The 57,671-nt window shown below is 51.9% G+C and carries 49 protein-coding genes and 2 pseudogenes (2 of these 51 only partly in view); 26 read left to right on the forward strand and 25 right to left on the reverse strand.

Features of this window, described 5'->3' with window-relative positions; translation table 11 throughout:
* The 9 genes in view from IPJ88_14405 to IPJ88_14445 are tightly spaced (at most 16 nt apart) and all read left to right on the forward strand, a layout consistent with a single transcriptional unit that may run on beyond the window.
* Positions 1-85 carry the final stretch of a universal stress protein gene (locus tag IPJ88_14405; protein QQR89379.1) on the forward strand. 929 nt of this gene lie to the left of the window's left edge, so 85 of the gene's 1,014 nt are visible here — the last part of the coding sequence; the start codon falls outside the window, past its left edge; it ends in the stop codon at positions 83-85.
* A gap of 15 nt (positions 86-100) precedes the next feature.
* A complete protein-coding gene (locus IPJ88_14410; GenBank protein ID QQR89380.1) occupies positions 101-1,408 on the forward strand; it encodes a VCBS repeat-containing protein in 1,308 nt (435 codons plus the stop codon).
* 16 nt (positions 1,409-1,424) lie between these two features.
* Complete coding sequence (locus tag IPJ88_14415) at positions 1,425-2,276, forward strand: helix-turn-helix transcriptional regulator (GenBank protein QQR89381.1); 852 nt, start codon at positions 1,425-1,427, stop codon at positions 2,274-2,276.
* Between the two features lie 9 nt (positions 2,277-2,285).
* Complete coding sequence (locus tag IPJ88_14420; GenBank protein QQR89382.1) at positions 2,286-5,462, forward strand: aminotransferase class III-fold pyridoxal phosphate-dependent enzyme; 3,177 nt, start codon at positions 2,286-2,288, stop codon at positions 5,460-5,462.
* On the forward strand, positions 5,449-6,294 hold the full coding sequence (locus tag IPJ88_14425) for a hypothetical protein (protein ID QQR89383.1): 846 nt from the start codon (positions 5,449-5,451) through the stop codon (positions 6,292-6,294). The genes IPJ88_14420 and IPJ88_14425 overlap by 14 nt, the downstream gene beginning before the upstream one ends.
* The gene (locus IPJ88_14430; GenBank protein ID QQR89384.1) at positions 6,291-6,569 is read left to right on the forward strand and encodes a hypothetical protein; all 279 of its coding nucleotides are present in this window, start codon (positions 6,291-6,293) and stop codon (positions 6,567-6,569) included. Before IPJ88_14425 ends, IPJ88_14430 begins: the two co-directional genes overlap by 4 nt.
* Positions 6,570-6,576: 7 nt before the next feature.
* Positions 6,577-7,845, forward strand: coding sequence for an aspartate aminotransferase family protein (locus IPJ88_14435; GenBank protein QQR89385.1), 1,269 nt, complete (start codon positions 6,577-6,579; stop codon positions 7,843-7,845).
* Positions 7,842-8,552, forward strand: coding sequence for a CoA transferase subunit A (locus tag IPJ88_14440; GenBank protein ID QQR89386.1), 711 nt, complete (start codon positions 7,842-7,844; stop codon positions 8,550-8,552). Before IPJ88_14435 ends, IPJ88_14440 begins: the two co-directional genes overlap by 4 nt.
* Before the next feature lies 1 nt (position 8,553).
* Complete coding sequence (locus IPJ88_14445) at positions 8,554-9,180, forward strand: 3-oxoacid CoA-transferase subunit B (GenBank protein QQR89387.1); 627 nt, start codon at positions 8,554-8,556, stop codon at positions 9,178-9,180.
* Between the two features lie 24 nt (positions 9,181-9,204).
* Here the strand turns inward: IPJ88_14445 and IPJ88_14450 are convergent, their stop codons facing one another.
* The gene (locus tag IPJ88_14450) at positions 9,205-9,627 is read right to left on the reverse strand and encodes an FHA domain-containing protein (GenBank protein QQR89388.1); all 423 of its coding nucleotides are present in this window, start codon (positions 9,625-9,627) and stop codon (positions 9,205-9,207) included.
* A gap of 104 nt (positions 9,628-9,731) precedes the next feature.
* Positions 9,732-10,430: a hypothetical protein gene (locus IPJ88_14455; GenBank protein ID QQR89389.1), complete on the reverse strand. Its 699-nt coding sequence runs from the start codon at positions 10,428-10,430 to the stop codon at positions 9,732-9,734.
* Between IPJ88_14455 and IPJ88_14460 the strand changes: the two genes are divergently transcribed.
* Positions 10,413-11,687 (forward strand): C40 family peptidase, encoded by a 1,275-nt coding sequence (locus IPJ88_14460; protein QQR89390.1) that lies wholly within the window; start codon positions 10,413-10,415, stop codon positions 11,685-11,687. The two genes, IPJ88_14455 and IPJ88_14460, sit on opposite strands and share 18 nt — an antisense overlap.
* On the opposite strand, the gene IPJ88_14465 is transcribed toward IPJ88_14460, so the two are convergent.
* Positions 11,688-12,050, reverse strand: a complete 363-nt coding sequence (locus IPJ88_14465) for a PilZ domain-containing protein (protein ID QQR89391.1) — start codon at positions 12,048-12,050, stop codon at positions 11,688-11,690. It abuts the gene before it with no gap.
* Between the two features lie 459 nt (positions 12,051-12,509).
* On the opposite strand from IPJ88_14465, the pseudogene IPJ88_14470 reads away from it, so the two are divergent.
* The 6 genes and pseudogenes from IPJ88_14470 to IPJ88_14495 all read left to right on the forward strand — a co-directional run bounded on the left by IPJ88_14470 (position 12,510) and on the right by IPJ88_14495 (position 17,666).
* Positions 12,510-13,087: pseudogene (locus tag IPJ88_14470) on the forward strand (tRNA-(ms[2]io[6]A)-hydroxylase).
* 4 nt (positions 13,088-13,091) lie between these two features.
* Positions 13,092-14,270, forward strand: a complete 1,179-nt coding sequence (locus IPJ88_14475; GenBank protein QQR89392.1) for a glycosyltransferase family 2 protein — start codon at positions 13,092-13,094, stop codon at positions 14,268-14,270.
* Complete coding sequence (locus tag IPJ88_14480) at positions 14,257-14,973, forward strand: single-stranded DNA-binding protein (GenBank protein ID QQR89393.1); 717 nt, start codon at positions 14,257-14,259, stop codon at positions 14,971-14,973. The genes IPJ88_14475 and IPJ88_14480 overlap by 14 nt, the downstream gene beginning before the upstream one ends.
* Positions 14,974-15,027: 54 nt before the next feature.
* Positions 15,028-16,464 (forward strand): 50S ribosome-binding GTPase, encoded by a 1,437-nt coding sequence (locus tag IPJ88_14485; protein QQR89394.1) that lies wholly within the window; start codon positions 15,028-15,030, stop codon positions 16,462-16,464.
* A gap of 13 nt (positions 16,465-16,477) precedes the next feature.
* Positions 16,478-17,494 carry a ferrous iron transporter B gene (locus IPJ88_14490; GenBank protein ID QQR89395.1) on the forward strand — a complete coding sequence of 339 codons (1,017 nt, stop codon included), beginning with the start codon at positions 16,478-16,480 and terminating at the stop codon, positions 17,492-17,494.
* 7 nt (positions 17,495-17,501) lie between these two features.
* On the forward strand, positions 17,502-17,666 hold the full coding sequence (locus IPJ88_14495) for a hypothetical protein (GenBank protein QQR89396.1): 165 nt from the start codon (positions 17,502-17,504) through the stop codon (positions 17,664-17,666).
* An 83-nt stretch (positions 17,667-17,749) separates the two neighbouring features.
* On the opposite strand, the gene IPJ88_14500 is transcribed toward IPJ88_14495, so the two are convergent.
* Positions 17,750-19,453: a hypothetical protein gene (locus tag IPJ88_14500; protein QQR89397.1), complete on the reverse strand. Its 1,704-nt coding sequence runs from the start codon at positions 19,451-19,453 to the stop codon at positions 17,750-17,752.
* Positions 19,454-19,729: 276 nt separating this feature from the next.
* Here IPJ88_14500 and IPJ88_14505 point away from each other — a divergent pair, with 276 nt between their 5' ends.
* The gene (locus IPJ88_14505) at positions 19,730-20,803 is read left to right on the forward strand and encodes an endonuclease/exonuclease/phosphatase family protein (protein ID QQR89398.1); all 1,074 of its coding nucleotides are present in this window, start codon (positions 19,730-19,732) and stop codon (positions 20,801-20,803) included.
* 230 nt (positions 20,804-21,033) lie between these two features.
* Here the strand turns inward: IPJ88_14505 and IPJ88_14510 are convergent, their stop codons facing one another.
* The 6 genes from IPJ88_14510 to IPJ88_14535 form a co-directional block, all read right to left on the reverse strand.
* Positions 21,034-22,560, reverse strand: a complete 1,527-nt coding sequence (locus IPJ88_14510; protein ID QQR89399.1) for a hypothetical protein — start codon at positions 22,558-22,560, stop codon at positions 21,034-21,036.
* A gap of 1 nt (position 22,561) precedes the next feature.
* Positions 22,562-24,016, reverse strand: a complete 1,455-nt coding sequence (locus IPJ88_14515; GenBank protein QQR89400.1) for a DUF1501 domain-containing protein — start codon at positions 24,014-24,016, stop codon at positions 22,562-22,564.
* A gap of 9 nt (positions 24,017-24,025) precedes the next feature.
* A complete protein-coding gene (locus IPJ88_14520; protein ID QQR89401.1) occupies positions 24,026-25,885 on the reverse strand; it encodes a hypothetical protein in 1,860 nt (619 codons plus the stop codon).
* Between the two features lie 81 nt (positions 25,886-25,966).
* On the reverse strand, positions 25,967-26,806 hold the full coding sequence (locus IPJ88_14525) for a hypothetical protein (protein QQR89402.1): 840 nt from the start codon (positions 26,804-26,806) through the stop codon (positions 25,967-25,969).
* Between the two features lie 56 nt (positions 26,807-26,862).
* Entirely contained in the window at positions 26,863-28,632 is a 1,770-nt protein-coding gene (locus IPJ88_14530; protein QQR89403.1) for a hypothetical protein, read from the reverse strand.
* A gap of 76 nt (positions 28,633-28,708) precedes the next feature.
* Positions 28,709-29,974 carry a pyridoxal phosphate-dependent aminotransferase gene (locus IPJ88_14535; GenBank protein ID QQR89404.1) on the reverse strand — a complete coding sequence of 422 codons (1,266 nt, stop codon included), beginning with the start codon at positions 29,972-29,974 and terminating at the stop codon, positions 28,709-28,711.
* Between the two features lie 98 nt (positions 29,975-30,072).
* Here IPJ88_14535 and IPJ88_14540 point away from each other — a divergent pair, with 98 nt between their 5' ends.
* Entirely contained in the window at positions 30,073-31,101 is a 1,029-nt protein-coding gene (locus IPJ88_14540; protein QQR89405.1) for a radical SAM protein, read from the forward strand.
* Positions 31,102-31,114: 13 nt separating this feature from the next.
* Here the strand turns inward: IPJ88_14540 and IPJ88_14545 are convergent.
* A pseudogene (locus tag IPJ88_14545) lies at positions 31,115-32,170 on the reverse strand (DNA adenine methylase).
* Between the two features lie 331 nt (positions 32,171-32,501).
* On the opposite strand from IPJ88_14545, the gene IPJ88_14550 reads away from it, so the two are divergent.
* The 6 genes from IPJ88_14550 (at position 32,502) to IPJ88_14575 (ending at position 37,487) form a co-directional block, all read left to right on the forward strand.
* The gene (locus IPJ88_14550) at positions 32,502-33,197 is read left to right on the forward strand and encodes a KamA family radical SAM protein (GenBank protein ID QQR89406.1); all 696 of its coding nucleotides are present in this window, start codon (positions 32,502-32,504) and stop codon (positions 33,195-33,197) included.
* Positions 33,184-33,612: a hypothetical protein gene (locus IPJ88_14555; protein QQR89407.1), complete on the forward strand. Its 429-nt coding sequence runs from the start codon at positions 33,184-33,186 to the stop codon at positions 33,610-33,612. The genes IPJ88_14550 and IPJ88_14555 overlap by 14 nt, the downstream gene beginning before the upstream one ends.
* A gap of 380 nt (positions 33,613-33,992) precedes the next feature.
* On the forward strand, positions 33,993-34,388 hold the full coding sequence (locus tag IPJ88_14560; GenBank protein ID QQR89408.1) for a hypothetical protein: 396 nt from the start codon (positions 33,993-33,995) through the stop codon (positions 34,386-34,388).
* Positions 34,389-34,429: 41 nt separating this feature from the next.
* Entirely contained in the window at positions 34,430-34,696 is a 267-nt protein-coding gene (locus IPJ88_14565) for a hypothetical protein (GenBank protein ID QQR89409.1), read from the forward strand.
* 2 nt (positions 34,697-34,698) lie between these two features.
* Positions 34,699-36,636: a fumarate reductase/succinate dehydrogenase flavoprotein subunit gene (locus tag IPJ88_14570; GenBank protein ID QQR89410.1), complete on the forward strand. Its 1,938-nt coding sequence runs from the start codon at positions 34,699-34,701 to the stop codon at positions 36,634-36,636.
* A gap of 50 nt (positions 36,637-36,686) precedes the next feature.
* Positions 36,687-37,487 (forward strand): succinate dehydrogenase/fumarate reductase iron-sulfur subunit, encoded by an 801-nt coding sequence (locus tag IPJ88_14575; GenBank protein QQR89411.1) that lies wholly within the window; start codon positions 36,687-36,689, stop codon positions 37,485-37,487.
* A 5-nt stretch (positions 37,488-37,492) separates the two neighbouring features.
* Here the strand turns inward: IPJ88_14575 and IPJ88_14580 are convergent, their stop codons facing one another.
* Positions 37,493-38,101 carry a DedA family protein gene (locus tag IPJ88_14580; protein ID QQR89412.1) on the reverse strand — a complete coding sequence of 203 codons (609 nt, stop codon included), beginning with the start codon at positions 38,099-38,101 and terminating at the stop codon, positions 37,493-37,495.
* A 77-nt stretch (positions 38,102-38,178) separates the two neighbouring features.
* Between IPJ88_14580 and IPJ88_14585 the strand changes: the two genes are divergently transcribed.
* Complete coding sequence (locus IPJ88_14585) at positions 38,179-39,081, forward strand: LD-carboxypeptidase (protein QQR89413.1); 903 nt, start codon at positions 38,179-38,181, stop codon at positions 39,079-39,081.
* A 44-nt stretch (positions 39,082-39,125) separates the two neighbouring features.
* Here IPJ88_14585 and IPJ88_14590 read toward each other — a convergent pair whose 3' ends face one another.
* The 6 genes from IPJ88_14590 to IPJ88_14615 all read right to left on the reverse strand — a co-directional run bounded on the left by IPJ88_14590 (position 39,126) and on the right by IPJ88_14615 (position 47,618).
* Entirely contained in the window at positions 39,126-40,256 is a 1,131-nt protein-coding gene (locus IPJ88_14590) for a hypothetical protein (protein QQR89414.1), read from the reverse strand.
* Between the two features lie 53 nt (positions 40,257-40,309).
* On the reverse strand, positions 40,310-40,903 hold the full coding sequence (locus IPJ88_14595; GenBank protein QQR89415.1) for a hypothetical protein: 594 nt from the start codon (positions 40,901-40,903) through the stop codon (positions 40,310-40,312).
* Positions 40,869-41,936 carry a hypothetical protein gene (locus IPJ88_14600; protein QQR89416.1) on the reverse strand — a complete coding sequence of 356 codons (1,068 nt, stop codon included), beginning with the start codon at positions 41,934-41,936 and terminating at the stop codon, positions 40,869-40,871. The genes IPJ88_14595 and IPJ88_14600 overlap by 35 nt, the downstream gene beginning before the upstream one ends.
* 26 nt (positions 41,937-41,962) lie before the next feature.
* Positions 41,963-43,774, reverse strand: coding sequence for a hypothetical protein (locus IPJ88_14605; protein ID QQR89417.1), 1,812 nt, complete (start codon positions 43,772-43,774; stop codon positions 41,963-41,965).
* A gap of 71 nt (positions 43,775-43,845) precedes the next feature.
* The gene (locus IPJ88_14610) at positions 43,846-45,609 is read right to left on the reverse strand and encodes a hypothetical protein (GenBank protein ID QQR89418.1); all 1,764 of its coding nucleotides are present in this window, start codon (positions 45,607-45,609) and stop codon (positions 43,846-43,848) included.
* Positions 45,610-45,998: 389 nt separating this feature from the next.
* Positions 45,999-47,618 carry a DUF2254 domain-containing protein gene (locus tag IPJ88_14615; GenBank protein ID QQR89419.1) on the reverse strand — a complete coding sequence of 540 codons (1,620 nt, stop codon included), beginning with the start codon at positions 47,616-47,618 and terminating at the stop codon, positions 45,999-46,001.
* 116 nt (positions 47,619-47,734) lie between these two features.
* Between IPJ88_14615 and IPJ88_14620 the strand changes: the two genes are divergently transcribed.
* A complete protein-coding gene (locus tag IPJ88_14620) occupies positions 47,735-48,685 on the forward strand; it encodes an HDIG domain-containing protein (GenBank protein ID QQR92049.1) in 951 nt (316 codons plus the stop codon).
* A 371-nt stretch (positions 48,686-49,056) separates the two neighbouring features.
* Here IPJ88_14620 and ftsZ read toward each other — a convergent pair whose 3' ends face one another.
* The 7 genes from ftsZ to murD all read right to left on the reverse strand — a co-directional run.
* Positions 49,057-50,298 (reverse strand): cell division protein FtsZ, encoded by a 1,242-nt coding sequence (ftsZ, locus tag IPJ88_14625; protein ID QQR89420.1) that lies wholly within the window; start codon positions 50,296-50,298, stop codon positions 49,057-49,059.
* 77 nt (positions 50,299-50,375) lie between these two features.
* Positions 50,376-51,617 carry a cell division protein FtsA gene (gene ftsA, locus IPJ88_14630; protein ID QQR89421.1) on the reverse strand — a complete coding sequence of 414 codons (1,242 nt, stop codon included), beginning with the start codon at positions 51,615-51,617 and terminating at the stop codon, positions 50,376-50,378.
* Positions 51,618-51,758: 141 nt separating this feature from the next.
* Positions 51,759-52,631 (reverse strand): FtsQ-type POTRA domain-containing protein, encoded by an 873-nt coding sequence (locus IPJ88_14635; GenBank protein QQR89422.1) that lies wholly within the window; start codon positions 52,629-52,631, stop codon positions 51,759-51,761.
* A complete protein-coding gene (locus IPJ88_14640; protein QQR92050.1) occupies positions 52,607-53,953 on the reverse strand; it encodes a UDP-N-acetylmuramate--L-alanine ligase in 1,347 nt (448 codons plus the stop codon). The genes IPJ88_14635 and IPJ88_14640 overlap by 25 nt, the downstream gene beginning before the upstream one ends.
* Before the next feature lie 432 nt (positions 53,954-54,385).
* Complete coding sequence (murG, locus tag IPJ88_14645) at positions 54,386-55,468, reverse strand: undecaprenyldiphospho-muramoylpentapeptide beta-N-acetylglucosaminyltransferase (GenBank protein QQR89423.1); 1,083 nt, start codon at positions 55,466-55,468, stop codon at positions 54,386-54,388.
* A gap of 30 nt (positions 55,469-55,498) precedes the next feature.
* Positions 55,499-56,680 carry a putative lipid II flippase FtsW gene (gene ftsW, locus IPJ88_14650; protein QQR92051.1) on the reverse strand — a complete coding sequence of 394 codons (1,182 nt, stop codon included), beginning with the start codon at positions 56,678-56,680 and terminating at the stop codon, positions 55,499-55,501.
* A 14-nt stretch (positions 56,681-56,694) separates the two neighbouring features.
* Positions 56,695-57,671: the 3' portion of a UDP-N-acetylmuramoyl-L-alanine--D-glutamate ligase gene (gene murD, locus IPJ88_14655; protein QQR89424.1), read on the reverse strand. Its footprint extends 361 nt past the window's final position; only the last 977 of its 1,338 coding nucleotides appear in the window; its start codon lies beyond the right edge, outside the window; the stop codon is at positions 56,695-56,697.

Below are 57,671 nucleotides of genomic sequence, written 5' to 3' on the forward strand. Positions count from 1 at the left end.
TATACTGGTCGGTAGCGTTACCGAACGTGTGATACGTATTGCGACAAGTCCGGTACTTGCTGTACGACAAAACGAAAACCACTAGACCCGACGAGATACCATGTCCCGCTATCACTCCTTGTTTTTCCTATGTCTTTTAGTGATGACTTCAGGTTGTAAAAAGCAATCATCACCAACGCATGCCGCGATTAAAAATGAGAGCACGCCGCAGAAAACAGCTCTCCCTGCCTCAAACGATCAGCGCGGGCTTTTGTTGAGCTATGCCCAGTTCGTGACGAACGAAGCTGGCGAAGTCACGGCCAAACCTGGTCCTGCTCGATTTGATCTCTTGTGGCAACAAGACGGCGACTGGAAGACGGAGCAACTTGAAGACAACGACAGCAATGTCTTTCACAAAAGCTTCCCGTTTACCCTACCGAGCGGCAAAGAAGGCATTGTCACACTTGGCGGCACCGAGGCTATTGTAAAGTTTTGGACGCGAAGCGCTCCGGGACAGTTCAGCGCTAGGATACTCTGGCAAAAACAATTTGGTGGCAAGTTCAACCGTATGCGCGACGCTGAGTACGCAAAAGTCCTCGATGGACCATACCCGGACCTGGTTGTTGGAACACACGACCAAGGCGTTGTTGCCCTGCTTAATTTTAAAAAGAATGACGATGTCAGCGTCACCGAACTCGACAAGCAACCCAACACCTTTATTCATGAAATTGAAATCGGGGACCTCGATTCCGATGGAATACTTGAAGTCTACTCTACGCCCAGTGAGCCCAACAAGCTCAAAGGCGGCGCGCAACATGGGTCGGTCGTACGCTATGTGCCTAAAAAACATCAAGGAAGAAGCATCGTCGCTGATCTAGGAAACCGGCACGCAAAAGAAATTCTTGTGGATGATGTCGATGGCGACGGCAAAGACGAGCTTTACGTTGCGGTCGAGGCGCTTACTGAAGACTCGAGCCAGGGCACTAAAATCATCGAACCGGTCGAAATCCGTCGTTTCGATGCAGATACCCCGGCCGACAAGGGCATCAGAATAGCAGCCATTCCAGATCGCCTTTGCCGCTTTCTCAGCGTCGGTGACATCGACGGAGATGGGAAAAAGGAGATGGTGGCAGCGGCTTTTCGCAGCGGGCTGTGGCTTCTTAAACCATCGTCCGACCCTAAAAAACAGTGGGATACCAAAAACATCGATCGAAAATCTTCGGGCTTTGAACATGCTGCTTTATTTGCCGATCTTGATAACGATGGAAAAGACGAACTCTACGTGGCCGCCGATGAACAAGGAGAAGTCCGTCAGTACAGCTGGCAAGGTGGCAAAATTAAGCGGCAAAGCATTCTAAAACACAAAGTCCCCAAGGCATTGATGACTTGGAACATCGTAAGCTTTCCATTGTCCTTGCTGGAACCTTAGGCAATAGTGTCATGGGATGCAAAGCAGACAAGATACTGTTGAGCTGTTTCGTTCTCGTCTTCTCGACGTGATTGAGCGCGCAGACCTTAGCCGGTCGGCCTTCGCACGCCGGGTTGGGATCGATCGCTCGACACTGGCACAAATTCTTTCCCCTCAGACAGACCGGCTTCCTCGCATGGAAACATTGATTGCGATTGCGAACTCCGAGCAGGTCAGTGTGGACTGGTTGGTCGGACTTAGCCAAGACGGACGGCTCGGAACAGATATCGTTCGACAAAGCATTGAGTTTGAACGTGGCGGCCAAACACCATCGGACGCGGTCATTCTAAAATGGCACGCTGAAGCCGCCGGTTATAAGATTCGACATGTTCCGGCCACACTGCCTGACATTGTCAAAACAAAGACAGTGATCGAATACGAGTACCAGGACTCTTCAGCCATGAGCCCTCACGAAAAGCAGGAGTCTTCAGATGCACGTCTACGCTACCAGCGACGTCCCGAAACCGACATGGAGGTATGCACCTCGCGTCAAGCTTTGGAAGGACTCGCCCGCGGCGAAGGCATTTGGAGCGGGCTTTCAAAAAGGGCACGCAAAGAACAAGTCGCGCACATTGCTGAGCTTTGCCAAGAGCTCTATCCTACCTTTCGTTGGTTTCTTTTTGATGCGCTTCAAAAATTTTCGGTTCCTTTAACCATTTTTGGTCCGAAGCGCGCGGCCATCTATTTGGGAGAAAAGTATTTCGTGCTCAACAGCAGTGAACATATCCGAGTGCTTACAGCCCACTTTGACGACTTGATTTGTGCGGCAACGGTTCAGCCCACCGGGGTATCGGCCCTATTAGACAAACTTCACCACGACATCGGTTAGGAACAGCTGATGACTTCAAACCTTAAGGCACTTTTACTCGCGCATCAAAAAGAAGAAAAAAGCGAAGCGCAATCGTTTCAAAACATTCCTCAAAAAAGCATGCACTGCAGCCTCCCTGTGGATGGCGTTGTCACTGATTCGTCGCGATTTTTACAGCGCCTCTATCAGGGCGAGCGTATGCCTCGAGAAAAAAAGCCGATTGTCTTTAGTCATGCCAAAAGCAAAGGGGCATGGATGAGTTCGATTGACGATCCGCCCTTCACGGTGCTTGACGGCATGAGCCAAACCGCAACCTTGTGCGCTGGGTTTGAAGCAGACCGTGTAGTACGGGCTTACGTGGATGGCCGCTTTGATCAGGCAGCCCTGATCAACCCCGACACAAACGATACAAACGAAGCCATCGAAGACTTCAAACAACTGCTACTTCGACAGCTTCCACACTATAAGACAGTGTCTTTTTCAAACAGCGGGGCTGAAGCAAATGAAAAAGCGCTAGGTCTCTGTTTTGTAAATCGAAAGAACGATAAGCAGCGCCATGTTCTTGCCTTTGAAGGAGGCTTTCACGGCCGCACCCTTTTGGCTTTGCATGCGACCCATAACCCAAAGAAACGCGGGCCGTATGAAGTGCTCGGTTATGAAGCTAGTTTTGCACCATTTCCGGAGTGTAGCCCCGAGAAGGCATCCAGCATTGTAGCTGAGCCCAATTTTACAGCTGCCTTACTTGATGAAGGAGCTGCCTCGCTTTTAGAGAAGCACAAAGCCGACACTCTGCTGGCATCGGAGCTCGAGTCACTCGCGCAAGTGCAAAAAGCCTTAGAAAGTGGAAAGTTTTTTGCTTGCATTGTGGAGGCCATGCAAAGCGAGGGAGGCGAACGCTATGCCTCCGCTCGTTTTTTCCAGGCATTGCGCTTGCTCACCAGGCTCTACGACCTTCCACTTATTGTCGACGAGGTTCAGACCGGCTTTGGCTTAGGACGTCGTTTTTTCTGGCACCAAGAGCTCCAACTTATCGATCGCAATGCTAAGCCCGACTATCCAGATCTTCTTTGTTTTTCTAAACGCGCACAGCTTGGCATCACGCTTAGCAATTACGAAGATAGAGAGACCTCTTCCGTTCACCTCGCTTCGCTACTGCGAGGACAGTTGCATGCGATGGAAATGCTAAACGATGAATCCAGCGCAGAGCTCGAACGGCAAGTAGAAAAAGAACTTGAGCAGTTAAGCACTACCTTTGCCGACTTGATGCTGCGCCCCAGAGTCCATGGCAATGCGATAGCCTTTGATTTGCCGTCCGAAGAGCATCTGCACAACTACCTCAAACAGCGCTTTTGGCGAGGGGTTGTGGTCTTTGCCGCTGGCAGTCGCACGGTACGCTGCAGACTCAACAAAAGCTTTGGCCCGAGAGAGCTTGCTTTTCTGTTCGCCTCAATGCGCTTTAGCCTCGAATGGCTGCGTGAGCACCCTCACCAAGAAGCACCCTCTTGGCAGAACCCCGACACAGCGTTAGAGAAACGACAAGAACCTCGTTATTCAATTCGCCAGGTTCATTCTTCAGAAAGAGAAAGGCTGCTGCCAGCTATGCTTGCTCTTGAAGCCGAGATCTACGAGCCGGCGCGGCGTGACAGTCGAGAGACGCTCGGCAAGGCTTTTTCCGAACAAGATGGCATCGCCCTTGTCGCTGAAGATGCTCAGGGCAGGCTTGCTGGCTTTATCCTTGCGGTTCCACTTGAAACTGTAAAGCAGGTACCCGGCCCGGCGACCGACCCAAATCTCGGAAGGCACAACACTGTATACGTTCAGTCATTGACGGTTCGAAAACACTGGCAAGGATGCGGCATGGGGCGCGCGCTAAAGCACAAAACGCTTTGCATTGCGCGCGATATAAAAGACCTGCAGGGTCAAGCGCGCTATCTCTACCAAACAGGGCGAAACCGCGTTGGACAAACTGCTGCCATGAGCCATTTGAATCAACGTTTCGGTGCTTACGAAGTAGAACGTCTAAGCAATCAATATGACGAAGAGCAAGCAAGCGCCCTTTACTATCAGATTCATTTGCGCGGCTTTGGACGAAAGCCACAAGACTCTCAAAACCATCAACATAGGTTAAAGGCCCTGAGTTCTGGCTTATCGACTCCCTTTTTAAAGCCCCCACCCGCACTTCAAACGCTTTATGAGCAAGGAGCCTTGTTCGGCCCTTGCGTCAACAAGCTCACTTTATGTAACTACGTAACGCCGGCTGTCGTACGAGCTATCGAGTGGATTTCCGCGCTCTGCCCAGAGCATCCACATCTTTACCTGACATCCTCGCGCGATGAATGCATCGACAAAAGCCTTCGAAGCTTGCGTTCGCATCGCAAAGAGGCGCAGATTGCCGTGAGTTTCAAAGGAGCCTACCTCGGTCATACAACCGCAGCAGCACGCTCACTCAGTGATCCTGTGGTCCATCATGCGGGACCTAGCTATTTTCAACATTGGCCACTGATTGCGCATCCCAACCAATGCGGTATCGAAAATACCCTCGAGAGTTTGAAAGAAGTTATTAATGAAGCCGGCGGCAGCCACAAACTCTTTGCGGTGTTTGTCGAATCTATCCAGGAGCGCACCGGCGAAGTGCTTCAGGAAAGAGACTGGAGTCGTCTGTATGACTTCTGTCAGCAAAACGACCTGCCACTCATCCTCGTTGAAACGGCAAGTGGCTACTACCGAAGTGGGCAAGGCGCTTTTTATTCCAGCAGATGGTCAAAGCAGCCGGACATTCGCTCTTGGTGGAGCGGAGCTCAACTTGGTTTCATTCATCTCAAGAGTGACTATTTTGTCGACACGCCTCTTACGATGGTCTCGACCTGGGACGGTGATGAGTTAAGCTTGATTCGCACCGAACATCAATTGAAACAGGCATGGCAAATGGACCTCGCCCCGAAACAAAAAAGCCTCAACACGCTGTGCGAAGCGCTCGAAAGTCACTTGGGACCGATCAAAGGCGCGGGGCTCTACCGTGTTTTGCAAGCGTCGCCTCACCTGGAAAAAATAGCCAAAGCGTTGAGCCAAGCGGGTTATCATTACCAAATTTTCGCAAATGGCACGCTAGCTCTTGCACTTCCTTTGGATGTTTCTCAAGATCAGATACGAGAGCTTAAACATTGCTTAGCAGCATGCCTGCAGGAGATTGCCAATGAAAGTGCTTGAATATCCAGCCAATGCAAGCCCAAAGGAGCGAGGCCGCATCCACGGCGAAAGCTTTCGGCATCTTATCAAAGAAATCGCGGAGATCCGTACCGAGCTCTGCATCACCCTGGGCAGTTTTACTGACAGCGAGCAAGTCATGGAGCTCGCAAAGGAGCACTTGCCTTTGCTCCACAGTTGGCAGCCTGATCTTTACGCCGAACTCTATGGGATTTCCGAAGGAGCCGACCTTTCGCTCGCCAGCATCGTTGTGCTCAACCACTACACTGATTTACGTGATCTCAATGTTGACAACGTGGATCGCCCAAGTGCGCTACCGCCCATCTTGCCCGAGAAAACATACCGATTGGAAGTAAACGACATTTCCCAAGAAGACTGCAGCGCGGCAAATGTCCGTACCGAACGAGCAAACCTTTTGGGACAAACTTGGGATATGCACGCCTCGGCCGAACCCTATGTATTGATGCTTAAAACACCCGAAAGCAATGAAGCCCCTGCAAGTTGGCTACTTTCCATCACCGGCTGCCTTGGCATGGCAGGGCTCAACAGCCAAGGGGTGGGTATCACCATCAACAACCTTCGCAGCACGGATGCAAAAGTTGGCGCCATTTGGCCTGCAGTCGTCCGAGCCGCATTGAAACAAAGCTCAGCTATCGATGCTCGCGATGTGATTATGGACGCTACGATTGGCTCAGGCCACCACTACATGGTGAGCTCCGCTGAGCTATGCTTCGGAATCGAAACAACTGGACAGCTCAAAAAAATCGTTTACAGCGGGGATCCGATTATTTCGTCCATACCAACCATTGCCTTGATGAAGAGCTTGCCGCCTTGAGCCTTTTGCCAGAAGAAAGCACGTCGCACGAGCGCTTCAATTGCCTAAGCAATTCATTAAAAACAAGCACCCTGCAAAGCAGCGACGAGCTGTGGGAAGCCCTGGGCTCCCATGAAGGTTATCCACGCAGTGTCTGCTCGCATCTTGCCACACCCCAAAAACCACATTCGTCTCGAACCTGCGGCGCCATCGTGATGGATCTCAGCGGCGGCTACGCCCTTGCAGCCTCAGGCTGCGTCCATCATTCAAGGCCCCACTACTTTGATTTTGAATAAGGTCTAATTGGATAACACATCGCAATACCCCTACTTCTTTACCTGGTCGATGCAACAAGGCCAGAAGCCAATCCAAATCAATGGAGGCAAAGGAGCGCATTTCTTTGATGACTCTGAAAACAGCTGGCTTGATTTAGGCGCTCTGAGCTACCAATGCAACTTGGGCCACGGGCGAGACGAGATTGCAGCAGCCATTTGCAAGCAAGCGCAAAAACAGTGCATCACAGCGCCCAACTTTTCGTATCCGGAAAAGGAAGCGCTTGCTCGAAAACTCCTGACCCTCTGTCCGCCTGGTTTCTCGAAGGTCTTTTTCACCCTTGGTGGCGCCGAGGCGAACGAAAACGCGATGAAAATAGCCAAACTCGTCACTGGCCGCCATGGTTTTGTGTCACGAATACGTTCCTATCATGGCGCAAGTCTTGGGGCACTGTCCCTTACGGGCGATTACCGACGAGCGCCTTTTGAGCCACTACTCCAAGGCGTGACTCATGTTCTCGATACCGAATGCAAGGCCTGCCCCGCAGAACTTCGTTCCGAGCACTGCACACATCGTCCCCTCAGCCAAATTCCCGCTGTTCTTGAAGCTGCCAAGCCCCAGAGCTATGCTGCTGTCTTTCTGGAAGCCGTTGCAGGGAGTAACGGCGTGATTATTCCTCCACCGGATTATCTGAAAAGTATTCGCGAAGCTTGTGATACGCATCAGGTCTTGCTTGTCTTTGATGAAGTGCTGACAGGGTTCGGTCGCACCGGAAAAACCTTTGCTTTTGAAAACTTTGATGGCGTGGTGCCCGACATGATCACCATTGGTAAAGCGCTTACTGGCGGATATGCCCCACTTGGAGCCGTTTTGGTTCACGACAAACTCGCCAGACACTTTGATCAGCAAGCCCTGCTCTGCGGATTAACCCACTACGCCCATCCTTTGGGTGTGGCCGCAGGCCTGTGTGCGCTTAATCTTTATGAACAGGAGGCGTTAAACGCACGCGCACATAAAACAGGGCAATGGCTTAAAAAACAGCTACAGCTTATCCAAGAAAAATTTCCAAAGCGCATTATACAGACACGAAGCATCGGGTTGCTTGCTGCGATTGACCTTGACTGCACCCAAGAGCAACTTTCCGCATTGAAGATATGCTTTTTAAAAAAGCATGTTCATCTTCATATGCGTTTTGACAGTCCACGTCTTATTCTTGCACCTCCCCTAGGTATCGAGCAAACTGAGCTAAAAGAAGGCCTGGACATCATCGAGCAAGCCATTAGAGAGGTACTCTCGTGAAAGCAAAGCATTTAGACAAAGTTCAGCCCGACGTCGAACACACACTAAACGCTTTGTTTGACGGCGCTCGAATCATGGTTGGTGGTTTTGGTCTGTGTGGCAATGCCGAAGCGCTTATTCAAGCGGTGCCGGATATGCGTGTTAAAAACCTTACGCTCATCAGCAACAACGCGGGTAACTTAGGAAAGGGCCTTAGCACCTGGCTTAAAGCCGGGATTGTCAAAGAAGTCATTTGCACCTACGTTGGCAACAACGACGAGCTACATCGGCAGATGGCTTCAAAAAAAGTGCAGGTAAACATCAGTCCACAAGGCACGTTTGGAGAACGCATGCGTGCTGCGGGCGCCGGTATCCCAGCCTTCTACACACCCACCGGCATCGGTACGGTGATTGAAGAAGGCAAAGAAAAACGCAGCTTTGAAGGGCGCGATTATTTACTGGAACATGCTCTTTTTGCAGACTTTGCTTTGATCCGAGCACAACAAGCCGACACCTTTGGTAACTTACGCTTTCGGCGTACCGCCCGAAACTTTGCACCCATTATGGCTACAGCAGCCAAACACAGCTACGTTGAGACCGACGAGCTCCTGCAACTGGGTGAGCTTGACCCAGACGACATCCACTTGCCGGGCATTTTTGTAAGTCGCATCGTTCACGTCCCAGCGCATGACGATCCCTTTGAGTACTTGATCGAAAGGGAGACATAGAATGCCTTTTGATTCAGTACAGATGGCAAAGCGTGCCGCGCAGGAAATAGCACCAGGCAGCATCGTTAATCTTGGTATCGGTTTGCCAACCCTCGTCGCAGATTACATCGAAAAAGCTACAGGCGTATGGCTGCACACAGAAAACGGGATTCTTGGCATGGGCCCCTTTCCGCTAAAGGGACAAGCCGACCCGCAGATCATCAATGCCGGAAAGCAAACCGTGACCATCGCCGCAGGCGGGAGTTGTTTCGATTCAGCCCTTTCCTTTGCCATGATCCGCGGAGGACACATCGATTTGGCGATTTTGGGCGGCATGCAAATCTCCGCGCACGGAGACCTTGCCAACTGGTCAATACCCGGCGGAAAAACCCTGGGCATCGGAGGCGCCATGGACCTTGCCGCGGGCGCTAAACGTATTGTTGCCATGATGAAACACCTGAGCAAAAACGGTGAAGCCAAACTAGTGGATCGTTGCAGCTTCCCGCTTACCGCTCAAAAAGTCGTCAGCCGTATCATTACAGATTTGGGTGTCTTTGATGTCGATAGCGGAGCGTTTCGCATCGTGGAGCTTGCTCCAGATGTCACCATCGAACAAATCCAACAAAACAGCGACGCCAAGTTTCTATAAAGCACTTGGTAAGAAGTGATCGCTCTATTCTGAGAGCTTTTTCTTTTCGAGATCATCAACAACACGCTTGACTGCATCCGCGGTGACTTTTTCGGTTGCCGGGTCGCCCTCAAGTTCACTTCGGTTCACTTGGTGTTGGGTAGGTGCTAGCGCACGAACCGAAGGGTCGCCCTCCACTACATCAATTACCATTTGCCCAAGGATGACGACATCGCCTGCCCTAAGTTCGGTATGGCCCTCAATGCGCCTGCCGTTAACCGCGGTGCCATTTCGGCTGCCGAGATCTTCGATGGTCAGAGCGCCGCTGGTTAACCGCAACGCGGCATGAAGCCGTGATACCGAATTGTGTTTTACCACGATACCGCAAGCATCGCTTCGACCCACCAGCGTCTCCCCTGGAGGGACCATATAACTAACGTCTTTTACGATAACTCGATAGCCACTCATGATCTGTTGTTACAGTATACCAAAAGAGTCGCATGTCCCAAAAATCATTCTTTGATTTTCCAAGAAAAAAAGAGATCAGGCCAAGCGCATCCCTGGTCCTGCCTTTAAGGGGTTATGGCTAAAAAGCGTGTTTCAGGCCGCAAAACGGTCACATGCATGTGATAGTCATGTGAGTGATTGTGCGCCACCATGGCCTGTCCAAAGGGTGGACGCCAGCCTCTGGCCCAAAACCATGGGTTGAACCAACGCATAACCACCTCATCATTGTAGTAGATGCGTATTTGTCCTTGTGCACATTGAGCGAGAATCTTAGCCAGATCAAAAACACGTGCCCGCAGCATGCGTTGCTCAAAAGTCGAGCGGCTTCGATAGTTGCCTCCACCTTCTACGGTACTCAGCATGCTACCACGCAGGTACAAATCCATGTCCATGCCACGATTGTGAGTCTTGTGCTGATCCGGAGGAGCATCAAGATCACCCACGGTTAGCCGCTCGCCTGGATAGGCTTTTGTGTAGGCATAAGCCGCTTTTAAGGCTAGTTTAACCAAAGTCGGCGATCCCCAGCGCTCTGCTGGAGGGGTGCGCTCCCAAAGCACATACAAGCCCTCCGCTTGCTCCTGTTCTGGAATCTGCCATTTGCATTCCGGATAAACCCGCCCTAGGTTACATGCTTCGGTTTTGGGAATGTCGAGCTCTGGCATTTCACAGCTCAGCGATGAGGCCCCAGAGGGCTTGACCCACCAAGCAAGCATAGCAATCACGATCACCATGGCCCAGGTTCCGATATGCAACAACGTCCGCATCAATCCTCAGGATACCCTGATGGTAGCCCAGTCCAAAAAACAGGATCAATTTTCGTTGCAAGATTGGGAGCAGTGTGCCGCACCTTCGGTCCTTCTCGGCTAAAAAGGGTCGTTCTTTTCGCTTTTATCCTGCTGATTGGGCTTGGCTGCCATAAGCAAGGCTCGAGAAAAAAGCTCAGCCCCCCCTGCCCCTCGGAACAAATTGCAGCCTTCCCTCTGCCGGGAATCGATGCCGAACAGCAAAAAGTGGAGTACTGGCTATCCCGCATGCCAAAAGAGATTAATCCTCTTTTTACGGAGCAAGCACGCGTCGATCGAAATCAGAGTTTATTGGAAGCCGCCGATGACTTTTCAATGTTTGATCTTCAACAACTGAAGATCAACGCTGCCCTGCAACCGCGCATCACCCGTCGCTTGACCTATATCGGAAAAGAAATGCAAAAAGGTCAGCTCATAAGCAAGTCCGCAGCCTTTGACCTCGAAGAGCATTTGCTTAGCGATTCATCCCAAACCTTTTACACCACCGTCGATCGGCCCACACCGATCTTCTGCACACCCAACGACAAGGCTTTATACAAAGCAAACGACCCCTACGCTTTGAATCGCAACTTGTGCAGCACTGCGCGAAAGGATGAGCTTATCGCTTGGCAGCCGTGGAAAGAAGGTTGGGCTCTTAGTTTCAGCGAATATACTTTTGGCTTTACACCCGAGACTTATTTAAAGAATAGAAAAGGCAAAGCGCCGCAAAGCAGTGAGGCTCACGGCACGCTGTCCCGTGAGAGTTTTCTGCGCGCAGCTTTTTCTTTTTTGGGACAACCTTACGGTTGGGGCGGACAAAACGGTGGCCTTGATTGCTCACGCTTCATTAAAGAAAGCTTCGCTAAGGTCGGCGTTCGAATGCCGCGCCACAGCAGCGCTCAACTAAAAGCATGCAGCACCATCATTGAAATCCCCGAAGACGCTCCGCTTTCAAACCGTTTGAATCTCATCGAAGAAGCGCACCATCAGGGCATCGCTCTTTTGCAATTACCGGGGCATATCATGCTCTATCTCGGGCACAACGACCAAGGGATTCCTGTTGTGCTTCACGCTTTTATGGACTACAAAGATCGCTGCAAAGGCAGCACAAAAGAGACCCGCCATAAAGTAGCCAAAGTCGCATTGAGCTCGCTTTACCTCGGCGACAACTCTGCGCAAGGCTCGCTGCTCAGGCGAATCACGGCCATTGGTATCCTTGGTCAACCGAACGACGATTAACTATTCACCAAACTCGAGATGAACCGTATGTTCTGCAGCTTCACGAAGCGCCGTGAGCACTTCTTCGTCTAAGGGTTTCTCAAACGCGATAGCCATGACATGACGCCACATTGGATCATCGGGGTTGTTTGATTCTTCGACCCGAATCACTTTGCCAACAACGCCTGCAAACATCGGTCCTGCCGGCAAAATACGAAAAGTCATCGTTAGCCTCTCCCCCACTTCAAAACGCGAAGGACTACCAAGCAAGATGCCTGTTGAGCTTGCGTTTCTGCTCATCGCTATACGGTCTTTTCGATCTTTGGAATCCATCGCCACGGGAAAGAAAGCCTTGTGGCGGCCACTGTTACGCCTCTCGTTCATGGTTAAGATCTTAGCGCATGACTACCCCGGCTGCAATTGAAGTGCTTCACAAGCCCTCCTTAGGCAACCCACAAAAGCCAGCACCCATTCCAGCCTTCGATCAGCTAACACCTCTATATTTTGCCAAGCTTGCAAAGAGGTGCCGAACCTCCATGCTCAGACAGTCCTCGCTTCGCTGCGCAGCTGCGCGTGAAGGTCCGGCACCTCTTTGCTTCAAGACTAGGAAGCTACAAATTCCGCTGGGCATCTCAACAGATCCGAAGTCCTCAAGTCTTGTGGCAAAGCGGGACAGGGGTCCCACGCGCAGTTCCGCAGCGAAGCGAGGACTGTTTGGGCATGGGACCCCTGTCCCACTTTGCAAGGCAGTCAGAAAACAGAGAGCTGAATATGACAGACCTGGCATGTTTTGTGCTCAATTAATGCCAGAATTGGCATTGCACTGGGTGTTTTTTGCCATATTTGTCAGGCCGTGAATTGGCTACGACAACTTCTGCGCAGTGGACCGAAGCAGTGTTGGCTGATTTTGATGCTTTTTGCTCGATCATGCCGCAGCCGAACGCAAAGCCTCGGCCACCGCCATGTCCTTTGTCATGCACTACCCGGATCGCAGCGAGCTGGTCAGCGCCATGATCGCCATGGCCCAAGAGGAACTTGCTCATTTTGCGCAGGTCTACGAGCACATTGCCGAGCGAGGCCTGCTTATGGGCGCCGACAGCAAAGACCCCTACGTCACCGCACTACGCGAACACATCCGCAAAGGCCCCGAGGCCTATTTTCTAGATCGTTTGCTTATAGCCGCCATTGTGGAGGCACGTGGATGCGAGCGTTTTGGGCTTTTGGCGGAAGCTTTGCCCGAAGGAAAACTCCAAGAGTTTTATCGCGAGATCACCCGATCGGAAGCACGTCATGCTGGATTGTTTTTGCGACTGGCAAAACTTTATTTCCCCGCAGACACAATCAGCAAGCGGATGGAAGAACTTCGAAGCATTGAGGCAAGTATCGTCGCTAAACTTCCTATTCGTGCCGCATTGCACTGATTGCATGGAAAAAGCGCTACGCAAATACCTCGATCACTATGCAGAAAAAGAAAAAGTTTTTGCAGAGCACATCAACGACAACTTTTCCGACTGCGTCATCATCCCAGCTTTCGATGAAGGCCCGGCCATCTTGAATGCACTTGAAAGCCTGCTTAATTGCCAAAGCGATAAACCCCTTTGCATTGTTGTTAACAACGCGCCAAGAGGAGCCCCAGACAAAGCTCTGCAGAACACAGCCGAGACAAGCACGGCTGTGCAAGCTCGCTTCAATGAAATTGATTCATTGGATGAAAACAATAGCACCAAGCTACTTCGCTTCGGCAAAGGCGCATTACTGCTTATCGATCGCTACAGCTCGGATTCTGCGTTAGATCCGAAAGCGGGTGTCGGAGGTGCACGAAAAATCGGCACTGACCTTGCTCTATCCCTTTGGGCGCAAGGAAAACTTGATTCAAAATGGCTTCATCAAAGCGATGCCGATGTCGCCTTTCCAAGCGATTATTTTTCCAGAGCTCGCCAAGCCTCAAGTAGGCCGCAAGCAGCAGCCCTGCTTTATCCTTTTGCCCATGAAAGCAACGCCGCGCTGCGCTACGAAATCTCACTACGCTATTACGTGCTGGGCCTCGCCTATGCTGGCTCACCCTACGCATTTCATACCATCGGCAGCACTCTTGCAGTGAATCCAGCTGCCTATGCGCAGGTACGTGGATTTCCCAAACGCCAAGCAGCAGAAGACTTCTATCTGTTAAACAAACTCGCCAAGGTCGCTTCCATTGAAAAGTTAGCAGGCGAGCCCTTAGTGCTTAGCTCAAGGATATCGCATCGCGTCCCCTTTGGCACCGGCGTGGCGGTTGAGAAGATACAAAATGAAGGCGAGGATGCACCGAAACTCTACCATCCGGCTTTGTTTGCTGAGCTTCGAGAAAAAGTGCAGAGCCTGGCAAACGAGCGCGCTGTGCATGAACGTTTTGATGCCTTTCGGACGCTGAAATGGATGCACCAAGGACGCGACACACGGCATTCTTCCCTTCCCTTTTGGCATGCCCTCGAGCAAGCACCCTTTATCGAGCTTGGCGCGGAACTAAAGCAAAGCGGACTTGTCGCGCTACGCAGATATCTATATGACTTAGAGACGATGCTGCAAAAACGCAACGGAATAGACAGAGATCATGGAACTCATTGATATTAGTCGCAAGCTATGCACGAAAGTCGATACGCTATCCTTCCCTGAGCCAGTGGCTTTTGTGTACAACCCACTGCGCTATGCACGCGTAGCTCACGAAAGTTATCTTGAACGCTATGGCCAATCGCCAAAGAAAGCGCTTTTGTTGGGCATGAATCCGGGCCCCTGGGGCATGGTCCAAACCGGCGTGCCTTTTGGCGAGGTGAACGTGGTACGCGATTGGCTTGGGATTAACGTGCCGGTGAAACGCCCGAGCAACGAACACCCCAAACGTCCCGTGACAGGGTTTGACTGCACACGCAGCGAAGTAAGCGGACGACGGCTCTGGGGTTGGGCCAAGGACCGCTTTAAGACACCATCGCGTTTTTTTGAAACCTTCTTTGTCTACAACTACTGCCCTTTGGCTTTTCTAGAAGAAAGTGGACGTAATTTTACGCCCGACAAGCTCGCAGCGAAAGACAAAGAAAAACTTTTCCAGGCATGCGACAAAGCTTTGAAAGACAGCGTTCATTCGTTGAACTGTGAATACGTGATTGGTGTCGGAAGTTTTGCTGAGCAGTGCGCCAAACGCGTACTGGCCAGTACTCCCGTTAAAACAGGCCGCATCCTTCATCCAAGCCCAGCCAGTCCCGCAGCTAATCGCGGTTGGGCAGAACGCGCCGAAGCGCAACTTAAATATATCGATAAACTATTGTATCCATAAAGAAAAACGTTGTTGAATTCTGTTTTCAAAAAGCCTACACAGCCGGCAGCAGCCATGTCTAACGATTCCCATGCCCAAGCGACTCTTGCCAGCCTTCCGGAAGGAAAGCGTGCCGTGGTCTGCGCGATTTCAGGCCATGGAGCCTACCGCCGGCGTTTGCTTGAGATGGGCCTGATTCCAGGAACAACAGTGCAGATGGTGCGAACTGCGCCCTTGGGAGATCCGATAGAAGTACGTTTGCGTGGCTTTTCGCTTTCGTTGCGTCGGAAAGACGCCGCTCAAGTGCACACCTCTTCAGCCGCCATCGTAAACACAGCCGCCACGACTGAAAACGGCCAATTTAATCTGCACTCAGTAAAGGCGCCTCAGAGCCAGAGCACTGAGAAAAAGCGCATCTTGTTAGTCGGTAATCCAAACAGTGGAAAAACGACACTCTTCAATCGCCTTAGCGGCAAGCGCAGCAAAGTAGGCAACTACCCTGGCGTTACCGTCGAGAAGAAATCCGCAGAGCTGACTTTATCGAGCAGCGAAAAAGTTGAACTTATCGATTTGCCAGGCACCTATTCCCTGCGTGCCAACTCGCCCGAAGAGCGCGTTGCGGTCGATGCAGTGCTCGGACGAAAAACACCAGCACCCGATTTAGTTGTGATGGTAGCCGACGCGACCTCTCTTTCACGCAATCTTTACTTAGCTACTCAATTGGCCGAAAGTCCCACGCCTCTATTGATCGCATTGAACATGTGGGATGAGAAAGAATCGCTCGGCTTGGACATCAATCTTGAAAGCCTGCAAAAAGGCTTGGGCGTTTGTTGCGTGCCCATCTCCGCCACAAGTGGCCAAGGCCTCGATGAATTGCGCGCGCAGATGCAGCGCATGCTCACGCAAAACGAAAGTCGCTCGGTGCTTTGCGCGCGCTATGATGCCCGCATCGAAGAGGTTCTGGGCCAAGTCGAAAATGAAATTCCCGAAGCGTGGCACCACGGCAGCGCAGCCCGAAAACGCCTTTGGGCCAGTTGGGCATTGCTCTCGATTGGCGAAGACGAACTTCACGAAGTGCCAGATTCTCTACGCAGTACGATTCGCGACCTATGCGAAGAGCATAAGAAGGATCCATCTCCCATGGATCAAGACATGATTCGTGAGCGTTATGCTTTTATCGACAACTTGCTAAGACAATGCGCCCAAGGCACCCTCCCCATTGCTAGACGCGAGCTTCAAGATCGCTTGGACCGCTTTTTGCTTCAACCCGTCATCGGAACGCTCGTCTTTTTGACGCTAGTTTTCATTCTGTTTCAATCGCTTTTTCTTTGGGTTGAGCCGGCGATTTCCGCGATTGAAACATCCATTAGTTTTTTGCAAAACTTGGTGCAAAACACCGTTCCTTCAGGCTCGTTCCAGGACCTTATCGTCAACGGCGTTCTTGCAGGGGTTGGCAACGTCATCGCCTTCGTACCGCAGATTGCTCTGCTCTTTTTCATGATCTCTGCTTGAAGACTCCGGATATTTGGCCCGGGTTGGTTTTGTCATTGACCGCATCATGCGCGGTGTCGGCCTGCATGGAAAAGCTTTCATTCCCATGCTCGGTGGTCTTGCCTGCGCCGTCCCCGCGGTGATGGCCACCCGCACCATTGAATCGCGTCGCGACAGGCTCCTAACCATGCTGGTTATCCCTGTGATGTCGTGCAGCGCCAGACTGCCAGTCTACGTCTTGATTACCGCCGTGGTGTTTGCGCCATCCGAGGACCGTCTGGGCTTTCTTAGCATGGGCGCCCTTGCCCTTTTCTTTCTCTATGCCTTTTCAACCGTAGCAACTTTACTTATCGCTACGGTGCTGCGCAGAACCATTCTTAAGGGACCCAAGCCAAAACTTTTGCTAGAACTTCCGCCTTACCGTAAGCCGGCCATCATGAACTTACTGCGCAATGCTTGGGACAACGTTCGAGCCTTTCTTGGCGAAGCTGGCACGATTATCTTAGCCATGACAGTGGTGATGTGGGCTCTGCTTTCTTACCCTAAACTCGATGCAGCTGACTACCCGACCTTTTCAAAGGACACGAGCGCGGAACATCAAAGAGCACTTGTTGCACAAGCCGAGCTTGAACATTCCTTTGCCGGACGGATTGGAAAAGGTCTTGAGCCCATCATGAAACCTCTTGGTTTTGATTGGCGTATCTCGGTCGGCATTCTTGGCGCCTTTGTCGCCCGCGAGGTGTTTGTCTCCACCCTAGGCACCGTGTTTGGACTGGGTCAAAGCGATGAAAACTCCAAACCCTTGCGCGCATCGCTCAAACGCGCAACCTGGCCCGATGGGCGGCCACTTTTCCCTCCGCTGGCAGGTTTCTCGCTGATGATCTTTTTCGTCTTCGCATGCCAATGCATGAGCACGATTGCTGTGGTTAAACGTGAATCAGGCAGTTGGAAATGGCCAATGTTTATGTTTGCCTATATGACGGTTCTTGCCTATTCAGCTTCCTTCGCCGTCTACCAGCTTGGCAAAGCGCTTGGCGTTGGCCTAAGCTAGACTTGCAATGATTGAGTTTGATTACCAAGGCTTTCTTGCAGCACTTGCTGTCGCCGTCGCGCTTGGCTTTCTTCTGAGACGCTGGTCGAAAAAAGACAGCAAACGCAAAGGCCCGGATGTACCCGTTGATCAGCTCCTTCGAAAACACCGAAACGATCACAAAAGGCGTTGATCGACAGCAGCCTTACAAGACGCCGGCCCACCGACGCCACGCTCCACCCCTGCTGCCGGTTGACTCGCATTGAAGGCCGGGGACTAAGGCGCTGGCAGGTTGAAGACTAAATCCCACCAGTTTTCATAGGGCGAGTTATCAACCCCGCGAGGCATGCGCTTAAAGCGCCAGGTCTGAAAGCCCCAGTCATTGCACTGCCATGCATCGCAAGCCACGGATGTCAGCGCTTTGTCTCCTGAAAAGAAACTATCACAACCGCTGCTCACCAATGTCTGATTGCCGTAGTCGTAATCTTTCGTGCCATTTGGCGGAAAATGCGTATCTCCACACATGTCGCGGCCTGCGAACTGATCGAGCAGTCCATAGTGAGAAAGTGTAAAATCTACGCGGTGGCCAAAACCATGCAACAAAACGTCCGGGTGCCGATCGAGATTGAATCCTACGGTCGCAAAGGTAACGGGGCAATCGTATTCGAGCATGCCATTAATAGAAAAGGGCTCGCGACCGATCATGGAGGTCTCGTGAAAGCCAAAATACGGACCGGCAAAAAGCCAAAACTCCTCAACACCTTGCTCCTGGGCTATGCGACACAAATCAAGTGACTCTACAAGCTTTGATTGATCCGCCAAAGGAGCAATTTCCGTCAAGCCATACGACGAACCCCAGAGTTTGGATTGTCCGTCATAACCATGGCAATTTCGGTAATCCTCAAAACATGCAAGGTAGCTCGCTTTATCATAGACAAAACCATCCTCAAGCTCCGGGAAGAAACCTGCTGTCTGCAAAGGCAGTAGCTCGTACTGTACGGCATGGCCAGTGCCTTCCTCCACTCCGTTTTTGTACAGTTCACTAAACTCATCGGGGCTATAGGGGTAAATACTCGTTATCCCGTTCGGATCGAATACGATAGGCAATACCTTAATCTGCCTCGTTGTTGCGCTGGGAGATTGCACATCGTCAAGCGTCGGTGGTCTATATTCAACAAGTTCTTTTTTGCCATGGTCTGGCGCCGCGCATTGCACATACTGATTCGGCTCCCTAAAATGATACGGTTGGTAGCGCTCCGCCATGATCCAACCGGCATAGGTAAAGTTGGTGTCGTTTAGTTTAACCCTCAACCAAACTTGTTTCTCGGTAGGGGTTTGTCTAAGGGATGCAGGATCACTTGAAAGCTGTCCGTCCTCAAAAGTCAACGTGGGAAAACGTGACACTGTCGTTTTATCCAAACTCTCGCCGGCTGAGATAACGCGAATCACATTTGAAACAGGCAGGTTCCAGGCAGCAGAATCTCGGAGTAAGTTGCCATGAATGCTTTCAGCTAAGTCCGGATAACGTCTAAAGTTCGTGTCTGCTTTAGGACTACACCGAGTGGCATCGCAGAGCAACGGAATGTCCTCGTCTTCTACGCCCGCAGGCCCAAGATAAATCCATCCTGCTTGCCCACCACCATCGGTAAAATACCCCCATTCGTTGCCACCAAATTCCATGGTGTACCTCGAATTATCTATGCCAACTTCACTTGGAATTGCCTCGATGATAGTCCCGTGAAATAGAGGGGACTTACGATGCTCGCTGCCAAAGGGATCGAGTCGAAGTTTTAAACCACTGTTTTCAACAACCTTAAGATATCCACAGTCAGCCAGTTCAGCGCCAGAAACACCGTCATAGCTACTCTCAGAGCCTGGACTACAAGACCCTGAACCGCCTATAAACCAAAAACTCATTAAAAGCCGTGCGACATGTAAGTGTGTTTTGTGCATTCCACGGAGTACTCCTGCAAAGTTCATGCCGGGGCAATTTGTGCTGCACTTCAGGGTAGGTAGCGTCCATCGTTGCCCTCCCTGGGAAGTAAAGTCCCTGTTTGGCAGCCCCACCTGCAATACGATCGACAGTTTGTACCGCGCCCACACGAGCTATTCCTATAGAATTTCGGGAAATACAAATTTGTTCAGGTGGGCACAATTCTTGCGTTTACATACAATTAGGCCCAAGCCGCTCTACTCGCTATCGCTGTGATTTCTATGCCATCTCGAATCTTTAAAAAAGGAACCTATCTCAAACACATGGCCTTTCAAATTGCGCTCATGGCGTCTTCTGTTTTCTTTTGCTCGGCTTGCGCGCTTGGAAGCGTTGATGCGCTGCAAGAAGCCATGCCTGAGGCAACCGCTCCGGCGGTGCCGTCCAAGTCTCAGAGCACTCCGACCGTTGCGCCTTCCCTTGAGTCTGAAGAGCCTTCATTGCCACCCTCGACAGCAGGATGCCATGAAGATTTGAAAATCATGACTTACAATTTAGGAACCGGGGGCTATATCGACGGGAACGGCGAGAAACATTACTTTTACTCGAACCCGGAACCTATCCTAGAAAAAGTCGCCAACCTTATTGTCGATCAACAGGCAGATGTTGTGGCGATTCAAGAAATTGATATTGGCAATCAACTCTATCAGAAAGTCAATATGCCGCGCAAGCTGTATGACAAGTTGATTGCGAAGGGCTACCCCATGCAAGCACATTTCGGCCCGGCCTTTGATATCGGTTTTCTCAGCGGTAATTTCTTACTCAGCCGTTTACCTTTTCTGCAGTCCAAAAAAGAAAACAATCAGCACACGGGTGAACTTGAACTTGTACCCTCGGACTACATTCAGCGAACTGTGGCCGATCTAAGCTGCTACGACGATACTTTTTTCTGCAACTGGAACTTTGGCCAGAACGTTTTTACCTTATTCAGCACTCTTCAAACCGCATGTGGACAGCTCATCGTCGTCAACTACCACCCTTTTCCACAGCTGGCTAATGAAATGGCGGCCATGCTTCAACAAGTGCTCACGACCCATCACAGCAATGAGCAAACCTTGCTTGTGGGTGACTTTAACATCACGCGCGGCTCGGCTACCTATACGAGTTTTCTGCCCAAGTATACAGACAGCTGCACTGATGGATCCTGCTTACGCACATTGGATCCTTCCATTTCAGCGCAAGAGCTTGCGGTGGATTATATTTTTACTGAGAAGGAAGCTAAAGGCGGCTATCAGCCGCCCTGGAGCGCCGTTCAAAGCCAAAGCATCCTCAGCGCGAACGATGGACTGTTTGTTTCCGACCACCTACCGCTTGTGGCCGATCTTCACTACACAGAATGATCCAGCGCTATTAGCAATGTGTGGCGATGAGAACTCAGAGCAAGTCATAGTGTATACCTGATGCCCTTTAGGGGCCAACCATAGCGGCGTTCTATCAACAACGCCAAACATTCCAGTTGCCGGAGCAACAGGTAGCAGTTAATCGCTTATTTACTTACATTACGTTTTGTTAGTGTGGCTTGACAATTGACACAACTCTTTGGGCTTATGCCATTGCGAAAAACATTGAATTACTCGTCAATGAGTGCGCCATTTAGAATCCACTGGCGCAGGTCTTCAAGTTCTTTATCGTCCGTGAAATAATTTGGAACTCCACTTACCGGCAAGGGCATGCGTCCTCCAACAATGGTTGTGTCGGTGCAACCATCCGTCGAATTCGGGTCTCGAAGCTTCAGGTAAAGATAGCTCTTGCAAGGATCGCCTGCTGCATCGCCGGTCTTTTCAATGAGCTTGAGCTCTGTGCGTTGGGTCGATACAGCAGCCGTGCGTGTTGTATCACCCAAAAGCCGTGCATAGAGCTCATCATAGTCGTTCGTGTCCAGATCAAGTCCGGCAGCAGGGTTTGAGCCGCCATGACAACTCAGCGCTCCGGTCGAGCCGCCGCAGGTGCTATTGAGTAAGGGGGCAATGCGGCCGCGCCAGGTAGGATCGGTGCCGAGCACATCGAAGTTGTTGGGATCCACTGTGCAGGTCGCATAGTTGATGGGTGCACCAAGTGTGACGTCGGGCGATTCAGGATTAAGCCCTTCAATCCAGCACATAAGTGCGAGCATTTCAGAAATCGAAAGAGGCTGATTCGCTAGAGGCATCCTTGTGCCCGGTACATCAATTATTTTTATCTGACTGGTCGCGCTATCCACTTGTCCGCATGGATCAGGCATCACGCCTCTTAGTCGCGCGACAACATAACTTGAAAGCGGCTCGCCTGGCTCAAACAAAGTCAGCGTCTTGCACTCGGCTACGCTGTGCCCAAAGGTGCCGTTGCGATTAAAATCACCCTGACGAATTGCATCGGATTGCTCCTTTACATCATTAACAAAAAGCAGCGCGATAATTTCATCCTGACGGTCATCTCGCACTTCGCCAAAAATGTGAGTGCCACCATCGAGCGAATAAAAGCGGGTATCAAAGGAGTTAAAGGTAAAGTCGCCGATTTCGTCGTCTTTTAGAATGCGGCGCTGAAACTGAGCGGTAGCAGAGACGCTGTCGCCTTCGAAAACGATGGGTGCACGTAGATAAATATGCAACCCTGGATCTTCGGCATTCGGCAAACGATCCGCATTGCGAAAATCGGTATACTCACCAGGAATGTAATCAATGTACGCGATTTCGCTTGAAGGGGTTGAAAGACCAGCAAACACCAAAAGGTCTCCGCGCTGCTCACAGTAATCGAGCACAGCATCATGACTAAGCGGCCTTACGTTGCACGGCTCAGAGACCCACGAAAGCATATTGGCTTCGGAACTAAGGTCTGGATACTCTTTGCTATAGTGGCAAACGCCTTCGGTTACAGCACAGGTGCGACGAACAACATCGTGCCAGAGCTGTTGTGTGTTTGCAAAGTTTTTCTGGGCTTCCAAATAGGAAGGATCATCGCCCGTGTAGGGCGGGACACTGCCAGGAGCGGCATAAGAAGGACGATTCGGTGTTATGTTTATTTCGCCGGCAAGCACGTTTCCGGAAAAATCCTCACCACAGCCTGATATTAAGCAAACAGGTAGGACTACTACGAAGAAGGCCAAAATAAAAATTTTCATGTCAGCTCAACAAGTCTGAAAAGTTAAAGACATTCTCAGCATCAAACACGCCGGCATGATCGCCGCCCAATGCGTCGATGAGTGTTTTCATAAAGGCGCGGTATGAAACAACTTGGCCTTCGGCTTTGAGGTCTGAGCTGCGTGTATGGCCAAGCTCTTTGCCTCCAAGAGCCAAGGTGTTTGCCCCTTCGGCGATCAAACCACCCATCATCGGCATGGACATCCATCGCGTGGCCAAGTCTCCGCCGTGATCACTGCCACGGGCTGAATTAAAGCGCGAGCCTCGCGCTGTGCGGCCAAACTCACTGCCAAACACGACTAAAGTATGGTCCCAATAGCTGCTGCCATCTTGGCTGCCGTCTGGATAGCTGTATGGCATGGCTTTTAACGCCGCGTAAAGCGCGCTCATGATCCAGTTGGGCTCGTCCATGGCCGTCGGGAAGCTGCTCTCCTCGTTCGAATGATAGTCCCATCCACCCTGACCAAAATACACAGCGGGGCAGCCAAAGTGAAACAGGCGTAGCGCTAAACGCACGGAACGAGCGGCGCGGCTGTTACCAAAAAGCGAAGTTAGTTGGGCTTGGGTGAAACCATCAACAGCTTCGTCGCTGTTATTGTCGATATCAAGAATGGGGCTTTGAAAAATGTCGTTGAAGCGTTCGTTGGCGCTGCGACTTTGGATGTAAGCGTCCACTGGAGTTCGCAAAAACACGTGCTGACGCTCTCTCATGCGTTGATCGGTTGCTTTGGAAAAACTTTTTGCCCATTCAGGAATATTGCCACTTTCAGTTCGAAAGCGATCAAAGTTAGTCCCTTCAATGACTGGAGGCCTGTACCCTGCGAAAACACCCGTTCCGCGAGCCATGCCCGCTTCACCAAGCACAAAAGCCGGCAATCGCACGCTGGTTGTGTTGTTCCCAGTGGCTACCTCATTACGTAAGGCATAGTTAATCATCGAAAAGATACCCGTGCCGGCGCCGTCGTAGCCACCTGTCCCAGCATAGCCGGTGTAAAAGCGCTCTAGCCCCGTTCCGTGGTTTCCGTCGGCACTTCCTGAAAACGGCTCATGATCGACGCAAGGAATAACTGCAATACGCGTTGCAAGTTGATTCATCGGTAACATCCCTGCTGCTTGCTTTTCTTCATCAAGCCATCCGGAGCGGTCCATCACAGCCGAAGCGCCCCACTCTACGCCTTGCGGCAAGCCCGCAGCCGAGCCAAAGGGATTAAACTGGCTGGCAACATTGCCATTGTAAGCCGCAGTGAAACGGAAGCCTGAGTTAAGACGCATGTACAGCAAATGACGAATGCTGCCGCGCACATCACTTTGCTGCTGAGCGAAGGCTTTGGGCAGCCAAAGATGAGGACTGCCGGCGATGGCTGCGGTCGCGCCAAGACTTTGCACAAAACGTCTTCGACTTAATCCGGTTTTCTTTTTTTGCTTGCTTTTAGCCATTCACCTGCCTCAGTAAAACAACATTTCTGCACTTGATAACAGCGCGTAACAAAGCGGGCGCGCAAATTCCTCTGCCGTGCGCGCATCTCGCGCCGCTTGCTCGCCTGCGGCGCGAATCTCCTCGACTTCAACCGCCGTTGCATCTCGCCCAAAGAACACCCTCGCCTGATGTCGTAAGAGTTGCTCGGCGATATCTGCACTGGCAGCCGTGCTGGCTGTCACACCATTGGGCAGCATGGCCCCGATAGCCGCTGCGGCGTCGCTTCCTTCTAACGCTGGATCACATACTTGCGAAGCAAAATTAAGCTGCACGCCGGTTGTAAGCACACTCACAATGCTAAAGCGCGAGGATTCCTCATTGTTGGGACAGCCGCCCAAAGTTCGTACGAGGTCCCGGTATTCGCCGACAATGAGCCCTTCGCTTTCGGTAGAAAGCTGCCAATCGGATTTCTCAAGCAACAAGTATGCGGCAATGCTTCCAGCCTCAAGGAAATCCTCGGGTCGCGTGATGCGATGATCGCAAGCACCAATATTTACCCCAAGGGTGCTGCTCATACTTTTGACCCAACCTTCTGCTTGGACTTGCTTGAGCGGTCCATAGGTCCAGCGATGTTCAGTCGGAGTTCCTCCTCCGCTTGCTTGCTCGCCCTGAGCCGACTGCAAATAGGCTGCAGAGGTAGCAATGGCGTAATGAACAGCTCGTAAATCTCCGTTGTATAAATTGGTAAGGTAGTCGACCATCTCAGAGCGTACGGCGGGAATCTCGCGGCCAAGGGCGTAGCCAAGGTACTGCTGAAGCACCCTATCAACAATGTGTTCCCAAAACACTGGGCCGTAGCGCAAAGCGCTTGAAATCAATCGTCCAGGCTCTTGCAGTTGTTGCCATTCATCGGCTTTGAGCAAACCACTCCACATGCGTTTTTGTCCGTCTACAGTCAAGGCACGTATGTCGGGCCTTAAATAGAGCTCGACCAACTCGCCAAACTCAACGCTTGTGCATTCGCCCACTGTGGCCGGATCCCGAACGCCGTTTTCATTAACGCAGCGGTATTGAAGCCACGAATCTGGCAAGCGCATGCCGAGCACTTGATGATCGTGGTAGTCGTTGAGCCACAGCGAATAAAGCCTTGCAAGGTCGCTGCGTTCGTTTTCATCAGGCGGTCTACCGAGAAACATGGAAAAAGCCGCTTCAGCCCGATCGCCTGAGGTATCGTACAGCCGTGTTACAACGGGATGCGAAGCAGCAACGGTCGCGAAGACATCGTAAGCGAGATAACCGCCGCATAGCTTGCCGACAATGTTGTCCATGTCATAAATACGCTCAACACTGACCTTTTGGGTGCTGTAACCAAAAATGTCGGCCCAGCGTCGACGGCATTGCAGCGAAAACTCTTCGCTATCGATAAGTTCCCAAACGACCTCGCCCCATGGACGCGCAGCGCAATTGTTTAATGTCTCAGCCTCTGTGGGATAACGACCGATCAGGTCCATGTACAGCCGACGGCAAGCCTCACCTTTTTCGAGGGCTCGCGTGGAAAGGCCGACGCCCCAAGTGGCAGGGCACATCGCACGGTTGATGGGGTTTTCTAGAGCAGCGGCATCACAGTAACTCTGGCAATCGCCATCGCAATCGGGCAACTCGCCATTGGCAGGAAGAGCAACGTCTCTTGCTTGCGGCAAGGTATCGTTTCCGCCGAGCAATGGTCCCGCGTTGAGCGGCTCGCTTAGGCCAACAAATTGCCCCGGACCACGAGCGGGATTGTTTGCATCAAACTGAAGCTCCTCACCACAAGCAGACGCAAACAGCACGACTAACCACGAGCATACGCTCGCGCTGACTATCACATTCCGAGGTAGTCTCTTTGTCATAGCGCTCATGCCACCACACTCCGATACGGTCTGTTAATCTGATCTGTCTTTGTCGATAACGCAAGCAAAGCAATCATTTCCTCACAGTGCCACCTCTGCACCTACAGTGAATCCGTAACGGAGGATATTAAGCTGCCAGTCGATGGCAAAAGGAACACCTTGAACCGTCTGCTCGGTGTTAAACAAGAACATACGGCCCGCCGTAAAAGAAAGACCTCCACGAAGCGCAAAGTTTTCATGAAGCGGCAAACGAACATGCACGAGCGGCGCGATAAAGCCGCCTAAGCGTGGCACACTCCAAACATCAACACCCTGCGCCTGCAATGCATCGATTTCATCGGCAAAGTCGCCGCCGGGCAAAAGAGTCGACAGACCTGCGCGCGCGCCCAATATCAAATCGACAAGAGGCAACGAATCAATGATGTATTCAAGCTGTGCATACAGATCCAGCATATGGCCATAGCTGTAACTTGTATCGTCACCCTCAGGCTCCGTTTTGTAATTGCCTGCGTAGCGCAAGCCAAAACCAAATCGCGTGGGCTGACCCAATGGAAAGAGCAAATAGGCATTTATCGATAAAAGATTTGCACTTGAGTAATCACCGGATTCATCGAGCGGTTCATTGATGGCTACTTTGCGAGAGCCATCACGTCCGGAGTCCTCAAAATAAAGACCAGGAGCAAGACCAAAGACCATGCCTGACTTGCTTTTTATTTTTTGGGTTGAGGCGTCAGCTTCATCGGAATCCTCTATTGCCGTTTCTTCCGATGCCTCAGGAGGAGCTTCGCTCTGAGCAGGCTCCTCGACTTCAGCTGTGACATCGACCTTCTTAGTTTTTTTTCGACGCTTGGCTTCTGCCGGAGAAGCAAGCAAGAACATGAGCAGCGTTAGACACGCCAGTGAAAGCCAACCTCGGTTCATGCACCAAAGAATAGCATCGCGAGCGGCCTAACTCCAAATAGCTTTGCGGTATTTAATTATTTGCTGCGATGCATTACACGGCGGCGACGCACAAGGCATAAGCCGAACACAGTCAACCACAATGTGGCATGAGCAGTATTATGCTCTGAATTAACTGCGCAATCGCAACCTCCGCCGCCAGCAACGCCTTCATAGCCGTTTACAAAGCTACCGGTATCGCCATCGGGACGCATGCCAGCATCGTCTACGCCACTATCAGACATGACCCCCGCATCGCCCGCTGTCGAATAGCATTCCCCAGTGCTCGTATCGCACACCTGCGAAGCGCCAAAGCGAGTGATACACTCCGCATCATCGGTACATCCCTGGCAGGCATTGCTTCCGCTATCGCATATGGGAGTGCTTCCATCACATGCGTTTTGATCATCTAAAGTGCACTCAACGCAGTTGCCAGTGCTTGGCTCACAAACAGGCATTGAAGCGCTTCCGCAAACGACAGGGCTCGTCCCTGAACACAGCCCAGAGCTACATTGATCGCCATTGAGGCATTCGTTGCTATCGTCGCAAGCCGTACCATCTACAGCATGGTTGCTCTGGCATGTCCCTGACAAACAGCTGTCTGGATCGGTGCAGACCGTATCGGAACTATCACCACACAACGTTCCGTTGACTGCGTGGTTATCTTGACAGGATCCTCCTCCATCACAGGTATTTGGATCCGTACAGTCGGTATCGCTTGAATCACCACAAGGCGTTCCGCCAACAACGTAATTGAGCTGGCAGCTACCAGCGCCATCGCAACTATCGGCGTTATCGCATTCGGTCGTCGTAGCGCTGCCACAGGCAAAACCAGCCATTTCATGGTTTGCCAAACAACCGCCCAGGCCATCGCAGGTATCCGGATTGGTGCAGGCATCGTCGGTTGGATCGCCACACGCAGTTCCGGCTATTTCATCGTTCGCCAAACAGACGCCAGTCCCGTTGCAAATATCAGGATTAGCGCATTCGTCATCGGTGAGATCGCCGCAGGAAACGCCGGCTGTTTCATCGTTGGCAAGACAAACGCCCGCACCGTCGCAAGTATCTGGATCGCTGCAATCGGTATCGCTTGCATCGCCGCACGCAGTACTGGCTGCAAGATCGGAATAGCTTGATGTTGACGTGGCTGAAATACAGGCTTGACAGTCATTCGCAGGGTTTAGTGCGTTTTCGGCAATGCATTGTCCTGAAATCAAACAACCTGTGCTGAGCACATTTGAGCATACTCCGACGCTGCAGCTGTCGGTTGTGCAAGAAAGCGCATCATCGCAGCTTACAACTATCGAAACGTCGTCGATAAGGATACCGTTGACGTTGTCCATGTTGGAGCCCGGCGTGAAACGAATCGAGCCGGTTGTAGCACTGGCCGTTACGGTAACTTGATAGGTCGTAAAAACATAGTCAGCTGCACTTGGAGTCACCGAAGACGTTGCTCCTAAAAAATTGATATTGACCGTCGCATCAACTGGTGTGCTCGAACGCCGCGCAGCCTTGAAGGTTAAAACATAGTCCTGTCCCGATACTAGATTGCTTAGGTTTTGATCCAAGTTGAAAGGCAAACCCAAAATTTGAGCAACTTTGTTCGAAGGTGAACTTCCACCATAAGCATCTTCCGTATTCACCTGACAATCGCTTCCCGACAAATCATCCCAGTTGGCGCAGTCGGAACTAAAATCACTGTTCAAAACATTCTCACCACAGGTTTGAGCCTGCGTCGGAGCAGTCCAAGCCAACAAAGAACATGACAACGCTGTAAGCAGAGAAAAGCGACTAAATACGATCGACATACAAAACCCTCCAAGAACCCATGGAAAGTCGTACACCACTTCGCAGCACGCAGCAAACCTTGAAAAAAAAACAAACTTAGGAATGTTTTTGGATAATCTTTTCGAGACGTTTGAGTGCTTTTTCAATCACCGGCATGGAGGGGCCGAAGGAAAAACGCGCGTGATGCCGAAAGCGCGAAGTTCGACCAATACGGCGTGAGCCCGGATCGACATCAAAAAACTCGCCTGGAACAATGATCACTTTCTCTTCGAGGGCCGCCCGAAAAAAATCGTCACCACTGCGCAGTGAAGGCGGTAGCTCCGATAAATCGCCCCAGACATAGAAGGTGCCTTGGGGTTCAAGCGCAAGCTTGATGCCCATTTTTTTTAGTCCGGCAACGAGCAGATCGCGTTTAGGGCGGAAAGCTTTTTGGATAGCTTCTGTTTCCTGTTTGGCGTGCGCTTCGTTGACTAGGTCAATCGCTGCACGTTGCATCGGCCGCGATCCACCACCGTCCAAAAAAGATCCGGCACTGATGCATCCCTCAATGACCTGTTTGGGTCCGAGCACCCAGGTCACACGCCATCCGGGGTAGCGCCAGTTCTTCGTTAGGCCGTCGAGAATCACTACTGGATCGTTTTCGACGTCCTGCACGTGCGCTGCGGCGCTTACAATGCTTGGAGCGTCTTTGGCCCATACGTAGTGCGAGTAAAACTCATCCAAGATCAAGGTGCAATCAAGCTCCCGTGCCGCATCAACCCACTGAGCCAGCTCTTGGCCATGGACAAGTTTGCCCGTTGGATTACATGCGTTGCTTAGGAGCAAAGCGCCAAGGCCTCGGCCTTGTATTTCATGCCGCAATTCATCCGCCCCGAAAGCGTAGCCATTGGCTGGCTCAAGCAAAATCGGAATGGGATTGAAACGGCGAAAGACATCCAAAACTTCAGCGTAGGCGGTGTAGTCCGGCAAGAAATGTCCGAGATGCACTGGCGCGATGGATGCAGCCACTCGCATGAGTCCCACGCGGCCTCCCCCGCAAATCGCGACGTTCTCCGCTGTGTACTGAGAGGCTTTGCCTTTTCGGAACAGCGCGTTGTACATCTCGGCCACCGCTTCACGCAGCTCAAGCAAACCACCCACCGGTGCGTAGTCCTGATCCGCTTCGAGCGCGATTTGTTTGATACGCTCTGGCGCACCGGGCAGTGGACCAGTCTCCGGTTGCCCTTGTCCCAAATTGCACCACTCCGGATCGGTAGCGGAAAAGCCTCTTTTCTCAGCCTCGGCGGTGACGTAAATCACGCCGGTGCGTGGAACGGGCCTAAAACTGCCTAGGGGGCGCTCATTGTTCGAGTTGTTTTGCATCACGGAGCTTCTTTTGCCATCACACACCAAAAGGGTCCAGCAATGAGAGCAAAACAGATGCCTGGACATTTTTTCAGTACCAAGGCATTTTGCTTTGCATGATCCGTCCCGTTCTTAACCCACCAAACCCCTGGCACAGCACCTTGGTTGACTGGGAAGGCGAGGCGCCCCACGTCAAACTCCAAGTCTTTGAAGAAGAAGCCAAAAGCATTCTCTCTCGCCATGAAAGCCCGGATTTGAACTTTCGCTGGTCCATCAACCCTTACCGTGGGTGCTATCATGGTTGTACGTACTGCTATGCCCGCCCCTACCATCACTATCTTGATATGGGCGCAGGCACCGATTTCGAGCGGAAGATTATCGTCAAGATCAACGCGGCAACGTTGCTGCGCAAGGCCTTTGATAAAGCAAGTTGGCAAGGCGAAACCTTGGTATTTTCAGGCGTAACCGATTGCTACCAGCCTCTTGAAGCAGCCTACGGCATCACCCGCCAATGCCTCGAGCTTTGCCTCAAATACAAAAATCCAGTCGGCATCATCACAAAAGGTGCCAACGTAATTTGTCGCGACATGGATTTGCTGCGCCAGTTGGCAAAAGTTAGCGGATTATCGGTGTTTTTTAGCATTCCTTTTAGCGACAACGAAACCGGGCGCATCTTTGAGCCTTTCGCCAGCCCCATTGAAAGGCGCTTCGCCGTCTTGGCAGAGTTGAGCCAAGCTGGGATTGAGACAGGGGTTTCACTCGCCCCAATCATTCCAGGGGTGAACGACAACATGATTCCAACCATCCTTGAGCAAGCAAGCGATGCCGGAGCAAAACACGCCTTTATGACCTTGCTCCGCCTGCCCGCCTCAGTAGAGCCGTATTTCTTTGCATCGCTCAAACAAAGCATGCCGATGCGGCAAAGCAAGGTGCAAAACGCACTCATGTCACTTCGAAAAGGTAAAACAAGTTCTGCAGCATTTCACGAGCGCATGCAAGGAAGCGGTAAACGCTGGTCGATGATCGAGCAACTGTTTAAAAATCATTGCGCACGCCTGGGTATTAACAAAAACGAGGTTGGCATTGCCCACAAGCGCGATAGCTTTGAGCGCCCTTTTGAACAACTGAACTTAATCGCCACCTAGAGTAATACGAGGTTTAGACCGCAAGTGATTCAGGGTTCATGCCTTGAAGCACTTTTTGCGCTATGTCTTTCGTCTTGGAAACGAAATAAAGGAATTCAGTGTTGCGTAAATGACTTACCTGACCGACCTTTTGCCTTCAAGGTTATGGATACCAATCTGAGCGCCAACGTAACGTTTTAAAATCAATACCTAGCACCGCAACGTTGCCCCATTTGCCCAAGAGCTCTTCCATCTCTTCACGGCTCACATAGCCTTCATTGTTGAACGAGACGAGTAAATGCTTGGCCTGAATATTAGAGATGACTTTACTAAGGGCATCGTGAATCAAACGTTTCGAGTTAAAAGGGCTTTTGTATTCTCTGCAATCGATGCGTTTACAGGCCTTGCCGTACACTTCGGGTTTATCCCAACGCACCAAACTCTCCCACACATGGTAGTTCCCACGATAACTATGTTGATTGTAGGGCGGATCGAGATAAACCAAATCTGCTTTAAGGGTCTTGGCTGCGTCGGCGGCTTCAAGACGTGTCGCTAGACCGTCCCCCGGCAACACATCCGGTAGACGTAACTGAAGCGGGTTGTGAGCACGCTTAGCCCACTGCTTGAGATAAGCCATCTGTACACCCGTGGTTGAATCCACGCGGTCAGCAGCTTCCATCAAAGAGACAAGCAATACGGCTTCGAGATTTGGCTCGAGCCCAAGTTCGGCAATGCGCTCCCGAATGGCGTCCACTCTTTCACCATTGGTGGGATGAAAAAAGCGAGATTGATTGCAGAAGGTTTCAGTGAAATACCCAGCTTTGCCCGGTATACGATTGAACTCTTCAATCAACAGCGCAGCCTCTTTTTGGATGGCGTTGCGATCGGCTTGAACGTAGCAGCGCGCAAGCACATGCGCGTATTGATTGTGATCGTTTGCTTGAACGAAATAACCTGCTTTCTTTAGAGCATGCGCGACTCGCGATGTGCCCGAAAACAGATCAACAACGTTTTTGACCTTGGGAAAGGAAGCTACGGCTTGCAGAATCTGCGGAATAAGCACGCGTTTTGAGCCAATGTATTTGATCACAATCGCTTCATTTTAGTAGCCCAAGCTGTTTAGCTCAACCAGCAACTCCCTTCACTCTCCATATTAAGGGTAGTCGCTCAAAGCGACTGAGACGTGGATTGAAACAATTATGGATAAACATGCACAACACGGCCTTATCGAAGACCAAAACAAGCAAGGTCATGCATCGACCGCACCGATCCTGAGGTATAGTGCGGCGATCTAATCGGCAAAAACCCCGATAAATGAAGGGGATTACGGCCGAAACTTTAATTGAAGGCCTCAGCGCATCAGCAAACAGCCTGGACCCAGCGTTGTGCAAGCGCGCCATCCGTGTTTATAAAAAGCTCCCATGTTGTTGCCAACTTATTCCCCTTCCGTCCCGAGCAAGCGCGACGCTCAGGACTGGCGCTGGCAAGCGCAGCATAGTCTACGTGATTTAGCCGGGCTTGAACGCGCATTAAAACTAACGGACGACGAGCGGGAAGGTATAGAGCACGCCTTAACCCAAGGCTTTCCCTTGGCCATCACCCCCTACTATTTGTCGCTCTGTGATCCCGACAACCCAGCATGCCCGATTCGTCTTCAATGCATTCCTAGCGCAAAAGAAAAACTTCGAAGCGAGGGCGACCTTCGTGATCCTTTGGGCGAAGAAGCGCACGAAGTAGCTCCGCGACTGATTCAGCGCTATCCCGATCGAGTTCTGCTTTTTTTCACCGACCGCTGCGGTGTGTATTGCCGCTTTTGTACGCGCTCACGCATCGTAGGCGCCGGTGGCGGAGCAGCGTCCTTAAAGGAACTCGAAACAGCATTTGCTTATCTAAAATCACACCCTGACATTCAGGAAGTTATTGTCTCAGGGGGCGATCCTCTGGTGATGAGCGATACGAAAATCAGGGCCCTACTGCACGAGCTTAGAAGCATTCCGTCGATCGGCAATATTCGAATCGCAAGCCGGACCCCGGTTACACTTCCGCAACGCATCGACAAAGCGCTGTGCGAAACACTGCGAAGCCACCCCTTCAGTCTGGCTGATGACGCATTTTAACCACCCCAAAGAACTGAGCCCCGAAGCGAAAAAAGCACTTGCCTTGCTTGTGGATCACGGCATCCCGGTGATGAACCAAAGTGTGCTTCTTCGCGGCATCAATGATGAAAGCCAAGTGCTTGAAGAACTATTTCGAAAGCTCGTTCAGCAGCGTGTCAGACCCTACTACTTGCTTCAAGCCGATCCGGTTTCAGGCACAGGGCACTTGCGCACACCGCTGAAGGTCGGCCTTGATATTATGCAAGCTCTGCAAGGCAGGCTCAGCGGAATTGCTTTGCCCAAATTCATCATTGATACGCCCGGCGGCAAAGGTAAAGTCCAAGCGCAATACGATCCCATTGTCAAGCAGGCACAAGGCCATACCACACTGCGGACTTTTCGCGGCGAACTTGTCGATTATATTGATCCGCCGTAATACATATCAAGCGAGCCATTGAACCCAGAGAAACTCGTTTAGGAAAGCTCCCGAAAAGTCACTGCAACCATAAAAGCGCTAGACACCTACTAAACCGTATTGCATAGGTCTTGAGACACAAGCGAGAGGGTCTCGGTTTCGAGCAGCCCGCGGAGCCTATACGCGATAGGTGAGCAGGCAGCGCAAAAAGCGAGGGCCTATCGCGCCGTGGATCACGGCCTAGGCGATACGGTTTAGCCATTGACCAAAGTCGCTGATGAGGTAAAAGGCAGGACAAGAATTCCCTACGAGACGCCAAGTCGGTTTCGAGACCGTAAAAGCGCCTCATGTTGTGCTGCCATGCCCCAGCTGGCACACACTAAGGACGGCAAAAGGTTATCATGGAAGGTACTCTCACTCTTCGGCAAACTACGATAGGTAAAAAAGCACTGATGGCCGTTAGCGGCGTGTTGCTCATCGGCTTTTTGATCGCCCATCTTCTTGGCAATCTGCAGCTCTACGCGGGGCCTGAAAAAATCAACGCTTACGCTGCTGGACTGCGCAAACTTGGCCCGCTGCTTTGGGTAGCCCGACTAGCTCTTTTAGGGGCTATCATCGTGCACATGACTTCAGCCTTCCAGCTATGGATGCTGGCCAAAAAAGCGAGACCCATTCCCTATCAAAAACATGTGTATCAAAGCAGCAGTTACGCTGCTCGCACCATGCGCTGGGGCGGGATCATCCTACTCTTTTCATTCTTTATCACCTCGCACATCTCACTGGCGGCAAGACTTTAGGTCTTTATGAATTTGATCCACACAATGTTTACAACAACGTTGTGTTGGGCTTTCAGATTTGGTGGATCTCGGCCATCTACATCATCGGCAACCTTGCGGTTGGCTTGCATTTGTATCACGGCGCGTGGAGTTTTTTGCAAACGCTGGGCGCAAACCACCCACGCTACAATGCCGCGCGTAAATTCGCAGCTTATGCACTCGCAACCTTTATCGTCGTAGGCAATCTTTCCTTTCCAATTATGGTTATGGCTGGCGTGCTCAGCCCCACGGACCAGCATTTCTACTACCCCGAACTGGCAGGGCATTAACAATGACGACTGAACTTAATTCAAAAACACCAAATGGTCAGCTTGAACAACGCTGGACGCAGCACAAAGCAGCGATAAAACTGGTTGCGCCCGCTAACCGCCGAAAACATCAGATCATCATTGTCGGCACTGGACTTGCAGGTGCATCGGCCGCTGCCACGCTGGGCGAGCAAGGCTACAACGTTAAGAACTTTTGTTTTCAAGACAGTCCACGGCGTGCACACAGCATCGCCGCCCAGGGCGGCATCAATGCTGCCAAAAACTATCAAAACGACAACGACAGCATCTGGCGTCTTTTCTATGACACCATTAAGGGTGGAGACTTTCGCTCACGCGAAAGCAACGTCTTCCGTTTAGCCGAAGTCGCCAACTCCATCATCGATCAGGCCGTCGCACAAGGTGTGCCTTTTGCTCGTGAATACGGGGGCTTACTTGCCAACCGCTCCTTCGGCGGCGCGCAGGTGTCTCGGACTTTTTACGCCCGCGGTCAGACGGGGCAGCAACTTTTGCTAGGGGCCTATCAAGCACTGAGCAAGCAAGTTGAAGCGGGCACAGTGACCATGTATCCGCGCACCGAAATGCTGGACCTGATCATCGTTGATGGCAAAGCTCGCGGCATTGTAACTCGCGATCTAGTAAGCGGACGGCTGGATGTGCACATGGCCGATTGCGTAGTGCTTGCTACCGGCGGCTACGGCAACGTCTTTTACCTTTCGACCAACGCCAAGGGTTCCAACGCAACAGCTATCCTGCGTGCCTATCGACGAGGCGCTTTGTTTGCTAACCCTTGCTACACCCAAATTCATCCGACTTGCATTCCGCAGTCTGGCGACTACCAAAGCAAACTCACCCTCATGAGTGAATCGCTACGCAACGATGGTCGTGTATGGGTGCCCAAAGACTCTTCCGATTGCAGCAAAAACCCGAGACAAATCCCCGAAGACCGACGGGACTACTACCTTGAGCGCAAATATCCAGCCTTTGGTAATCTTGTGCCACGTGACATCGCATCGCGTTCAGCAAAAGCAGTCTGTGATGAAGGTCGCGGCGTCGGACATGAAATCGAGGGGCAGCGCCGCGGTGTTTACTTGGACTTTTCCGATGCGATCCGCCGCTTGGGCCGAAAAGAAGTTGAGGAACGCTACGGCAATCTCTTTGAAATGTATGAGCGCATCACCGGTGAAGATCCCTATGAAGTACCCATGCGCATCTATCCAGCGACCCACTATACCATGGGCGGCTTGTGGGTTGATTACAATCTGATGACGACCATTGAGGGCTTGTTTGCGATTGGTGAAGCAAACTTTTCCGATCACGGCGCAAACCGTTTGGGCGCAAGCGCGCTTATGCAAGGGCTAGCCGATGGTTATTTTGTACTGCCTTACACCTTACCGAACTATTTGGCTTCAACGGAGCTAAAACCTGTGTCAGAGGACCACCCCGAAGCAGTCTCCGTGATGAAAGAAGTGCAAGGCAATATCGAAAAGCTCTGCAACACCCCTTCGCCGAAACACTCGCCAGATTGGTTTCATCGCAAGCTTGGTTCCATCATCTGGGAGCACTGCGGCATGTCACGCACCGCAGCAGGGCTTCGGCAAGCGCTCAAAGAAATTCCAGAATTGCGCGAGCAGTTTTGGAACGAAGTTCAAATCCCAGAAAACGGAAGTGGTATGAACCAAACGCTCGAAAAGGCGGGTCGTGTTGCAGATTTTCTTGAGCTTGGCGAACTCATGTGCATTGATGCCCTGCACCGCGAAGAGTCCTGCGGTGGACACTTCCGCGAAGAACATCAAACCCCCGAAGGCGAAGCGAAGCGCAATGATGCAGCCTTTAGCTATGTCGCCGCTTGGGAGCACTCGGGCAACGCAGCCTATCCAACGCTTCACAAGGAAAACCTAAACTTTGAGTTTGTGACACCAAGCCAACGGAGCTACAAATAGATAATGTTCCGGGGACGGCGGAACGCGATAGCTTAAAGGAATAACGACCCATGGCAGATATCATACGTTTGAAACTTCACATCTGGCGGCAAAATGGCCCGAATGACACCGGCCGCTTTGAAAGCTACACAGCGGACAAGGTCAACAAAGACATGTCCTTTTTGGAAATGCTGGACGTCGTCAATGAAGGAATTATTGAATCTGGCAAAGACCCCATAGCTTTCGAGCACGATTGTCGCGAAGGGATTTGTGGGGCTTGCGGCGTTGTCGTCAATGGCTTTGCCCACGGTCCACAGAAACTGACAACCACCTGTCAATTGCACATGAGGCAATTTTCCGACGGTGATGAGCTTTGGATCGAACCTTGGCGCACCTCAGCCTTCCCTATCATTAAAGACTTGGTTGTGGATCGCGGCTCCTTTGATCGCATTATTCAAGCAGGTGGGTACGTCTCAGTGCGCACGGGCAGTCCTCAAGATGCAAACGAAATACCCATTGGTAAAGCCGCAGCCGATGCAGCTTTTGATGCCGCAGCCTGCATTGGTTGCGGTGCATGCGTAGCAGCTTGCCCGAATGCTTCCGCTCATTTGTTTGTGGCGGCCAAAGTCTCCCATCTTAGCTTGCTTCCGCAAGGCCAAGCCGAACGACAGGAGCGCGTTCGCAAAATGGTAGCTCAGCACGACGCCGAAGGCTTTGGCTCCTGCACCAATCACGGCGAATGCGAAACAGCATGCCCCAAGGGCATCAGTGTCAACTGGATAGCTCGCATGAACCGTGATTTCTTAGACGCCATGCTCAAGGCAGAAACGACTTTGAAAGCTCCAAAACTTCGGCAGGTTGAAGACAGCTAGGCCCCTTAGTGCTCTGAGCGTAGCTTTCTAACGAGCAACCACACGAGCAAAGCAAGCACCAAACCGGCGAAGACGATTACGGTGTATTGCTTATAGAGCAACTGCAACTTATCCCAGTTTGCACCGCCGCTATAACCAGCAGCCCCAATCAGACCGTTCCAAGCCAGTGCCGATAGAGCGCCAAAGAAAATCGTTTGCCCGACTGGCATTTTTGCAATCCCTGCCGCCAAAAAGAAAAAAGCACGCAGCATCGGCAAAAAGCGATTGAGCGCCAAGTACATCGGCCCTTGTTTTTGGAAACGTTGCTTCAACACCTCGATGGCGCGCCGACTTTTGGGATGGCTCACCCAAGCATCAAGCCGTGTATCGCTCGCCACAAGCCAGCGCCCTGCTCCATAACTAAGCATGCCTCCTGCCACAGAGCCTGCCGTAATCACCAGATACACCCACCACAAACGATAGCCTGCTGTCACACACAGAAACACGCCGAAGAGCGTGACAGTATCCCCTGGAAATGGCGGGATAATGTACTCAATGCTTGCTGAGGCCGCCAAAACCAGATAGGCGTAATAGCTCTCGTTACTCCTTAGCCAGTCAAGTAAACTATCCATCATTTAAAATTGATCACAATCTGTAGGATCGAAATACTCCGTCATGTTTCTGCTTTTGTGATAGGTTTTTAACGCTCATTATGCCTCGATCGTTTATTTCGCCCCGCGTTATCCATCAAGGAAGCACTCTTGCCATTGTAGCGCCCTCGGGCCCATTTGATACCGACATCTTTCGTCAAGCTGAAGCGCGCCTCGCCGCCCGCTACAGCCTACGCTATCGGCAAGATATTTTCAGCAAAGATGGTTTTTCGGCCGGAAATGACAAAAGACGTATCGAAGAACTTGTCCAAGCCCTTCACGATCCAGAAGTTGACGGCATCCTATGCGCACGCGGCGGCTATGGCGCAACGCGCTTGTTGGATAGCCTTGATCTCGACCTTATCCGTCGAGAAAAGAAAAGCTTGATCGGCTTTAGCGACATCACGGCACTGCATGCCTTGTGGGCCGAAGCAGGCTTGCAAAGTTTTCATGCACCGATGATGGCGAGCCTTGCCAAAATGAGCGACGATGACTTTGAAGACTGGATATCTGTCATCGAAGGCAGCACCCCCAAAGCTTTCGATGACCTTGAAGTGCTTGTCCCGGGCAGCGCCACAGGCCCTCTGCTCGGCGGAAACCTGGCCGTCTTATGCTCCTTGCTTGGCACCCCACATTTCCCACCCATCGATGGCGCTATTCTCTTCTTGGAAGACATCGGCGAGGCTCCCTACCGCATCGACCGCATGCTCACCCAGCTCCGGCAAGCCGGCATCTTTGAACGCATAGCCGCCCTAGTCTTCGGAGCTTTCACGAACTGCGATAACGACAGCTCCCCTAAAGCCATCGATGCAGTCCTACGCGACTTTAGCCAAAGCCTAAGTATCCCCACCGCCTCCGGCATGCCCCATGGCCACCCACCTTTTGATCGGCGCGCCATTGTACTTGGAGCACAAGCAAGCTTGGCTCTTTTGTTCCAAGAGAGCCAAGCTGTACTGCGGTTTTAGATCACTACGCTTCAATCAGAGCACTAGGAGTGCTCCCTCGTGTATTAAGGAAACGATGCATCAATGAAACTAGGAGCCTCATCGTCAAAGGCTCTTAGCCCGATAAACCCTGTCGCGCCTGACGCTACCTCAATGTCGACGGGAATCATGTTTGCAGGGATGTTGACTGTTGGCGCACCATCCGCGTTTGACGTGAATAGGTTTTGGCCATTCTCCGAAAAGACGTCTACCGCGCAAGCACGGCCCATGTACTGTTCCGGACAACCCCCAAAGTTGGCCACCGCAAATGCACCACGACTCGTATCTGAATTGACTGAATAAGTCATTTTCTGTGGAGCAAAACGCACCGCTAGGTATTCATCGACACACACAGCGATGACGGTGGGACTCTGTCCTGCCCACAGCGCAGCCGCATCGCTCATGCCTTGATCGGTACAAGGGAAGTTACCTGTGATCTCGCTTGCTTCAAGAGTCGTTTCATCCTGTTGGATAGCTTCCTCTACGGTCTGACCGCTTCCGGTCTGAGCAATGTACTCTTCGCAAGTGGCTTTGGCATCCGGTAGAGCATCGGACAAAGACTGAATAGCTTCCGGAGGAGCTCCAGTGGCTTGAAGGGATGCGACTTGTTGCTCTAAGGCATCAAAGGCATCGCAAGGGTTGTAGCCAAAGAAATCGCGCAAGCCGTTTGCAATCTTTCCAACAGCAGCGTCGAAAGCTCCCCTAATGCCCTTATCCGGATCTAAATCAAGAGCGTTGGCAACGACTTCCCAAGCTTTGTCAAAAAGAGTTCGCAAAGCGTCCGTAATGAATGCCCAGAGTAGTTTACCGTATTGAATTGCCAAAAACGCAAGTGCAGCAAGCGTAACATCCGCCAACTCGGAGAGCGAAGCATCACTTTTACCGCGCACATTCTTCCACTCTTGCAGCTTTTGATTCCACTCATCCCGCAACGCGTCATCTTCGGGATTATCCCCGAAGTAAAGTGTACGCATTAAATCATAGGCAACGTAGGCTAGCCCCCCGATAACGACTATTTTAGTAGCCAATCCTAAAATCTCGCCAACACCTAGCGCTTCTTCATCGCTTTGTGCCACAGGATCATCTTCGGCCGTTTGCAAGGAGCAGGCTGGTACAGTGATCAATGCGACACTGAGTCCCACTATCAAAGAGGCCATCGTGAGATATTTACTTGTTTTCATCATTTCTCCTGCTCTCCCTTCCACTTGCATCAAGGAGCACAATAATTCGTATGCCAAATCCCGCACAGGGCACCACTGGCGCACTCGGGTCTATCTTCGCCGTCCACCAAACCTGGATCGGATGGGTAGCTTCCGCACTTGTCCGGATCCTTTGGATTCAGGCCAATGTTCTGCCAACTCCAACTGCCAGCAACCTTGCGACAAACCTGCGTCACGTTGCTGTGCATTTCCACATCGTAAGCCGCCCGAAAATGCTCGCCGCGCGTGTAGGCTCCAACCACCACAGGCTTGAACCTGCTTTGGATAGCATCCGCCGAGCTGCAATCGGCAACGCCTTGTTTGCACTTCATCTCACAGCCAGCCGTATCCGCCTGACAACTCTCCGGCAAGCCGTTTGGGTTACGTGTCTTGCCGGCAGCTAAGGCCCAAATGCGACCCTCAACACAACTGCTACTCGCTGCACTGGGCTCTTCCGACGGCACAACGCTAGGCTCATCGGCTGCACTTGCCTCGGCGCGATCGTCCTCCAACTGGCTGGTTTGCACAGCTGCGTTGTTCGTGAGTTCCTGACCCGTAGCATAGTAGTTGTTACTGATAGCGACAACGTTGGACTCCAGCCTCACTGTTACCCACCAGCGTCGATTCGAGTGGTTTTGAAGTAGGATCGCTCAACTGAGCGTCAACAACCTTTGTTGCCTCAGGAGGCAATGACTCGCGCAAATCCGTCGCAACCTCAGCAAGCATCTGCCCCTGTTCCTGTTGCACGCCTCGAAGTCGCGCCTCTTCAGTTTCCAGAGCCAAACTATCGACAAAGCGTTGCTTATCATCCCCGCTCACCGCTGACGGATCGTTAATCAGCCGGATGCTCTTAGCCCCACAGCTGTCAGGATCCCGATACATCGGCAAGCTGCTCGGCTCGATGTCTAAAGTCACATCCAAATAATCACTGTAAGCAAAAAGAGTTAGCGTGACATGGCTAGGAATTGCGCCGTAGTTGATGTCCATTCCTACGCCATGGCATTGATTGAAATCTGCCTCAGACGTGAGTTTATCCATCAACGTTGTGTAGTCAATCAACACATCGGCTTCGAGCACGTGAACATTATCGACACCATAAGACGTCCCGGCTCGTGCATTGGCCCATTGAATCGCAAAATAATTTGTCACAGCCGTACAAGGATCACCATTGCATTCATTGGCAGCGCCGCTGCAATCAAAAGCCGTCCCGTCCGTTGAGCCCACAAACAACAGCGAAGCCAGTGTCACGTTGATTTGATTGGGTACGTCGCTGAGCCGATTTCCATTCGCATCGACAGGATAGTCCGGGGCGCCGGTATCCGGATCAAGCTCGACAGGCGCAGGCTCTCCTTCCACCGTAATCGCAAAAGCTTCTGCATCTCCGCCGCTAAACAACTCCCAGTGCAAAGGAGCGTTGTTTTTTTCAACGACTTCACCACCATGCTCTACTTTGAGCGCAAGCGGCAACGAACCAGAAACCGTCCAGCGCTCGGCCTGCTCCGCACACAAAGGAACCTGACTTTGGCCAAGCCGAGGCTCGTCCTGAGTGCCGAGACCACAGCCCAAAGCAAACACCAAGCCAAGTACAACAACGTGTGGAGCACTTACTGACAGGTATTTTGTTTTGGCTGTGATCATCGTTCCTCCATGGCCTCAACTAACAGTTAACCGCTCGTTCCGGCGCCACCAACGGGAGTGGTGATTTGCTCAGCACAGGTGCTCGGGTCTCCACCGTTGTTGAAGCAGTCGACAAATGCTTGATAGTTCGCGTTCGTCCCACATGCTGCAGCCGTTGCTTGCTCCTCACACACTAACGACATCGCGTCAGTGCATGCGCTAGCACCTTGAGGCGCAGCACACACGGCCAAACAAAGCCCTGTCGCAGCCCCAGTACCAACGCCAAAGCTCCCTGTCAAACAGCTCGTACACGTCGCTTGACAAGCGCCGTCTGTACCACAACTCGCGAAGTCACAAGTATAAGCATCGCCACTACCCGTGCCATTCCCAGTTGAGCTACCGGTCCCGGTTCCTGCATCGTTGGTTTCTTCAGCAGGAGCCTCATCAGACTCGTAAGGAACAGCAAAGGGGTTAGGATACTTGCCACTTACGTCTTTATAGAAAGTAGCCATCTGCACGTGCGTAGGACGAGGCCTCCACGGGCGTCGCATCGCATAGCCAGTAGGCGCAGCCCCAGCGACTTGCTGCCAGCTGTATTCCACCGGAATATGCCGATGCTGAGGAAGTTCATGAAGCGTCGAATAGGCAAAGTCTTCGTTCAAAATATATTCGAAGACATTGTAGTCAAGTTCTTGCAAATCACGCTGCGTGCCGAGCGATGCAATATCCGCTGTAACCCACTGACAGGTATCGTTCAGACGACCATCGATACGCAGAGGAATCTCAGCATGTAGCTCCACAAGCAAATCAACATACTTCGCATCCGAGAGGCGATCTGGTTGGTAGACTAGATCCTGAGCAAAAGCTTCCGCATCAAAACTTGCTTCATCCGTAATTCCAAGGGCGTTTAGCACTGAAACCTTTGCACTTTGCAGTCTCTGCTGAGCTCCTTTGTAAAAACGCTCCCAGAAGTTGAGCTCGTCGCCAGGACCACGCATAATCCCGCCCATCATCATCCAGCCTTTCGCCTTTTGAAAATCGTCGCTCTTAAGGTTTTCCTTAAACTTGTCACTGTCTCGGTTGGAACTTTCATGGTTGAAAGGCCCCCAACCAGAACGGCAGGTTCCGTAGGCGGTTGCTCTGGCAAAATCGCTCAAATCGAACTCACCCTGAATGTATTTGAAACCAACAACACGGTCAGATTCATGTGGAAGCAACTGCAAACGGGGCTCCACCTTTCGAACACGAGGAATGGTTATATTCCCACCAGCACTATCTTCCGAAATATTATCACGAAAGGCCAAGGGAATATTCTCCAATTGCCCAGACGATACGGTAAGTGGCTCGGAACAGTTGCTGGCCTGACCTTCGGAGCAAGCACTCGGCTGACTGATAAACTCGGCAACCACTCCACCACCGGCCCAAGTTTCGTGAATCTCGTATTCGCTTACCTCGGATTCACCCGGGACAAACTTGCAACTCGGGTCTTGAACACGACACTCCTCTACAAAGTCCTCAACCTCAAGTCGGTTGTAACAATAGGTGTGGCTCTTTACCGCAAAGATAAAACCTGCTTGTGGATTCCATTCATGGACATTGTTAAGCCATATTGAACTTCGGCTATAATAGGGACTTGAACTGAAATCCCCAAACGAAATACCTTCATTCGAAGCTCTTGGTTTGTCCGGATCACCCGCCCAGTAAGTTGGCCCATAACAGGTATAAGGCCCAACCGTATAACCCTCTTTATCGATTGTGATGCGGTCGGACTGCTGTTCGAGCGATGTATTGTCACTTGGAGCACATGCACTTAAAGCTAGTGCCGCACAGGCTATCCATGTCTTGTTGATTCTCATCATTGCATTACTCCTATTGAGACTTTGATTTCGACTTTCTTTATTCTGTTGCATCGTGTGTTCCATGTTGATTCCTAGCTCGCAAAGAAGCCTTTGCGTAGGGCATCCCAGTTCACACTATCGGCAAGCTTGTGGTACTGGGCCGTCGTCCATTCGGGATTAATCAACCCGAGTGCTGCGATGATAGCTGCAGCAAGGCCTATCCCTGTTGCAATCCACTCGAGCACCTTGCGGATGTTGCACCATACAACCGCCGCGATATTCAGAGTGAAGCGAACTAGTTTTGCTAGCCACACAGCAAGGTCCACACTGCCGATGAGTTGTCCGACCCATCCGATTCCGCTAAAAATACGGCCAAGAACAGGAATGTTTGTTAGCCAGTTCGCGGCGCCAGGGATCCAGTTGATAGCATCCACAAACTTTTGCATTGCTAGGATTCCTCTGCCAGCACCCTGTGCCGATGCTTTCGTTGCCACGTTGGTCGATAGACTTTGCCATCGTGAAACAATCCCACCGGTGCCTTTGGAAATCGGCCATTGATACTTAGTGCGAATGTTGTCTTCCGCTATACGGCCCCATTTGAACTGATACTCCTCAACACAGCTCTTGGGGTCGTCCCAATCCGGTTTACCGTTCTTGGGAGCCTTCCAGATCCAACCATTGGCTTTAATGTCTTCCCAATCGGCGATGACATTGCCGTGTTCGTCCACCACTTGGCGTGGAATCCCTTGATAAATAGGGAAAGCAACAAACTTTCCAGCTTGCTGCATTTGCTCAAGGCCCAAGCCAACGCCTTCTGCGAGCAAGGAACCCACAGCCATGGCCTGATAGAGCTCAGGCTCGCTCAGATCGAAGACCTGGGTGTACTGAGTCATTTCAACACCCACCAAATCGTCTAAGTTGGTCGCTATGTTGCCAGCCATCAACGCTGGTAGCGCAACAAAGAAGGCAAGATTAATAGCTCTTGGCATCGTGAAAGCTACTGGATTCTGTATAAAGGTAGTCGATGCCGAAGACATTTGCTGAACGGCAGCTAGCATCTTCAAAAGATAGGGCCAGCTTTGGGCAAAGGATAAGTTTTGCCCCGCAGCAGCTGCTTCATGTCGAGCAAGAGAATAGTCCGCAATTGCCTTTATAAGGATGTCACGTTCAGCTGAGGTAGCTACCGCAGTAACCCCCGCGACGAGAACACCAACAAGAAGATAGGGGAGCAAGGCGGAAAGCGATACGCCGCCTACCGTAGCACCGCCAATGCCCGCTAGCGTTCCACTGCCGGCAGCAGCGCTACCGAACCAAGCTCCTCCGGCAGTTCCGCCACCCACGGCAACCGTGTATCCCATGCCGGCTGCAATTGGCTGCAGTTGCGGGGCTTGTTGAAGAAGGAAATCAAGCTTGCCTGTATAAAAAGCAAAAGCTAAAAAGGATGTGATGCCTCCCGCAGTGAATAGTTCCGTTTGAATATTAGCAAGGCTACTAAGGCCACCGCTGACTCCATCGGAAATGGTGCCTAACGCACCAAGAAGGAAATTTTCGTCATCGTCATAGGCCGTATCCTGACCAAGCTCACGAGCTATACAATTAAATTCGTCGTCCTCGTCCAAAGCTGCATAGGAGCACAACGACTGTCTTACAAGCGAAGGGATTTGTTTGAAAGACGGTATATGAAGGCTTCCAAAATTAAAGTCTTCAAACGCACCGAAAAGCAGGGCCTGATCTTCCGCTGCAATTTCAACCTGAGCGTCCTCGGACTGCACAGCACATCCCGCTCCGAGCGCGGCGACTAAGCTCCCTGAAACGACGATGCTGAGGCATTGTAGGATGAACTGGAATTTGCGCATTGTGATAACTCCTAATCTTTTTCTGGGCGGTTATGTGCCGCCGTAGAGGCTTAGGTGCAAAATGTGATCCAAGCGCATACATGCGTTGATGCTGTAAATTTACTGTATCAAGCTGTGTTTTTGTGCCGATCTGTGGTGTCAACGCACCCCATGTGGGGTCAACTGACCCGTCAACCCAGTTGCCACTTCAAGTCCATATATGTGTATAAAATGTCCTTCTAATGAATTTACTTAGCTTTTAAGGACCTATCTATCTTGCCGAGCGGTTCAATTGACAAGATTGGCATCAAATAGACCATTTTAATGCCAAACTTGTCACTAAAATGGCTCGAAAACGACAGATATGTCAATTAAGGCAAGAACCCTCAGGGTCGCGGTGGAACGACATCCTACCTTTTAATAGAAGGCGGCTCGATCATGCGCAAAGCGATGGAAGGTCTGGGGGGGCGGAGTTGGCCGAACCAGGAGAAGAACTCTTCGAGTTTGGCCCGGCGCTCGGGGCTGAGGTAATCGAAGTTTATGCCGCGATCGGAGATTTCCCAATACTCCGAGCTTTGGGTGCGCAGAAGTTCATCGCGAATTGAGGCCATGCGCTCAGCGGGCTCGGCTGACATGTCTTCGTAAATGCGTTTGGCCAGTTCGTATTTACCGTTCACCAAGAAGTACGTGGCCAGTTTGATTTGGGCTTTGCGCACGCCTCTTAGTGAGATTTCCTGGGCCTCGGTTTCGCTTTCACGGTCCACTTCGAGCAAAATCTGCAGTAGCTTTTCTCGCGCAGGGTGCTCCGAATTGTAGGCCTGTTCGTTTAATGAGCACAAATCGTAGGCCACAGTCTCAAGCACAAAGGAAAGGTTGCGGCTGAAGGAAATCTGACCGTAGTACTTAAAGTAGCGGGCAATTTCGATGAGATGCTCGTCGTGCCCTTCGCTTAGTGCACGCTCGGCAAACAGCCGGTATTGGTTCAGGACGTTGTAAGCCGTACGCACGTCAGGTTTGTTGAGCGTGGCGCGCACGTAGGTGTTGAAAAAGCGGATGCAGAGCTGAACGAGTTCATCGTCGCCTGATTTAACAGCGCGCTCAGCAATGACCCTGGTGTTGATGGCTATTAAGTAGTTAATATCCCGCATCCGGCCCACTGCTTCATTGAAGAGCGTTTGGTACTGGCGCAGGATTTTCATTTCCATCCACAAGCCTTTTTTACTGACTTCCTTCACGATGTGGGGGGCCATCGAGACAAAGTCATGATTTCGCGCAAGTTCGCCTTCAATGAGAAACCAGGCTGGCGAAAGGCGTTCGCGGTGTTTTCGGTAGTCCAGGAAAAAACGCTTCAAAGCGTTGATGCTAGCCATGGAGATGCGCTTGTCTTTGTGGTCCATGGCATTGAGCGCGACGTCAGCCAGCTGCTCGATGCCGCGCACGGCTTCTTGATGGCGAGCCGAGACGTGATGACCAGGCCTAAAGTGAGTAATCACTTTCATCGTTTGCTTTCGAATGCGCTCGACGATGCTAAGCGGATTGAGGAAGGCAAAGACGTAAGCAAAATAAGGCAGCAATATCAAAAGACAGCTGGTCAAAAGTAACATCGTGACCACGATACTGGTGTACGGGATAAAGGCGTCGGGGCCTGGCGTGTCATCAAATATCAAGCTGGTCCACACTGCCTGAAGCGCGGTCACCACAAAAAGGCCCATCACTGCAAAGTTGGTAGGCTCACCGACAAAGAGCTCGGTGATGCGGTGGGTGTAGCGGTTCGAAGAAAGCTCGACGACGATGGCGACAACGGTAATGGCGATGGCAAGGACCGCTGCCACGACTTCAGCCGCGTTGGAAATCGTCGCGGCGGCTGAAACGGGGTTGGGATGAAAGATGAGCAAAAGCACGCGCAAGGGATCGGGGTTTTGCGAAGCGTCGACCCAAAAAGTCAGGGCAAAGACCGCAAGGCCAATGCTGGCCAAGACCATAAAAGGCAGTAGCCAAATCCCCAAGGAATGCACACTTTTCCTAACCATATCACGGCCCATATATCACCATTGCCCCCTCGGCGCCTACCGTGAACAAGACGAAGTATGGTGTTTTTCCAGTCAAGTTGCATGCTGCTGCGACAAAGGCCAGGCTCCGCGGCCTTATGTCGCTAAGCGTGGCCAACCCATCCGTATCCAAGCCATCCGAGCCAAAGCCCGAAGCAGCGATCGAGGCTCTGCGCTGGGCAGCCGACGTGGGCGAGAAAAGCCGCGCCGAGTGCCCGGCCCCCAAACTAGAGCTCGAGGCCAAAGACATTGAAGCCCTGCCCCTTGCCACATTTCGCGAGCAAATGGACCGCTTGCTGCTAGGGCGCTACCCCGATCAAGGGCTTGATGCGCTTCTTGAGGCAGGGATTCTTGAAGTGTGGCTGCCTGAGATTTCAGTGATGGTGGGTTTTGGCGATGGCGAGTGGAACCATAAAGACGTCTGGAAGCACACCAAGCAGGTGGTATGGCAGTCGGTTCGCCGGCTAGAAATCCGCTGGGGAGCCTTGCTTCACGACATCGGGAAAATCAAAACACGCTCGATCGATGAAAAAGGCGCCGTGCACTTTTTTGCCCATAGCGAAGTCGGGGCGGCCATGTTTCGCAAACGGCTCGCCAAGCGCTTGGGTTTTCATGGCGCTCAATACAAACGCATTCATTTTCTGATCCTGCATCATCTACGTGCCAGCCAGTACGATGGCAGCTGGACCGATTCCGCCGTGCGACGCTTCACCAAACAGATGGGAGAGGGCCTCGATGATTTGCTCAACCTATCCCGCGCCGATATCACCACCAAACGCCCGGAAAAGAAAAAGCGCGGTCTAAGACAGATCAGTGAACTTGCCAAACGCATTGAAAAGCTTCGCATCGAAGATGCCAAAAGCGCACCCTTACCCAAAGGGCTTGGTACCGCGATGATGGAAACCTTTTCTTTGCCCGCTTCAAAACGCCTCGGTGATATCAAGCAGGCCATGGAAGCTGCCGTCGAACAAGGACAGCTCGAAGCCCATCAAAGTATCGAGTTTTACATGGACTGGCTCAAAGCTCACCGCGATCAGTTCGATTTATAGATTTGTTAGTTCTCGTTACTAAGCGCTAAGCTTGCAAGTTGACCGGGGCTCCCCATGCTCAAACAGTCCTCGCTTCGCTGCGGAACTGCGCGTGGGAAGCCCCGGCCAACTTGCTTCAAGACTAAGCACTCAAGACGCTCATTCATCATCTTCAAGGTGTTTTGAATTCACTGGTCAAAGACGAACTTACCTCGTTTACACTTTGTGTATCATCTGCACGACGATCAGATGAAGCTCCTGGTCTTGGAGCAAAGAGGGACCCGCCCTGCACGCGCAGTTCCGCAGCGAAGCGAGGACTGTTTGAGCATGCAGGGCTGATCCCTCTTTGCAAAGCTGGCAAGAAAAACCAAAGCCAACTAGTATCTGTCTTATTAACCGTTTCGTTGGCCGCGGCGCATGTAGGCTGGGATTTCGAGCAAGGCTTCATCAAGCAATGCATCCGCCCCGAATGCCCGAACAGAGTGGCTTTCTTGTTGGCGCACCGCAGGCATGCTGGGCATGGTCTGACGGTTCATACGCTGTGGGCGCTCGGACTGCGAGCTGCGCGCAGCTGAGAGCGGCAACTGAGCACCGTGTCCGTGATTTTTACTCGTGCCCATGGGCCGACTGATGCGACCTGGATAGTGGTTTTGAGCCTCTGTCATCCGGCTGCCATCAAAACCTGTCGCTATGACCGTGACTTTGACCACATCGGACATGTTTGGATCGGTCACCACACCAAAGATGATATTGGCATCTTCATGCGCGGCTTGCTGCACGTAGCTTGCCGCTTCGTTGATCTCTTTGAGACGAATGTCAGGTCCCGCTGTGAAGTTCAAAAGAATCCCAGTCGAGCCTTCGATGGTGACATCGTCAAGCAAAGGCGAGTTGATGGCCATGTCAGCAGCATCAATCGCACGACGCTCGCCTTTGGCCACGCCTGTGCCCATGAGCGCACGGCCTGTGCTGCTCATGATCGTGCGCACGTCAGCAAAATCAACGTTGATCATGCCCGAGCTCACAATCAAATCGCTGATGCCACGCACCGCTTGCAAGAGCACATCGTCTGCTTTGCGAAAAGCCTCAAGCAAGGGCATGTCTTCATCGGCGAGGTTGAGAAGTTTCTCGTTTGGAATGGTAATGATGGTATCGACCGCATCGGTAAGCTCTTCAATGCCGCGCTCGGCGTTCTTGCCTCGACGGCGTCCTTCAAACAAAAAGGGCTTGGTCACCACGCCCACCGTAAGCGCGCCTTGATCGCGAGCGATTTGTGCAATGATCGGGGCCGCACCGGTTCCCGTGCCACCACCCATGCCAGCTGTCACAAACACCATGTCAGCACCTTGAAGGGCCTCGGCAATCTGTTGCACATCTTCCAAAGCAGACTTGCGACCAATGTCGGGATCTGCTCCTGCGCCAAGGCCTTTGGTAAGGTTGGGCCCGAGCTGAATACGTGAAGCCGCCAAATGGTTTTCAAGTGCTTGGGTGTCGGTATTCGCCACCACAAAATCCACACCATCAAGGCCATCGGCGATCATTGTGGAAAGCGCATTACCGCCTTCTCCTCCTACGCCAACCACTTTAATTTGAGCCTGTAGTACTGATTCATCTGCAAAATCGATTGAGATCGCCATACCCTTTTCCTCCCGAGATTCCTAAACGTCCTGTTACCATTATGAAAACGCCCCTTCGCCAAGGCGCTTTAAACTCACTAAAATACTTCCCTAAACCACTCTCCCAAACGTGAACCGATTGTAGAAGAAGAAGAGCTTCGCCTAGGGGTATAAGATATGTCTGCACGTTGTGGCTCCTCGCGGAATTTGCGAGCGCCATATTTTACTAAACCAACACCTGTCGAAAAAGCTGGGCTTCGCACGACATCGGCCAAGCCGCCCACTCCCATGGGCGCGCCACGTCGCGCCGGAAGGCCCAATACCTGCTCAGCGAGTTCTGGCATCCCATCGAGAATAGTACTTCCTCCTGTGATCACCACACCCGCTCCAAGCACATCATAGTAACCTGTCTCTTCGATGACGTGCCGTACAGCGGAGAAAATCTCTTCAACGCGCGGCTCGATGATATCGCAAAGCACGCGACGTGGCAGCACACGCGGTGCACGACCACCCACCGAAGGAACTTCGATGGTCTCTTCATCATCAACCATATGGCTTGATGCGCAACCGTATTTAATCTTGATACGTTCAGCCTCAGCCATTGGGGTGCGCAAACCTGTTGCAATATCGCTGGTAAGATTAATTCCGCCCACAGGAATTACGCTGGTGTGCACAACCGCACCGTCGGCGTAGATGATCACATCGGAGGTGCCTCCACCGACGTCGATCAACGCAACACCGATTTCTTTTTCGTCTTCAGAAAGCACTGCATCAGCACTTGCAAGCGGCTCAAGCACCACTTCGGCAACGAACTGACCGCAACGTTCAGCGCACTTGATAATGTTTTGCACGCTAGTGTTTGCGGCAGTCACAAGATGCACGCGCGCTTCAAGGCGCACGCCGCTCATGCCCACGGGCTCTTTGACGCCATCTTGATCGTCAACAATGTACTCTTGAGGAAGCACGTGAATCACTTGCCGATCACCCGGCAAAGGAATCGCTTTGGCTTGCTCAAGCACGCGAGCTACATCGTGTGCGTAGACTTCGCGTTCGGACACGGCTGCAACCCCTTGTTTATTTAGACCGCGTACATGACTTCCGCCAATGCCTGCGTAAACAGTGCCCACTTCACAACCTGCCATGGTTTCAGCTTGCTCAATGGCAGTGCGAATGGCTTGCACAGTGGCCTCGATGTTAACCACGACGCCTTTTTTTAATCCCTTCGAAGGTACAGACCCAATACCAATGATGTCCAAGCCATCTTCGGTTTGCTCTGCAATGATGCAACTTACTTTGGTTGTACCTACGTCTAGCCCTGCAATTATTTCCGTCTCGGCCATACAGAAAAACTCCCCAGTTTTGCCCTTTTTATGGAATACACGCCCGGGGATCGTTCAACCAAATAAATGACTAAAAACCTCAGGAACTGTCGAGGTTATGGGCCCTCAAACCGTCTCGGAAAATTAAAAAACGCTGGGATTTCAGTCGCGCAGGCGCACGACTGCCCGATCATCACGTCGCAAATAATCCAGCAAAACATAGGCGGCACGCACGTTTTTTTCGTCGAGTTTTGATAAAATCTTTCGAAGCCGAAGGATTTTGGCTCGGTACGGCGGATGGCCCAATTTCACCTGTGTCGCATCATCACCGATGTACAGAGTTAATGCATCGTCATTGTGAACGTGAATTTCAGAGAGGGTTTCTTTACGCAGCAAACCTGCTTCACGGTATTCTTCAAGCATCGCTAAGATGCCCAATAAAATCGAAGCACGATAGTCACGCTCTTCTTTAAAACGCTTGGAGTCAACGCCAGTGATCACGGGTAAATCCATCGGATCATTTGGCGCAAGCTCTTTGAACACCGTTCCATCCGTTGCTACCAAATAGAGCGTATCGAGTCCCAAAAGCGCAGCGGGCTCATGCTCACGAATCTCGAAGAGATAAGTGTCTGGAAGACGTCGCCGAATGTTCGCTTCCGCTATCCAAGGGTGGTTTTCGATTTGAAGCTCGAGATCTTCGAGACTTTTATCGAAAATGTTATCCCCAAAAGCAAGATGCGCCGCCTGCATAACCTCGCCACGCTTTAAACGATGCAGACCCTCAACGCGTACTTCAGCGACCGCAAAAGATGGCGAAGCCTTGATGTAGCTCCATAGCCATTGAGCCGCAAACCAGAGCACAGCAAGCGATGCGCAAAAAACGATAAAACGAAAGACATAGGCAATAACTCGACGCGTCGTCTCAATGCTTACAGCCGATGGACCTTTTTCCACCACCAAGCGATTGGGCTTGCCTTTAGCGGTAGTCGATCCCGAAGCCGAAAAAGGATTTAACTTTTGGACTGCGCCTGCCATACCCACTTGTCTAACCTACCAAGCAGCTCCGGGGCCAATTTCGTGATATCCCCTGCGCCCAATGTGATCAGGAGGTCAGCGGGCTTGAGCTGAGCAAGCACGGTATCGGCAAGCGAGCCATCTTTCGGGGCATAGATCACCTTTCGATGGCCATGCGCCTTTACGGCATCAGCCAAGGCCGTGGCCGTAATACCCTCAATAGGGCCCTCGCCTGCGGGATAAATATCCGTAATCACCAACACATGGGCACGATTAAAGGCCTGAGCAAGTTCCTCAAACAAATCCCTCGTCCGCGTGTAGCGATGCGGCTGAAAGACGGTCACGATACGTCTAGAAAACGCACGTTGGGCAGCCTCAAGCGTGGCCATGATTTCAGCGGGATGATGACCGTAATCATCCACCACCATGACGCTTGAAACTTCCCCAAGCACCGTAAAACGCCGTTGCACACCGGCAAAGTTTTTCAAAGCTTCGCGAACCGTATCAAGCGGCACATCAAGAATGTCAGCTACAGCAATCACCGCAAGCGCATTGAGCACGTTGTGAATACCCGGCATATTCACTTCAATTTCACCCAACGACTCGCCGCGCCGGATCAGTTCGAAGCGTGTACTTAGGCCTTCGAAGCGCGGATTGCGTCCGCGGTAGTCGGCTTGAGCACTCAGGCCATAGGTGCATAAACGCTTTTCAATCGCGGGAAGCAGTGATTGGACACCCGGGTGATCCAAACAAGCCACAACCGTACCGTAGAAAGGCACTTTGTTAGCAAAACGGACAAAGGCTTGCATGAGCGCTTCTTGCGTTTTGTAGTAGTCCAAGTGCTCCGGATCGATGTTCGTTATCACCGCTACTGCCGGGCTAAGATGAAGGAACGAGCCGTCGGACTCATCCGCTTCGGCCACCATGATGTTGCCAGCTCCCCGAGCTCCGCCTGAGCCAAGCGCGTTGAGACGTCCGCCAATGATCACGGTTGGGTCAAGCTTGGCATGGTGCAAGACCGTTGCGACCAGCGATGTCGTTGTGGTCTTGCCATGCGAGCCCGCAATAGCAATGCCGTCTTTAAGACGCATCAACTCGGCAAGCATTTCTGCACGAGGAATCACCGGAACAGCTTTATCTCGTGCTTCGACGAGTTCCGGGTTGTCGCGTGAGACAGCCGAAGAAAAGACAAGCACATCCGCGTCCTGAACATGCGCAGCTTTGTGACCAAGGCAAATGCGTGCACCTTTTGCTTGCAGATGATCCGTGACATCGCTCCTTTTAAGGTCCGATCCACTCACCTCGAAGCCATGCCCCAAAAGCACTTCAGCAATCCCGCTCATCCCCGAGCCACCGACGCCGACCAAGTGTATGCGTTTTACTTTACCGCCAAACAAATTGCCGCTCCTACGTTGCGAGGGGACTTAGCACACAAAAGCAGAAAACCGGGAGATTTTACTCCCAGAACCAGCCCCTGAAATCGATCCAGGATCCCAGCAAATTCCGTAATATTATTGGCGACTTAGATGTGACACCGCGATTTTTCGCGAATTGCCGTCACGCAAAAAATCGCGGTGTTACATCTAACTGCATGGAATCATTGATGTAAATAAGGGTGATCCTGGAAAGGCTTGGAGAGGAGGCAGAGTTCTTGCCAGGCGGCGGAGGGGTGGACGGCGACGCGATGAGAGCTCGGGGAGCTGCTGGATGACGCATTTGTGTGAGTGGAGTTATGACGCTGGGCCGGTAGTTCGCAGCCTAGTAAAGCGCACAAGTCATCGACGATGGCTGCTGCGGCGTCTGGTTTTCCTAAAGCGCGGGCTGCGCTTGCCATGTTTTCCCGGAACGCGGTGTCTTTTAGTAGGGGCGCTAGCTTCGGAGGCAAGCACTCCTGCATCAAGACTGCTTTGCTCAATGCGCTCAGCTGCGCCGACTTGTTCCAACTCTTTTGCATTGACGTTTTGATGATCGTCCGCGGCAAAAGGATACGGAACTAGTACAGAGGCACGACCCACAGCGCAAAGTTCGGCTACGGTGGTCGCCCCAGCGCGGGCCACGATCACAGAAGCTTCCCGATACTGGCGCAAGACGTTTTCGACAAAGGGCAGCACCTCGGCTTCAATGCCCAATGCATTGTAGTGCTCTTGCACTTGAGCTTGCATGCTTTGGCCGCTTTGGTGCACGACGCAAAGATCATCGATGCCGTGTTCTTTTTTCAGAAGCGCCATCGCTTCCGGAAGCTGCTCGTTGAGCGCTTTCGCACCTTGCGAGCCACCAAAGACTACAATTTTATGACGCGCAGAACGAAAGCCTTGAGGGTCAGCTTTGGCCAGTCGCGCAGCATCCACAAACTCACGGCGCACTGGGTTACCAAGGACTCTGGCTTTGCGTTTTCCGAAAATAGCAGCAGTGCTTTGAAAGCTCAGATAGGCACGTTTTACAACTTTGCCCAACAAGCGATTGGTTAAACCAACATGCGCGTTTTGTTCGAGCAACGCTGTGGGTATACCCATTAGCGCCGCAACAAAGACCACAGGCCCGGAGGCGTAGCCGCCTACCCCAAGCACCACGCTGGGTTTGATCGAGCGAAGCAATCGAAACGCACGCCATAGCGAACGCGGCAAGCGAGTTAGACTTGCTGCAAAGCCAAGCAACGAGCGGCCTTTGAGTGATTCGACCTCGACGTACTCAAGTCGCTCACCTCGCTGAGGAAGCAAACGGTGCTCAATACCGCGTTTGGTTCCAACGAAGATCACTTCGATACCGGGAGAGCGTCGCCTCAACTCTTCAACGACGGCAATCCCGGGAAACAGATGCCCCCCTGTGCCTCCCCCTGCTACAACGAGACGTTCAATCATGTTTCCCTCCCCCATGGAAAACTAAATTTATTAATCATCTTCGCCCCCTTCGATGCCGCGTTTGCGCTTACCAATTTGTGAGCGCGAGACGCTCAATAAGATCCCCATAGCGGCGCAGCTCACTAAGAGTGACGAGCCGCCGTAACTGACAAAAGGCAGCGTCAGTCCCTTGGTAGGAAGCAGTCCCATCGCCACGGCAAGGTTTGTAAAAGCCTGAACGCCCAACAACAAGGTAATACCCGTTGCAAGATAAGTTCCGTAGTCATCGGCGGCACGAAAAGCGATGCGCAAACCGCGCCAGATGAGCAGAAGAAATACCACGACGACGAGCATGATGCCGATGAAGCCAAGTTCCTCGCCAATGATGGCACTCACAAAATCGGTGTGCGCTTCCGGCAAGAAAAACAGTTTTTGTTTGCCATCGCCAAGCCCCACGCCTTTAACACCTCCAGAGCCAAAGCTCATTAGCGATTCAGCAATTTGATAACCAGCATCGTAACGATGCTCAAATGGTTCCATGAAGGCTTGAATACGCCGCATGCGGTATGGTGAACTGGTGACCAGCAAATACACCACCGGCAAGGCAAGCAATCCGGCACCAAGGATGTAGCCGAGTTTCGCCCCGGCCGCGAACAGCATAATGAAGGTCAGCACGCCCAGCATCACCGCTCCGCCAAAATCCGGCTGGCGCAAACAAAGCAGCATAAACGCGCCTGCGACCAACACATGTGGCAAAAAGCCAATGGAAAAACTCTTGATGTGCTCGGCCTTTTTTGAAAGCGAGTACGAAAGCCAAAGGATCAAAGCAATCTTAGCAATTTCCGAAGGCTGAATATTGATCGGACCCAAATGAATCCAGCGCGAAGCGCCACCCGCGCTGCGACCCAGGCCCATCGTGACCGCCAACAAAAGCAGAGCCGAGCCAATAAGCGCGGGATAGGTTAGAAGTCGCAGTTTATGATAGTCAAAGCGCGCGACTAAAAACATCACTCCGATTCCCATGGTGGCGTAGATGACTTGGCGAATCAGGAAAAACTGTCCGCTTCCATAGCGCTGCGATGCAAAGACCGCGCTTGCGCTGTAAACCATCACAATACCGAAAGCCATCAGGCTCACCACTAAACCAGCAAGCAAGCCGTCGAAAGGAACGGTCACAAGACCAGGCACGGCCTTTTTCTTTTTCGCGCTGCGCCCTGCGTAACGGTATCCCATAGCTCTCAGTTCCATTAAGCCGACTCCTTTTGTAAACCCATGGCAGCTTGCTCAAAGGCCTCACCGCGCTCGACATAGGAATGAAACATGTCGTAACTTGAACAGGCTGGCGCGAGCAGTACCGTATCGCCCGCTTCGGCTATTTCCGATGCATGAACAACCGCTTGTCTCATCGAATCAACACGCCGAACGACTAAAGGACTTGCAGCGAAAGCTTCGGTCATCTGTTCCGCGGCCTCGCCTATCAAAACAACCGCACGGCCTTTTCGATTCATACTTTGCACAAGCGGTGCATAGTCGCTGCCTTTGTGCTTGCCGCCCGCAATAAGCACAATGCGCCCTTCGCTATCGGAAAGGCCATCGATCGAGGCTACCGCCGCCCCGACGTTGGTCGCTTTGCTGTCGTTGATGAAATCAACCCCGCGTAACGAAGCCACAAGCCGCATACGATGAGGCAGCCCTTTAAAGCTAACAAGACTTTGTTTTATCGCTTCAGGCGACACACCAAGATGGCGAGAAACGAGCCAAGAACATGCAGCATTTGTCATGTTATGAGCGCCTTTAATGCCAATTTTGTCATGCTCGAGGAATGCGCCTGTTTGGGTATCAAGCACTCGGCCGCCTTCGCTCCGTACTTCTCCATCGGGCGAACCAAAGAACGATGCTTTAGCCTGACCGTTTTGCGACAGCACGAGGCAGCCACTGTCGCCGGCAGGGAGTACGGCTAAATTAGAAGATGTTTGGTTTTCAAAAAGACGTGCCTTTGCAGCCACATAGGCATCAAACGAAGGATAGCGATCAAGATGATCCGGACTGAGGTTTGTAAGAACAGCGATGCTCGGATGAAAGCTTTCGATGCGCTCAAGCTGAAAACTCGATAACTCTACAACCACAAGACCGTCTTTGCTCGCTGCTGGACTTCCCACAACATCAAGGATCGGCCTTCCTAGATTGCCACCGACAAACACCGGCTTCATTAAGTGCTTAACCA

Source organism: Myxococcales bacterium, assembly GCA_016699535.1.
GTDB lineage: Bacteria > Myxococcota_A > Polyangia > Polyangiales.

Coding starts and splice junctions, on each gene's coding strand:
- IPJ88_14520 (QQR89401.1), bottom strand. CDS start 25,885: ATGACAAAGAGACTACCTCGGAATGTGATAGTCAGCGCGAGCGTATGC.
- IPJ88_14560 (QQR89408.1), top strand. CDS start 33,993: ATGGAAGGTACTCTCACTCTTCGGCAAACTACGATAGGTAAAAAAGCA.
- IPJ88_14555 (QQR89407.1), top strand. CDS start 33,184: ATGACGCATTTTAACCACCCCAAAGAACTGAGCCCCGAAGCGAAAAAA.
- IPJ88_14590 (QQR89414.1), bottom strand. CDS start 40,256: ATGGCCTCTTTGATAGTGGGACTCAGTGTCGCATTGATCACTGTACCA.
- IPJ88_14580 (QQR89412.1), bottom strand. CDS start 38,101: ATGATGGATAGTTTACTTGACTGGCTAAGGAGTAACGAGAGCTATTAC.
- IPJ88_14530 (QQR89403.1), bottom strand. CDS start 28,632: ATGTCGATCGTATTTAGTCGCTTTTCTCTGCTTACAGCGTTGTCATGT.
- IPJ88_14640 (QQR92050.1), bottom strand. CDS start 53,953: ATGAGCGGGATTGCTGAAGTGCTTTTGGGGCATGGCTTCGAGGTGAGT.
- IPJ88_14515 (QQR89400.1), bottom strand. CDS start 24,016: ATGGCTAAAAGCAAGCAAAAAAAGAAAACCGGATTAAGTCGAAGACGT.
- IPJ88_14480 (QQR89393.1), top strand. CDS start 14,257: ATGGAACTCATTGATATTAGTCGCAAGCTATGCACGAAAGTCGATACG.
- IPJ88_14420 (QQR89382.1), top strand. CDS start 2,286: ATGACTTCAAACCTTAAGGCACTTTTACTCGCGCATCAAAAAGAAGAA.
- IPJ88_14445 (QQR89387.1), top strand. CDS start 8,554: ATGCCTTTTGATTCAGTACAGATGGCAAAGCGTGCCGCGCAGGAAATA.
- IPJ88_14615 (QQR89419.1), bottom strand. CDS start 47,618: ATGGTTAGGAAAAGTGTGCATTCCTTGGGGATTTGGCTACTGCCTTTT.
- ftsA (QQR89421.1), bottom strand. CDS start 51,617: ATGGCCGAGACGGAAATAATTGCAGGGCTAGACGTAGGTACAACCAAA.
- IPJ88_14415 (QQR89381.1), top strand. CDS start 1,425: ATGCAAAGCAGACAAGATACTGTTGAGCTGTTTCGTTCTCGTCTTCTC.
- ftsZ (QQR89420.1), bottom strand. CDS start 50,298: ATGGCGATCTCAATCGATTTTGCAGATGAATCAGTACTACAGGCTCAA.
- IPJ88_14635 (QQR89422.1), bottom strand. CDS start 52,631: ATGGCAGGCGCAGTCCAAAAGTTAAATCCTTTTTCGGCTTCGGGATCG.
- IPJ88_14525 (QQR89402.1), bottom strand. CDS start 26,806: ATGAACCGAGGTTGGCTTTCACTGGCGTGTCTAACGCTGCTCATGTTC.
- IPJ88_14600 (QQR89416.1), bottom strand. CDS start 41,936: ATGATCACAGCCAAAACAAAATACCTGTCAGTAAGTGCTCCACACGTT.
- IPJ88_14510 (QQR89399.1), bottom strand. CDS start 22,560: ATGAAAATTTTTATTTTGGCCTTCTTCGTAGTAGTCCTACCTGTTTGC.
- IPJ88_14535 (QQR89404.1), bottom strand. CDS start 29,974: ATGCAAAACAACTCGAACAATGAGCGCCCCCTAGGCAGTTTTAGGCCC.
- ftsW (QQR92051.1), bottom strand. CDS start 56,680: ATGGGATACCGTTACGCAGGGCGCAGCGCGAAAAAGAAAAAGGCCGTG.
- IPJ88_14485 (QQR89394.1), top strand. CDS start 15,028: ATGTCTAACGATTCCCATGCCCAAGCGACTCTTGCCAGCCTTCCGGAA.
- IPJ88_14500 (QQR89397.1), bottom strand. CDS start 19,453: ATGAACTTTGCAGGAGTACTCCGTGGAATGCACAAAACACACTTACAT.
- IPJ88_14475 (QQR89392.1), top strand. CDS start 13,092: ATGGAAAAAGCGCTACGCAAATACCTCGATCACTATGCAGAAAAAGAA.
- IPJ88_14570 (QQR89410.1), top strand. CDS start 34,699: ATGACGACTGAACTTAATTCAAAAACACCAAATGGTCAGCTTGAACAA.
- IPJ88_14450 (QQR89388.1), bottom strand. CDS start 9,627: ATGAGTGGCTATCGAGTTATCGTAAAAGACGTTAGTTATATGGTCCCT.
- IPJ88_14425 (QQR89383.1), top strand. CDS start 5,449: ATGAAAGTGCTTGAATATCCAGCCAATGCAAGCCCAAAGGAGCGAGGC.
- IPJ88_14610 (QQR89418.1), bottom strand. CDS start 45,609: ATGCGCAAATTCCAGTTCATCCTACAATGCCTCAGCATCGTCGTTTCA.
- murG (QQR89423.1), bottom strand. CDS start 55,468: ATGATTGAACGTCTCGTTGTAGCAGGGGGAGGCACAGGGGGGCATCTG.
- IPJ88_14550 (QQR89406.1), top strand. CDS start 32,502: ATGTTGTTGCCAACTTATTCCCCTTCCGTCCCGAGCAAGCGCGACGCT.
- IPJ88_14505 (QQR89398.1), top strand. CDS start 19,730: ATGGCCTTTCAAATTGCGCTCATGGCGTCTTCTGTTTTCTTTTGCTCG.
- IPJ88_14455 (QQR89389.1), bottom strand. CDS start 10,430: ATGCGGACGTTGTTGCATATCGGAACCTGGGCCATGGTGATCGTGATT.
- IPJ88_14605 (QQR89417.1), bottom strand. CDS start 43,774: ATGATGAGAATCAACAAGACATGGATAGCCTGTGCGGCACTAGCTTTA.
- IPJ88_14460 (QQR89390.1), top strand. CDS start 10,413: ATGCAACAACGTCCGCATCAATCCTCAGGATACCCTGATGGTAGCCCA.
- IPJ88_14585 (QQR89413.1), top strand. CDS start 38,179: ATGCCTCGATCGTTTATTTCGCCCCGCGTTATCCATCAAGGAAGCACT.
- IPJ88_14540 (QQR89405.1), top strand. CDS start 30,073: ATGATCCGTCCCGTTCTTAACCCACCAAACCCCTGGCACAGCACCTTG.
- IPJ88_14495 (QQR89396.1), top strand. CDS start 17,502: ATGATTGAGTTTGATTACCAAGGCTTTCTTGCAGCACTTGCTGTCGCC.
- IPJ88_14575 (QQR89411.1), top strand. CDS start 36,687: ATGGCAGATATCATACGTTTGAAACTTCACATCTGGCGGCAAAATGGC.
- IPJ88_14465 (QQR89391.1), bottom strand. CDS start 12,050: ATGAACGAGAGGCGTAACAGTGGCCGCCACAAGGCTTTCTTTCCCGTG.
- IPJ88_14410 (QQR89380.1), top strand. CDS start 101: ATGTCCCGCTATCACTCCTTGTTTTTCCTATGTCTTTTAGTGATGACT.
- IPJ88_14620 (QQR92049.1), top strand. CDS start 47,735: ATGTCGCTAAGCGTGGCCAACCCATCCGTATCCAAGCCATCCGAGCCA.